54 protein-coding genes, 1 tRNA gene and 1 pseudogene (2 of these 56 only partly in view) are annotated in these 57,671 nt (G+C 56.1%); 26 read left to right on the top strand and 30 right to left on the bottom strand.

Going from position 1 to position 57,671, the window contains the following annotated elements; genetic code table 11:
• The 7 genes and pseudogenes from nifJ to RHM65_RS20535 all read left to right on the top strand — a co-directional run.
• A protein-coding gene (nifJ, locus tag RHM65_RS20505) for a pyruvate:ferredoxin (flavodoxin) oxidoreductase (RefSeq protein ID WP_322169570.1) crosses the window boundary here: on the top strand, positions 1–1,115 show its 3' portion. Its footprint begins 2,467 nt before the window's first position; 1,115 of the gene's 3,582 nt are visible here — the last part of the coding sequence; its start codon lies beyond the left edge, outside the window; the stop codon is at positions 1,113–1,115.
• 123 nt (positions 1,116–1,238) lie between these two features.
• A complete protein-coding gene (locus tag RHM65_RS20510) occupies positions 1,239–2,666 on the top strand; it encodes a bifunctional enoyl-CoA hydratase/phosphate acetyltransferase (protein WP_322169567.1) in 1,428 nt (475 codons plus the stop codon).
• A 265-nt stretch (positions 2,667–2,931) separates the two neighbouring features.
• Positions 2,932–4,089, top strand: coding sequence for an FMNH2-dependent alkanesulfonate monooxygenase (gene ssuD / locus RHM65_RS20515; protein ID WP_322169564.1), 1,158 nt, complete (start codon positions 2,932–2,934; stop codon positions 4,087–4,089).
• A gap of 268 nt (positions 4,090–4,357) precedes the next feature.
• Positions 4,358–4,912 (top strand): annotated as a pseudogene (locus RHM65_RS20520) (acyl-CoA dehydrogenase family protein); the annotation flags it as partial.
• 242 nt (positions 4,913–5,154) lie between these two features.
• Complete coding sequence (locus RHM65_RS20525) at positions 5,155–5,415, top strand: hypothetical protein (RefSeq protein WP_322183948.1); 261 nt, start codon at positions 5,155–5,157, stop codon at positions 5,413–5,415.
• Complete coding sequence (locus tag RHM65_RS20530; protein WP_322170894.1) at positions 5,416–6,315, top strand: DUF2515 family protein; 900 nt, start codon at positions 5,416–5,418, stop codon at positions 6,313–6,315. It abuts the gene before it with no gap.
• Between the two features lie 110 nt (positions 6,316–6,425).
• Positions 6,426–6,911 carry a hypothetical protein gene (locus tag RHM65_RS20535; RefSeq protein WP_322169559.1) on the top strand — a complete coding sequence of 162 codons (486 nt, stop codon included), beginning with the start codon at positions 6,426–6,428 and terminating at the stop codon, positions 6,909–6,911.
• A gap of 221 nt (positions 6,912–7,132) precedes the next feature.
• Here RHM65_RS20535 and RHM65_RS20540 read toward each other — a convergent pair whose 3' ends face one another.
• Positions 7,133–8,122, bottom strand: a complete 990-nt coding sequence (locus RHM65_RS20540) for an AraC family transcriptional regulator (protein WP_322169557.1) — start codon at positions 8,120–8,122, stop codon at positions 7,133–7,135.
• Between the two features lie 290 nt (positions 8,123–8,412).
• On the opposite strand from RHM65_RS20540, the gene RHM65_RS20545 reads away from it, so the two are divergent.
• The 3 genes from RHM65_RS20545 (at position 8,413) to RHM65_RS20555 (ending at position 12,068) form a co-directional block, all read left to right on the top strand.
• Positions 8,413–9,723 carry a sugar ABC transporter substrate-binding protein gene (locus RHM65_RS20545; protein ID WP_322169554.1) on the top strand — a complete coding sequence of 437 codons (1,311 nt, stop codon included), beginning with the start codon at positions 8,413–8,415 and terminating at the stop codon, positions 9,721–9,723.
• 107 nt (positions 9,724–9,830) lie between these two features.
• On the top strand, positions 9,831–10,604 hold the full coding sequence (locus RHM65_RS20550; protein ID WP_322169552.1) for an L-iditol 2-dehydrogenase: 774 nt from the start codon (positions 9,831–9,833) through the stop codon (positions 10,602–10,604).
• A 414-nt stretch (positions 10,605–11,018) separates the two neighbouring features.
• Positions 11,019–12,068, top strand: a complete 1,050-nt coding sequence (locus RHM65_RS20555) for an amidohydrolase family protein (RefSeq protein ID WP_322169549.1) — start codon at positions 11,019–11,021, stop codon at positions 12,066–12,068.
• A gap of 168 nt (positions 12,069–12,236) precedes the next feature.
• Here the strand turns inward: RHM65_RS20555 and RHM65_RS20560 are convergent.
• From RHM65_RS20560 to RHM65_RS20580, 5 genes are all read right to left on the bottom strand, one after another.
• A tRNA-Gly gene (locus RHM65_RS20560) sits at positions 12,237–12,312 on the bottom strand.
• 64 nt (positions 12,313–12,376) lie between these two features.
• The gene (gene pgsA, locus RHM65_RS20565) at positions 12,377–12,937 is read right to left on the bottom strand and encodes a CDP-diacylglycerol--glycerol-3-phosphate 3-phosphatidyltransferase (RefSeq protein ID WP_322169546.1); all 561 of its coding nucleotides are present in this window, start codon (positions 12,935–12,937) and stop codon (positions 12,377–12,379) included.
• Between the two features lie 32 nt (positions 12,938–12,969).
• Positions 12,970–14,793 (bottom strand): excinuclease ABC subunit UvrC, encoded by a 1,824-nt coding sequence (gene uvrC, locus RHM65_RS20570; RefSeq protein ID WP_322170891.1) that lies wholly within the window; start codon positions 14,791–14,793, stop codon positions 12,970–12,972.
• 1 nt (position 14,794) lies between these two features.
• Positions 14,795–15,439, bottom strand: coding sequence for a UvrY/SirA/GacA family response regulator transcription factor (uvrY, locus tag RHM65_RS20575; RefSeq protein WP_322183950.1), 645 nt, complete (start codon positions 15,437–15,439; stop codon positions 14,795–14,797).
• A 197-nt stretch (positions 15,440–15,636) separates the two neighbouring features.
• Positions 15,637–15,990: a helix-turn-helix domain-containing protein gene (locus RHM65_RS20580; RefSeq protein WP_322169540.1), complete on the bottom strand. Its 354-nt coding sequence runs from the start codon at positions 15,988–15,990 to the stop codon at positions 15,637–15,639.
• A gap of 81 nt (positions 15,991–16,071) precedes the next feature.
• Here RHM65_RS20580 and RHM65_RS20585 point away from each other — a divergent pair, with 81 nt between their 5' ends.
• Positions 16,072–16,305: a DNA-binding protein gene (locus RHM65_RS20585; RefSeq protein ID WP_322169537.1), complete on the top strand. Its 234-nt coding sequence runs from the start codon at positions 16,072–16,074 to the stop codon at positions 16,303–16,305.
• A gap of 156 nt (positions 16,306–16,461) precedes the next feature.
• Here RHM65_RS20585 and RHM65_RS20590 read toward each other — a convergent pair whose 3' ends face one another.
• Positions 16,462–16,896, bottom strand: a complete 435-nt coding sequence (locus RHM65_RS20590) for a GNAT family N-acetyltransferase (protein ID WP_322169535.1) — start codon at positions 16,894–16,896, stop codon at positions 16,462–16,464.
• A gap of 22 nt (positions 16,897–16,918) precedes the next feature.
• Positions 16,919–17,674: a carbon-nitrogen hydrolase family protein gene (locus tag RHM65_RS20595; protein ID WP_322169532.1), complete on the bottom strand. Its 756-nt coding sequence runs from the start codon at positions 17,672–17,674 to the stop codon at positions 16,919–16,921.
• A gap of 665 nt (positions 17,675–18,339) precedes the next feature.
• Here RHM65_RS20595 and RHM65_RS20600 point away from each other — a divergent pair.
• From RHM65_RS20600 to RHM65_RS20645, 10 genes are all read left to right on the top strand, one after another.
• Positions 18,340–19,428: a 3-deoxy-7-phosphoheptulonate synthase gene (locus RHM65_RS20600; protein WP_322169528.1), complete on the top strand. Its 1,089-nt coding sequence runs from the start codon at positions 18,340–18,342 to the stop codon at positions 19,426–19,428.
• Positions 19,429–19,539: 111 nt separating this feature from the next.
• Positions 19,540–19,821 carry a peptidylprolyl isomerase gene (locus tag RHM65_RS20605; protein ID WP_322169525.1) on the top strand — a complete coding sequence of 94 codons (282 nt, stop codon included), beginning with the start codon at positions 19,540–19,542 and terminating at the stop codon, positions 19,819–19,821.
• A 287-nt stretch (positions 19,822–20,108) separates the two neighbouring features.
• Positions 20,109–21,977 (top strand): extracellular solute-binding protein, encoded by a 1,869-nt coding sequence (locus RHM65_RS20610; protein WP_322169522.1) that lies wholly within the window; start codon positions 20,109–20,111, stop codon positions 21,975–21,977.
• Positions 21,978–23,048 carry a microcin C ABC transporter permease YejB gene (locus tag RHM65_RS20615; RefSeq protein WP_322169519.1) on the top strand — a complete coding sequence of 357 codons (1,071 nt, stop codon included), beginning with the start codon at positions 21,978–21,980 and terminating at the stop codon, positions 23,046–23,048. It begins immediately after the preceding gene.
• Positions 23,048–24,070, top strand: a complete 1,023-nt coding sequence (locus tag RHM65_RS20620; protein WP_322169516.1) for an ABC transporter permease — start codon at positions 23,048–23,050, stop codon at positions 24,068–24,070. Before RHM65_RS20615 ends, RHM65_RS20620 begins: the two co-directional genes overlap by 1 nt.
• 1 nt (position 24,071) lies before the next feature.
• Complete coding sequence (locus RHM65_RS20625) at positions 24,072–25,655, top strand: ABC transporter ATP-binding protein (RefSeq protein ID WP_322169513.1); 1,584 nt, start codon at positions 24,072–24,074, stop codon at positions 25,653–25,655.
• A gap of 133 nt (positions 25,656–25,788) precedes the next feature.
• A complete protein-coding gene (locus RHM65_RS20630) occupies positions 25,789–27,204 on the top strand; it encodes a sigma-54 interaction domain-containing protein (RefSeq protein WP_322169511.1) in 1,416 nt (471 codons plus the stop codon).
• Positions 27,205–27,472: 268 nt separating this feature from the next.
• Entirely contained in the window at positions 27,473–28,864 is a 1,392-nt protein-coding gene (locus tag RHM65_RS20635) for a GntP family permease (RefSeq protein WP_322169507.1), read from the top strand.
• A 10-nt stretch (positions 28,865–28,874) separates the two neighbouring features.
• A complete protein-coding gene (locus RHM65_RS20640; protein WP_322169505.1) occupies positions 28,875–29,657 on the top strand; it encodes a 3-hydroxybutyrate dehydrogenase in 783 nt (260 codons plus the stop codon).
• Positions 29,658–29,669: 12 nt separating this feature from the next.
• Entirely contained in the window at positions 29,670–31,625 is a 1,956-nt protein-coding gene (locus RHM65_RS20645) for an acetoacetate--CoA ligase (protein ID WP_322169501.1), read from the top strand.
• 12 nt (positions 31,626–31,637) lie between these two features.
• On the opposite strand, the gene RHM65_RS20650 is transcribed toward RHM65_RS20645, so the two are convergent.
• Positions 31,638–32,816 carry a PilT/PilU family type 4a pilus ATPase gene (locus RHM65_RS20650; protein WP_322169497.1) on the bottom strand — a complete coding sequence of 393 codons (1,179 nt, stop codon included), beginning with the start codon at positions 32,814–32,816 and terminating at the stop codon, positions 31,638–31,640.
• 206 nt (positions 32,817–33,022) lie between these two features.
• Here RHM65_RS20650 and RHM65_RS20655 point away from each other — a divergent pair, with 206 nt between their 5' ends.
• Complete coding sequence (locus RHM65_RS20655) at positions 33,023–33,298, top strand: peptidylprolyl isomerase (protein ID WP_322169494.1); 276 nt, start codon at positions 33,023–33,025, stop codon at positions 33,296–33,298.
• A gap of 320 nt (positions 33,299–33,618) precedes the next feature.
• Here the strand turns inward: RHM65_RS20655 and RHM65_RS20660 are convergent, their stop codons facing one another.
• The 21 genes from RHM65_RS20660 to RHM65_RS20760 all read right to left on the bottom strand — a co-directional run bounded on the left by RHM65_RS20660 (position 33,619) and on the right by RHM65_RS20760 (position 53,217).
• Positions 33,619–35,772 (bottom strand): lipase family protein, encoded by a 2,154-nt coding sequence (locus RHM65_RS20660; protein ID WP_322169490.1) that lies wholly within the window; start codon positions 35,770–35,772, stop codon positions 33,619–33,621.
• A 9-nt stretch (positions 35,773–35,781) separates the two neighbouring features.
• On the bottom strand, positions 35,782–36,780 hold the full coding sequence (locus RHM65_RS20665; protein ID WP_322169487.1) for a hypothetical protein: 999 nt from the start codon (positions 36,778–36,780) through the stop codon (positions 35,782–35,784).
• A 147-nt stretch (positions 36,781–36,927) separates the two neighbouring features.
• Positions 36,928–37,845: a DUF4123 domain-containing protein gene (locus tag RHM65_RS20670; RefSeq protein WP_322169484.1), complete on the bottom strand. Its 918-nt coding sequence runs from the start codon at positions 37,843–37,845 to the stop codon at positions 36,928–36,930.
• A gap of 201 nt (positions 37,846–38,046) precedes the next feature.
• Positions 38,047–39,006 carry a sugar kinase gene (locus tag RHM65_RS20675; RefSeq protein ID WP_322169481.1) on the bottom strand — a complete coding sequence of 320 codons (960 nt, stop codon included), beginning with the start codon at positions 39,004–39,006 and terminating at the stop codon, positions 38,047–38,049.
• A 21-nt stretch (positions 39,007–39,027) separates the two neighbouring features.
• Positions 39,028–40,254 carry an amino acid deaminase gene (locus RHM65_RS20680; RefSeq protein WP_322169478.1) on the bottom strand — a complete coding sequence of 409 codons (1,227 nt, stop codon included), beginning with the start codon at positions 40,252–40,254 and terminating at the stop codon, positions 39,028–39,030.
• Between the two features lie 34 nt (positions 40,255–40,288).
• Entirely contained in the window at positions 40,289–41,053 is a 765-nt protein-coding gene (locus RHM65_RS20685) for an IclR family transcriptional regulator (protein WP_322169474.1), read from the bottom strand.
• Positions 41,054–41,155: 102 nt separating this feature from the next.
• Positions 41,156–41,548, bottom strand: a complete 393-nt coding sequence (locus RHM65_RS20690) for a RidA family protein (RefSeq protein ID WP_322169471.1) — start codon at positions 41,546–41,548, stop codon at positions 41,156–41,158.
• A gap of 50 nt (positions 41,549–41,598) precedes the next feature.
• Positions 41,599–42,387, bottom strand: a complete 789-nt coding sequence (locus tag RHM65_RS20695) for an amino acid ABC transporter ATP-binding protein (protein ID WP_322169468.1) — start codon at positions 42,385–42,387, stop codon at positions 41,599–41,601.
• Positions 42,384–43,046 (bottom strand): amino acid ABC transporter permease, encoded by a 663-nt coding sequence (locus RHM65_RS20700; RefSeq protein WP_322169466.1) that lies wholly within the window; start codon positions 43,044–43,046, stop codon positions 42,384–42,386. The genes RHM65_RS20695 and RHM65_RS20700 overlap by 4 nt, the downstream gene beginning before the upstream one ends.
• Before the next feature lie 10 nt (positions 43,047–43,056).
• A complete protein-coding gene (locus RHM65_RS20705; RefSeq protein WP_322170887.1) occupies positions 43,057–43,719 on the bottom strand; it encodes an amino acid ABC transporter permease in 663 nt (220 codons plus the stop codon).
• Positions 43,720–43,772: 53 nt separating this feature from the next.
• Positions 43,773–44,624 carry a transporter substrate-binding domain-containing protein gene (locus RHM65_RS20710; RefSeq protein ID WP_322169463.1) on the bottom strand — a complete coding sequence of 284 codons (852 nt, stop codon included), beginning with the start codon at positions 44,622–44,624 and terminating at the stop codon, positions 43,773–43,775.
• Between the two features lie 281 nt (positions 44,625–44,905).
• Positions 44,906–45,580 carry a histidine phosphatase family protein gene (locus RHM65_RS20715; protein WP_322169460.1) on the bottom strand — a complete coding sequence of 225 codons (675 nt, stop codon included), beginning with the start codon at positions 45,578–45,580 and terminating at the stop codon, positions 44,906–44,908.
• Between the two features lie 252 nt (positions 45,581–45,832).
• A complete protein-coding gene (locus tag RHM65_RS20720) occupies positions 45,833–46,159 on the bottom strand; it encodes a hypothetical protein (protein WP_322169456.1) in 327 nt (108 codons plus the stop codon).
• A gap of 256 nt (positions 46,160–46,415) precedes the next feature.
• Positions 46,416–46,640, bottom strand: coding sequence for a hypothetical protein (locus tag RHM65_RS20725; protein ID WP_322169452.1), 225 nt, complete (start codon positions 46,638–46,640; stop codon positions 46,416–46,418).
• 141 nt (positions 46,641–46,781) lie between these two features.
• The gene (locus RHM65_RS20730; RefSeq protein WP_322183952.1) at positions 46,782–47,477 is read right to left on the bottom strand and encodes a glutathione S-transferase; all 696 of its coding nucleotides are present in this window, start codon (positions 47,475–47,477) and stop codon (positions 46,782–46,784) included.
• A gap of 88 nt (positions 47,478–47,565) precedes the next feature.
• Positions 47,566–48,129 (bottom strand): TetR/AcrR family transcriptional regulator, encoded by a 564-nt coding sequence (locus RHM65_RS20735; protein WP_322169446.1) that lies wholly within the window; start codon positions 48,127–48,129, stop codon positions 47,566–47,568.
• A gap of 139 nt (positions 48,130–48,268) precedes the next feature.
• On the bottom strand, positions 48,269–48,970 hold the full coding sequence (locus tag RHM65_RS20740) for a glutathione S-transferase family protein (protein ID WP_322169443.1): 702 nt from the start codon (positions 48,968–48,970) through the stop codon (positions 48,269–48,271).
• Between the two features lie 303 nt (positions 48,971–49,273).
• The gene (locus tag RHM65_RS20745; RefSeq protein WP_322183954.1) at positions 49,274–49,504 is read right to left on the bottom strand and encodes a hypothetical protein; all 231 of its coding nucleotides are present in this window, start codon (positions 49,502–49,504) and stop codon (positions 49,274–49,276) included.
• A gap of 64 nt (positions 49,505–49,568) precedes the next feature.
• Complete coding sequence (locus tag RHM65_RS20750) at positions 49,569–50,873, bottom strand: IS4 family transposase (protein WP_322169438.1); 1,305 nt, start codon at positions 50,871–50,873, stop codon at positions 49,569–49,571.
• A gap of 344 nt (positions 50,874–51,217) precedes the next feature.
• Complete coding sequence (locus RHM65_RS20755) at positions 51,218–52,558, bottom strand: ATP-binding protein (protein WP_322169436.1); 1,341 nt, start codon at positions 52,556–52,558, stop codon at positions 51,218–51,220.
• The gene (locus RHM65_RS20760; RefSeq protein ID WP_322169434.1) at positions 52,555–53,217 is read right to left on the bottom strand and encodes a response regulator; all 663 of its coding nucleotides are present in this window, start codon (positions 53,215–53,217) and stop codon (positions 52,555–52,557) included. Before RHM65_RS20760 ends, RHM65_RS20755 begins: the two co-directional genes overlap by 4 nt.
• A 314-nt stretch (positions 53,218–53,531) precedes the next feature.
• Between RHM65_RS20760 and RHM65_RS20765 the strand changes: the two genes are divergently transcribed.
• The 4 genes from RHM65_RS20765 to RHM65_RS20780 all read left to right on the top strand — a co-directional run.
• Entirely contained in the window at positions 53,532–54,128 is a 597-nt protein-coding gene (locus RHM65_RS20765) for a phosphatase PAP2 family protein (RefSeq protein ID WP_322169431.1), read from the top strand.
• Positions 54,129–54,196: 68 nt separating this feature from the next.
• Positions 54,197–55,567, top strand: a complete 1,371-nt coding sequence (locus RHM65_RS20770; protein ID WP_322169428.1) for a TolC family protein — start codon at positions 54,197–54,199, stop codon at positions 55,565–55,567.
• Positions 55,564–56,628 (top strand): efflux RND transporter periplasmic adaptor subunit, encoded by a 1,065-nt coding sequence (locus RHM65_RS20775; protein WP_322183956.1) that lies wholly within the window; start codon positions 55,564–55,566, stop codon positions 56,626–56,628. The genes RHM65_RS20770 and RHM65_RS20775 overlap by 4 nt, the downstream gene beginning before the upstream one ends.
• A gap of 21 nt (positions 56,629–56,649) precedes the next feature.
• On the top strand, positions 56,650–57,671 hold the beginning of the coding sequence (locus RHM65_RS20780; RefSeq protein WP_322169422.1) for an efflux RND transporter permease subunit. It continues 2,098 nt past the right edge of the window; only the first 1,022 of its 3,120 coding nucleotides appear in the window; its start codon is at positions 56,650–56,652; the stop codon falls past the right edge of the window.

Below are 57,671 nucleotides of genomic sequence, written 5' to 3' on the forward strand. Positions count from 1 at the left end.
GCGCCGGGTGTGGCGAAACGCCTTACCTGCGGTTGCTAAGCCAGCTGTTCGGCGATCGGCTGCAAATCGCCAACGCCACCGGCTGCTCCTCAATCTACGGCGGCAATCTGCCGGTTACGCCTTGGACCAAAAACCACGAGGGCCGTGGTCCGGCGTGGTCCAACTCGCTGTTCGAAGACAACGCCGAATTTGGTCTGGGTTACCGGCTCGCGGCGGACCAACATGTGGCGCTGGCCCTGCGGCGGGTTGCCGAACTGGCACCATTGGTGGGCGAAGACCTGGCAACGGCGATCATTCATGCGCCGCAGATTCAGGAATCGGAAATCCGCACCCAGCGCGAGCGTGTCGCTGAACTGAAGGTCAAGCTGCTGCAGCTTGAAGCCAAGGACGAGCGCGCAGCGGATCTGCTGTCGGTAGTCGATCACCTCGTGCGCCGCAGCATCTGGTTGGTAGGCGGCGATGGCTGGGCCTACGACATCGGCTACGGCGGGCTTGACCATGTGCTGGCCCAAGGTCGCGATGTGAATGTGTTGGTGCTCGACACGGAGGTGTATTCCAATACCGGCGGCCAGTCATCCAAAGCCACGCCATTGGCTGCCGTAGCAAAATTCGCCACGGCCGGTAAACGGGTGCCACGCAAAGACTTGGCCATGCTGGCAATTGCCTATGGCAATGTCTACGTCGCGCAAATTGCCATGGGCGCCAATCCCCAGCATGCGTTACAGGCGTTCCGTGAAGCCGAGGCTTACGACGGGCCTTCGCTGATTCTCGCCTACAGTCACTGCATCGCCCACGGCATCGACATGCGCCAAGGCATGCACCAGCAGGAGTTGGCCACCGCCAGCGGATACTGGCCGCTGTTTCGCTACAACCCGGAAATGCGCAAGGTCGGCGCCAACCCGTTCCAGCTTGACTCGCCACGCCCGACCATTACCCTCAAGGACTACGCCTACAACGAAACCCGCTACAGTTCACTGGCCAAAACCGACGCTAAAACCGCCGTCGACTTGCTCGATGCCGCGCAGCGTTGGGTCGATGAAAAGTACCGCCAATACGAAGACCTCGCCGCCCGCGACGGCAGCCGGTTCTGGTCGCACACGCCGGTTGAGAGTTGAGGTTTTCTGTAGGAGACAACGTGTTGGCGAAACGCTGAATGCGGTGTATCCGTCACGCCGCCTCGCTAAACACGCTCCTACAGAATCACGATGCCCTTCACATTCGTATCCGGGATCAACACCATGACCACTTCTTTACCGATCAAACCCGACGACCTGGAACGCCTGCATAATCGGTCTTTCGAGGACATCGTCGTCGGCGAATCGGCCTCTCTGGAGCGGACCCTGACCGCGCAGGACATCCAGTTGTTCGCGCTGGTCTCCGGCGATGTGAATCCGCTTTACGTCGATCCTGAATTCGCCGCCACTACCCACTTCAACACGGTTTTCGCCCATGGCATGTGGGGTGGCGCGTTGATTTCGGCGTTGATCGGTACTCGATTGCCGGGGCCCGGCTCTGTATCCCTGGGACAAACCCTCAAGTTCCTTGCCCCGGTACGCATCGGCGACACGCTGACCGTCTCGGTCACCGTTACCGCCCGTGATCCAGCGCGGCAGTTACTAACGTTGGCCTGCAGCGGCATCAACCAAGAAGGCATGGTGGTATTGGAAGGTGAATCCCTGGTCCACGCCGCCAGTGAGCATATCGATGTGCAACGGGTCAGCCTGCCAGGTGTCGAGTTGCGCCACAGCGCCGACGGCCTGCACCGTTTGCTGCACGCCTGCCATGCACTGGAACCGATCCGCGTCGGCGTCGTGCATCCGTGCGACGACGTGAGTTTTGAAGCCGCTCTAAATGCCCGTGATGCAGGGTTGATCCATCCGATTTTGATTGGCCCAAGGGCAAAACTGGAAGCGCTGGCGGCCAAGGGCAATCACGACCTTTCCGGCCTTAGCATTGAAGACGTACCCCACAGCCACGCCGCTGCTGTACGTGGTGCGGAAATGGCCCGGGACGGTCAGGTCGAAGCCCTGATGAAAGGCAGCTTGCACACCGACGAACTCATGTCCGCCGTGGTGCCCTCTGCGGCGCAACTGCGTACCAAGCGACGGATCACCCATTGCTTCGTCATGCAAACCCCGTTTTACCCGCGCCCTTTTATCATCACCGACGCCGCAATCAACATCTTGCCGACCCTAGTCGACAAAGTGGACATCGTGCGCAATGCCATCGATCTGGCGCATATCCTCGGCGTTAGCGATCCACATGTGGCAATCCTGGCTGCGGTGGAAATGGTCAACGCCAACATGCCCGCCACCCTTGATGCCGCCGCGCTGTGCAAAATGGCCGATCGCGGCCAGATCACCGGGGCGGTTCTCGACGGCCCCCTGGCGTTCGACAACGCGATTTCCGTGGCGGCAGCGCGGATCAAGGGCATCCATTCACCCGTTTCTGGTAAAGCCGACATCCTGGTCGTGCCTGATCTGGAAAGCGGCAATATGCTCGTCAAGCAGCTGGAATACCTGAGCGGCGCCGCCAGCGCCGGTATCGTGCTCGGCGCAAAAATCCCGATTATATTGACCAGCCGCGCTGACTCGGGGGAAGCCCGCATTGCGTCCTGTGCCATCGCGGTGCTGGTGGCCCATCACTATCGGGTGACGCCGCCGTAGGCAACAACTGTTGCCCTGCCAACAGCGTTTCAACAATTAGCCCTTTCAGCAACACTAACGCGCTCGATGAACATTGGGCTTATCGTTATAAATCAACGACCTGCGAGTCTGGTACGGTGCTTGCAAACCTGAAGCATCGGCACCGCCTCAGACTTGCTCAAGCAAGCACCCCATAGAGCCCTGCCGGCCCTGCGTTGCAGTACACGTCGCCCCGCTATCAAACCCGAGGGTGGACGTCTTGATTTTTGCAGCGAGGACCGTGTTGATGAGTGTCGATATTTTTTGGTTTCTTCCCACCTCCGGTGACACCCGTTATCTGGGCCGTTCCGACAGCGGCCGGCCAGCCACCAATGAGTACATGCGCCAAATCACGGTGGCTGCCGAGAGCCTCGGTTATGACGGCGTATTGATTCCCACCGGCGCGAGTTGCCTGGACCCGTGGATCACCGCTGCCAGCCGGGTGCCGGTGACCCATCGCATCAAACTGTTGGTGGCATTGCGCACGTCGTTGGGCAACCCAACAGCGTCGGCCCGTCAGGCGGCCACCCTAGACCAAGCCAGTAACGGACGGCTGCTGCTGAATGTGGTGCCCGGTGGCGACGCGACCGAATTGGCCGCCGACGGTATTTTTCTCGACCACGATCAGCGCTACGAAGCTGCCGATGAGTTCCTCACGGTGTGGCGTCAGTTGCTCAGCGGCGAGACCGTGGATTACGCCGGTAAGCACGTGCGGGTCGAAGGTGCGCAGAACTTCTTTAAACCGGTTCAACAACCGCACCCGCCCCTGTATTTTGGCGGGTCTTCGCCGGCTGCCCATGAGCTGGCAGCCAAGCACGTGGAAGCCTACTTGACCTGGGGTGAGCCGCCAGCGGCCGTGGCCGAGAAGATCACAGATGTACGGGCACGCGCCAAAAAACATGGCCGCACCGTGCATTTTGGCGTGCGTTTGCACGTGATTGTGCGGGAAACCAATGAGCAGGCTTGGGCCGCCGCCGAGGAGTTGATCAGCCACCTTGACGACGACACGATTGCCGATGCCCAGCAGAACTACGCCAAGATGGATTCCGAAGGTCAACGCCGGATGACCGCTTTGCACGGCGGACGACGCGACAAGTTGGAAGTCTCGCCTAACCTGTGGGCCGGCCCGGGTCTGGTACGTGGCGGCGCGGGTACGGCGCTGGTCGGCGACCCTGAAACCGTGGCCGCTCGCCTGAAGGAATACGTCGAGCTTGGGGTTGATCGTTTTGTATTGTCCGGCTACCCGCACTTGGAAGAAGCGTTCCGCTTTGCCGAACTGGTGTTCCCGCGGCTGGGCAAAACGCCGGTCACGGTCCGTGATCAGGTGTTGACCGGGGGCGCGTTTGACGTTCGGGCCGGTAAGAAATCGGCCAACGACGAGGCCGCCCGGTTGTTTGCCCTGTAACGCAGGACCTGTAGGCGCTACCGAAGGCTGCGAATCGGCTGCGAAGCAGTTGGGACCGCTTCGCGCTCCATCGCGAGCAGGCCCGCTCCTACAGCGTTATCTTTTTAATTCAACACCTTATGCGCTGTTTGAAAAGGAGTTTTCTGTGACCATCCCCAGCGATCCTATAGAGATTGGCCGTCTTCTAGCCCCCGACTGGGCCACCACTGCCGCCGAGCGCGATGCGCTGGTTCTGGGGCAATGCCCTTAACCCGCTGGACACGCGCATGAACTGCTGCTGGAACCCGGCCCCCTGAGTACGGTGTTTTCCAGCTTGCGGCCGCTGTTAGCGCAACTGACATTCGTTAATCTGTTCCTCGGCATTGCCGAAGGCGCCTTTGAACAGGCGCGGCACTACACCACCCACGAGGCGCGGCCCTGGTTCAAATCCGAGGTCGACTGCGCGGTCGATGACCCTTATCTGCTGGCCCATTACGGCGAGTTCTGGGTCGGGCTGGAAGCGGTACGTGCCCTGACCGAACGGGCCAACGGGTTGTTCGATAAAGCGTGGATCACCGGCGATCAACTGGGCGCCGAACAGCGAGCGAACCTGGCGCTGGCCATCGGCAGCGCCAAGGTTCATGCCACGCGGGTCGGCCTGGACCTGTGCTCCCGGCTGTTTGAAGTGACCGGCGCCCGCGCCACCAATGCCTCGCGACGCTTCGACCGCTACTGGCGCAACCTGAGAACCCAGACCCTCCACGACCCGGTGGATTACCGCATCCGTGAACGGGGTGAGTGGGCCTTGAAGCAGAAGCCGCCGACGCCGAGTTTTTATTCCTGAATTCAGAATTATCGAGTTCAGAAACCTCGTGCTTGCGCTAGGCACTTTCGCGCAAGGGCCGGTTGGAATGGGTTGGGCGTGGGATTTTCGGTGTCCGCGGGCAGGAGAGTTGTAGGCTTTTTCTGCTGTGTTTGTACGGTCTTTCAGCAGGGCTTGTAGGTCGTCTCCCCATTTTTTCCGCGATATTTTACTTCGGTTCTTCGGCTGGTACGGTGGCGAAATTCTAGCCAGGAGCCAGCCCCATGACCCAGTGTTTCAAAGACCACGAATGCGACACGCAGCTGTTGAACCACCCCACCAAACCGATCGAAGAGTGCGAGACGCACAGGATCGAGTTGTACGGGGTCATGCAGGACGTTGTTGACGTGCCGTTTTTGACTTGCTCGGGAATCTGGCGAGTCTTCCAGCGCGAAGCCGAAGAAATCGTCGCCCCCGGCGGCGTCCTGATCGCCGACCCCATCGAACGCAATCGCGTGATCAACGCCGCCTATGCCCGGTTGTGACTGCACGACAACCGCTTTCAGTGGGCCGGGCTGGCAGCCTTTGCCTCCAAGCAAGTCGGTTGCGGGTTGTTGCATGCCGCGAGTATGACTGAGGTTATCCAGGCTGAGCGCGACGCCAGGCAGCGCTTGATCGACTCCAATGCGGCATCGAATCCCGGCTTCCTCGGGGCTCATATCTTCAAAGATACGGATCAGCAGGCGCTGGACGATTACCGAGCCGCCCGCAGCAATAATCCCGTTCCCCTGAGCGACCTTGGCCTGGGCGGGGAACCCTCATCCTTGATGCAGCAACAGTTCCAGCATGTCTACGACATGATGGCGCTGGGTAATACCACGTTGTTTCTCGATATCTTCCCGCTGCATGCGTTTTACAAAAAGCGTGGGCTAGAAGAGTTAAGGACCTGTCTTGATGAACGGAAGGGCATTTTTGGTCATCCGAAGTTTCCGGTATTGTGGCCGGTGGGGCAGAAAAAGCTTGAGTTTGGTGTTCGGTATTACCAAATTCTCGATGCCTTCAAGGCAATAGAAAAGGGAGATATTGCCGAGAGCGTGCGGCAATTGGCGGAGCATGAGCAGCGCAATATTCTGCAACCGACCATTTACGAAGATCCACAGCTTAAACTGCTTTTGCGCGGCAACCATGCGTCCTATGTCACCGGATTTCCTTCGGGGGTGGCTCAAGCCATTGAGCTGACCCTGGCGAGCCAATGCCAGCCGGTCGAGGATGGGCGCACCCTCGAATTCAGCAGCAACCCGTTTGCAGACTTGTCAGATTACAAGCAGCGCATAGCCTTCGTAATGCAAGCAGCGGCGCGTTTTGATGAGATGCTGGGCGACGGGAATCGACCCTTGCTGGAGCAGTCGATCAAGGATATCGCCGAAGGATCGGGCGTCCGATGAAGCGGCGATACTGGTTTTGTCTAGCACTGCTGACAGTATGGGCAGCATTCGTCGCACGGTCGTGGTACGAGCGAGAGATCGCCCTAGTGATAGGCGGAACCTACGAGGAGATGATCAAGGGTTCGTCAGCCCGCTTTAGTTCACCTTATCCCGGTGGGGGAATATGGGGGGGCGAGGCAAAGTCCGACGTGCAGTTACGATTCACCGATCCGCAGTATGGATTTATCACGCCAAAAAGCGCTGACGTATTTGTCGTATTCAAGGGCAACATTATTCAGAGTTTGGTTATATCTCCGCAGACCGAACCCTTGTTGCTCGATGATGCATTGAAGGTTGTCTTGGATCTCCAGGACCAATGGCGTCGCGGCGGATGGATCGATAGAAAGAACAAAATATATCCACCCTTTGCCGATACGCCCCAATGGCGTGCTCAGCTGAGGGATGTCAACAAGGGAGGCGCTACTGATTGGTATGCCGGCGACCGATATCAGGCCATGCTCATGGTGCATCGTTTTGAAGACCGCAAACACCCCGAAGAAGAACGCTACAAGATCATCCTCAATGTTGCTGAGCCCTGGATACCTTTCGATGACTAGGCGTCGGTGGGCTTGCCTTATCGTTCTAATAGTAGGGGCAGCATTCGTCGCACGGTCGTGGTACGAGCGGGAGATCGCCCTGGTGATAGGTGGAACCTACGAGGAGATGATCAAGGGTTCGTCAGCCCGCTTTAGCTCACCTTATCCCGGTGGGGGAATATGGCCGGGCTGGCCAATGTCCGACGTGCAATTACGATTCACCGACCCGCAGTATGGATTTATCACGCCAAAGAGCGCCGACCTTTTAGTTGTATTCCAGGACAATATTGTTCAGCACCTGATATGCCTCCACAGACCGAGCCCTTGTTGCTCAATGAGGCAGACGCCGCGTGCCGGTACTCACTCGGTGTCTGGTTCATTTCAGCTCGGAAGTGCCGGTTGAAGTTGGACAGGTTGCAGTAGCCGACTTCGAAGCAGATATCAGCCACTGACATTTTCGTTTGCAACAACAGCCGGCACGCACGCTGTATTCGCAGCTTGCCCATCAAGTCGATAAAACCATGGCCAGTGGCGCGCCTGAAGAAACGCGAAAAACCTGGCTCGCTCATATTTAACTGCTCAGCGATGACCGACAGCCGAACCTCTCCGGTCAACTCTTTAAGCAAGTAATCGAACGCTTTATGGACGCGTTCGTAATTTCTGACGTCTAGGTTCGGCGCGTAATAGGCGCTCGCCAGAAAGTGCGTCTCAGGTTTGGGAGCGGCCAACAACGTACTCAGCAGTTCCAGAAACACCACCAAACGATGCAAGCCTTGGGCTGAGCCTATCGCTTCAAGAAGGCGTGCGGCTTTGACGGCCGTCCCGCCGGTAAACTCCAACCCGCGCCGGGCCCGCTCAAATAGCGACTGCAAGTCACCCAACTCAGGCATCGTCTGGCGAAGAGCCAACAACGCCACGCCGTCGAATTGCAGCACAACATCGCGTCCCCGCAGGTTTTCGCCTGGGGCAAGATCGCCGATCCAGTCGTGGGGTAGATCTGGGCCGATCATCGCGACATGACCCGCCTCAAACGCACCAATGTAATCCCCCGCAACCAGCTTGCCACTGCCTTGGCGAATGAGATGAATTTCGAATTCGGGGTGATGATTCCAGCGGGCCAGCGGATAAGGGTAGTCGTGTTCGTACCAGCGAAAGCTGTGCTCTGGCCCGGACAGAATGACTTCCAACGCCGCTGGGCGGTGTTCGATTAAGGCGTTGTGAACAGTAGGCATGGACGGCCCCTTTTATAGTTGTGTGGGCTACATTGGCTAAACAATACGCCGTTTGGATCACCGCCTACTAGGATGCGATTTGACCCACACCCGATACTTTTTTAACCCGGTGATGGAGTGGGATAACAGTCAAAAAAGTATCAGCGTAGCGTCCGCCGTTCGTTTGTTCTGCCCGCTGCAAGCTGATGTAATCGACTCGTCACTCCGCTGCCGGCAAACACCAATTTGATCAGCAGTGGTTTACAACAACAATAATAAATCTGCGCCCAAGGCGTAGAGTGGAGAACACCATGAAGATTTCGCTCCAGGCACTTCTTCTGTCCGCCGGCTTGTCCTTTTTAGTCACCAGCCACGCTGCAGAATCAATCACCATCGCGACCGTCAACAACAGCGACATGATCCGCATGCAGCGGCTTTCCAAAGTATTTGAAGCGCAGCACCCGGACATCAAACTCAACTGGGTGGTGCTCGAAGAGAACGTCCTGCGCCAACGCCTCACCACGGATATTGCGACCCAAGGTGGGCAGTTCGACGTATTAACCATCGGCACCTATGAAACCCCGTTGTGGGGCGCTAAGCATTGGCTTGAGCCCATGCAGGACTTGCCTGCCAATTACGATCTCGACGATATTTTCCCCTCTGTGCGCCAAGGACTGTCGGTCAACGGCACCCTGTACGCCCTGCCCTTTTACGGCGAAAGCACCGTCACCTACTACCGTACTGACCTGTTTAAACAGGCCGGACTTACCATGCCTGAACAGCCCAGCTGGACTCAGCTCGGTGAGTTTGCAGCCAAACTTCATCACCCCGATCAAGGCCAGTACGGCATGTGCTTGCGTGGTAAAGCCGGCTGGGGTGAAAACATGGCGCTGCTGACCACCATGGCCAACACCTTTGGCGCGCGTTGGTTCGATGAGCAGTGGCAACCGCAATTCACCAGTCCAGAGTGGACAGCTGCGGCGAATTTTTATATCAACACCCTGACCAAATACGGTCCGCCAGGGGTGTCGAGTAATGGGTTTAATGAAACCTTGGCGTTGTTCAATAGCGGGAAATGTGCGATTTGGGTCGACGCCAGCGTTGCCGGCTCCTTCACCACTGACAAGGAGCAAAGCCGGGTCGCCGACAGTGTTGGCTTCGCCCCTGCACCGATTGAAGTGACCCCAAAAGGCGCCTCTTGGCTGTACGCCTGGTCATTGGCAATTCCCGCCACGTCCAAGCACAAAGACGCGGCCAAGGCCTTCATCACCTGGGCAACCTCCAAAGACTACATTCAACTGGTCACTGAGAAAGACGGCATTACCAATGTACCGCCAGGCACACGCACGTCTACTTACAACGATGCTTATTTGAAGGCAGCACCGTTCGCCAAAGTGACACTGCAAATGATGCAGAACGCCGATCCCGCGCACCCTTCGTCCAAGCCGGTGCCCTACGTCGGCATTCAGTACGTGACCATCCCCGAGTTTCAAGCCATCGGTACTTCGGTGGGCAAAATTTTCTCTGCAGCGCTGACGGGACAGATGTCGGTCGAGCAAGCCCTGAGTTCGGCGCAATCGCTGACTGAACGAGAAATGAAGCGTGCGGGCTATCCAAAATAATAAAACTGCCCCGCTGTGCGGCTGAAAAACACACCGACCACGGGGTTTTACCGCGCTCAATGATCGCCATCCATGGCCACGATTTCTGAAAGCAGGAGAAACATCACATGAAACGACTGGAAGGAAAAAGCGCACTGATAACCGGGGCTGCCCGGGGCATCGGTCAAGTATTCGCTCAGGCGTACCTCCATGAAGGCGCCACGGTGGCCATCGCCGACATCGATTTTCAACGCGCGCAAGCTACCGCAGTAGCGCTTGGCCCCCATGCGTATGCAGTGAAGATGGACGTCACCGATCAAGCCTCCATTGATGCAGCCATTGCCGCTGTCATTACCCACACGGGCAAGCTCGATATTCTGGTCAATAACGCTGCGCTTTTCGACTTGGCACCCATCAAGGAAATCACCCGAACCAGTTTCGAACGGCTATTTTCGATCAACGTGGCTGGCACTTTATTTACCCTGCAGGCAGCCGCCAGACAGATGATCAGCCAAGGGCATGGCGGAAAAATCATCAACATGGCGAGCCAGGCCGGACGCCGTGGCGAGGCTCTGGTCGCGGTCTATTGCGCGAGTAAAGCCGCGGTGATCAGCCTGACTCAATCTGCGGGATTGAACCTCATCAAGCACGGAATAAACGTCAATGCCATCGCCCCTGGTGTGGTCGATGGCGAACACTGGGACGGCGTTGATGCGCTGTTTGCCCACTATGAAAACCTTCCAGTAGGCGAGAAAAAGAAGCGCGTTGGCGAGCAAGTGCCCTTCGGTAGAATGGCCACCGCCGATGACTTGAAAGGCATGGCGATTTTCCTGGCCTCTTCAGAGAGCGATTACATCGTCGCCCAGACGTACAACGTTGACGGCGGTAACTGGATGAGTTGACGCGACAGTTTTCAGAAGTCGAGGGATCGGCTGATCAATACACGGTTTTTTGCCTTTGGAGTTCCACCGGCCGCCGGCTATTTCAGCGCCTATTCCTGATAACCAGGTGGATTCGTTGGCACGCTCGTAAAGGCTTGGGAACAACCACGCGTCCGACACCGTTATCGATCCCAACCGCCATTGATACAGATCAAATAGACGAACCCGGTTGGAAGCACTATTGGCCACGGCGAACAACGCTTCATGCTGGTCGCTTCGCCACGATGCAGAGAAGCACAGGCTTCGATATACACCCATTCCAGCAGGAAAGAAGCCACTCGGCCGTGTCACCCAAAAAGCTCACTTTTTGAGCGACGACTTGCTCAATCCCATTACAACCATGCGCGTTTTTATTTCGCTGTTAAGGAGGCTGGCATGACACTGTCAAACAACGCTGAACGCAGGAACATCGTCGATACCCATCGGCATCCGATGGGACCCAAGATGCAAGCCAAGATGGCGGAGCTAGGCCTCTATGACCCGAAACTAGGATTCCCGCAGACTAACGCTCAGGACTTGATGTGCTATCGCGAGTGTTTCGATCTGGATTTCGCCTTGCCCATCCAGCGCGAGGCCGGCGTTACCCTCAGCCTTATCACCAATGGCGGCGAGGTGCCTTGGATTGCGCGGGATTTGCTTCAAGTCAGCACCGGCGAGGCTTTGAAGTTCCTGAACGACGAATACTTTGAGATCAGGGATCGCTTTCCCGGTGAATTCGCACTCACGGCCAACGCACACGCGCTGGAGGAGAGCTGTCGATCAATCGTTGAGGAAATGATCAGCAAGGGTGGCGCGAAAGCGATTGCGGTTTCGTCAAGCTACGGCGCCGGGTCCGAACGCACTTTCCTTGACAGCCCCAAGGCGGAGTGGCTTTGGGAGTTTGCGGCAGCCAATGACATCGTGGTGCATATCCATCCACCGATGCTATCGATTGGGCACGAGTCGCTCATGCAATACCGCCTCAACGAGGCGGTCGGTCGCCCCTTCGATTCTACCGTCAACGGTGCCCGGATGATCGCCTCTGGCGTGTTCGATCGCCACCCGAAGTTGCAGGTACTGATCGTCCACATGGGCGGTGAACTCGCGTCGATCCTCGGACGGCTCGAATTCAATTGGCACCTCAATTACAACGGGATCCCCAACCCTCCGGCCGGCAGGCCTTACACAAATAAGCGACCACCCTCCGAATATTTCAAGACCAACATTCTTGTCGACTGCATGGGATTCAACCCCATTGGGGTGCGAGCTGCGGTTGAAATGTGCGGTGTGGACCGAGTGGTATTCGGCTCCGACTTCGGTCCGGTGCCATACGGGATCAAAGAGCATGTCAAGATTGTCGAGGACGTGATTGCGAACCCGGAGGAGCGCGAACGGGTGTTCTGGAAGACCAGCAACAAAGTATTCCGCCTGGGCCTGTCCGATTAAGCACCTCGTTAACCGGCTGAACTAGGGTACTCACGAAAAACAAAGTGGCGCTAGTCAGGCGGGGTTTATTGGGCACAGGGTCGGCGAGTTCAACCCAAATGAAAAAAGGACCCGAAGGTCCTTTTTTCTTGCTCAATGGAATTCAGATGAAATCCATTGAGCTATGTTTGGAGCGGGAAACGAGACTCGAACTCGCGACCCCGACCTTGGCAAGGTCGTGCTCTACCAACTGAGCTATTCCCGCATCTTGGTAACGAGGCGCTATTCTATAGATTCAAATAGCCGAGTCAAGCCCTTGATTCAAAAACTTATTTTTTTTCTGTGTCGGTTCTGAGATGCGGCCATGCCGCACGCAAGTATTGAACCATTGACCACAATGTCAGGCCCGCAGCAATCAACAACAGCACATAACCAAGCACGACCCAGAAGGTGAATCCGGGCGGGTTCGCCAGCAGGATAACCAGTGCGATCATCTGCGCAGCGGTTTTCCATTTGCCCAGGCTGGACACGGCAACGTGTGCCCGCGCACCGATTTCAGCCATCCATTCGCGCAACGCGGAAATGACAATCTCGCGACCGATGATGACCGCGGCGGGTAATGTCAGCCAAAGACTGGCGTGTACCTGAACCAGCAACACCAAGGCCACAGCGACCATCAGCTTGTCGGCCACCGGATCGAGAAACGCACCAAAGGGTGTGCTTTGCTCAAGCCGACGCGCCAGATAGCCGTCAAGCCAATCGGTTGCCGCCGCAATGGCGAACACCGTACTGGCTGCCATGTAGCTCCATTGATAAGGCAAATAAAACAGCAAAATGAAGATCGGTATCAGCAAGACACGTATTACGGTGATCAGATTAGGGATATTCATCGGCACAACTGGCTACGAGGTGAGCGGGCATTCTACTCGCTGTGCAGGCTGGCATAAATCGACTCTGCGAGCTTTTTGCTAATTCCTGGCGCTTTCGCTATTTCTTCGATGCTGGCGCGGGACAATTCCTGCAATCCACCAAAGTGTTTTAGCAGGTCTCGACGACGGGTCGGCCCGACCCCTGCCACGCCCTCCAAGGTCGATGTACGACGCGTTTTGCCCCGTCGCGCGCGGTGTCCGGTGATGGCGAAACGGTGGGCTTCGTCGCGGATTTGCTGGATCAGGTGCAACGCTGGATCATCGCCTTTTAAAGTAAATTCATGGGCAGCATCATTCAGGTACAGCGTTTCAAAACCCGCCTTCCGCGTTGCGCCTTTCGCCACACCCAACAAAATAATGTCCGGTATCGCCAGCTCGTTCATCACGTCTCGGGCCATGGACAGCTGCCCCTTACCGCCGTCGACCAGCAAGATATCAGGCAGTTTGCCTTCGCCGTCCTTGATTTTGCTGAAGCGTCGCATCAAGGCTTGGTGCATGGCAGCGTAATCATCGCCGCCAGTAATACCTTCGATGTTGTAACGCCGATAATCCGACTTGATAGGCCCCTCAGGACCAAACACCACGCAGGACGCCACGGTGGCTTCGCCGCTGGAATGGCTGATGTCGTAACACTCCAGCCGCTGCGGCGGCTCATCAAGATTCAACACTTTGGCCAACGCTTCAAAACGCGCCGTAACGTGCTGACGGTTGGCCAGGCGCGCAGAAAGCGCCTGCTCGGCGTTGGTCACCGCCAATTGCTGCCAGCGCGCCCGGGTGCCACGCACCCGATGGCTGATGGTCATTTCATGGCCACGGATTTCTTCGATCGCATCAATCAGCGTTGGGAAGTCTTCGTGAACAACGTTGACGATCACCTCACTGGGCAGTTCGCGGTCGTGATCGCTGAGGAAATACTGCGACAGGAAGGCCGACATCACCTCACCCACCTCCTCCTCGATGCCCACTTGCGGGAAGAAACTCTTGCTGCCCAACACCCGTCCGCCACGCACGCTGATCAAGTGAACACAGGCGCCACCCGGATTGATGAACGCCGCCACCACATCCACATCGCCGGTCCCGCCATCCATGCTTTGCTGATCCTGAACCCGTCGCAGCAGGGATATCTGATCACGCAGCTCTGCCGCGCGCTCAAACTCCAGGTTCACGGACGCCTCTTCCATCGCCGCATTTAACTCGTTCGACAACGCATTGCTGCGGCCTTCGAGGAACATCACGGAGTGCCGGACGTCTTGTGCATAAACCTCGGGCTCGACCAAACCGACGCAGGGCCCCTTGCAGCGTTTGATTTGGTATTGCAGACACGGCCGAGCACGGTTTTTGAAATAGCTGTCTTCGCATTGCCGCACCAGAAAAGCTTTCTGCAGCAGGCTCAAGCTCTCACGAATCGCGCCAGCGCTCGGGTAAGGCCCGAAATAACGGCCTTTTCCTTTTTTCGCGCCACGGTGAATACTCAGACGCGGGTAATCACCGTCCGAAAGGTAAACGTAGGGGTAGGACTTATCGTCGCGCAGCAGAATGTTATAAGGCGGCCGCCACTCTTTGATGAGCGTCTGCTCCAGTAACAGGGCTTCGGTCTCGTTAGCGGTGATGGTGGTTTCAATGTGCGCAATACGGGCGACCAATGCACTGGTCTTCGGCGCATGCCCCGTCTTGCGAAAATAACTGGCCAGTCGGCTCTTGAGGTTTTTCGCCTTGCCGACGTACAACAACCGCGACTCGGCATCGAACATCCGATACACACCGGGACGGCCACTGCACGTAGAGAGGAAGGCGCTTGGATCGAACGTTTGGGTCATTTCAGAGACTGGCATCAACCATGCCGTGGCGAACGGCCAATAGGGCTAACTCGACATCACTGCCGATCGAGAGCTTTTCAAAAATGCGATAACGATAGGTGTTCACGGTTTTGGGCGACAAGCACAGTTTGTCAGAGATGGTCTGGACTTTCTGGCAGCCGACGATCATCAGGGCAATCTGGATCTCACGCTCCGACAGCAGATCAAACGGCGAGTTACTGCTCTGCGGCTGGAAAGACTTCAGCGCCAATTGCTGGGCGATCTGCGGACTGATGTAACGTTGCCCGGCGAATACCAGACGAATGGCTTGTACCATCTCAGGCAGGCCAGCACCCTTGGTCAAATAACCCGCCGCACCCGCTTGCAGAAGACGCGTCGGAAACGGGTCCTCTTCACACACTGTCACCGCCACAACCTTGATGTCGGGATGGCTGCGTATCAATTTTCGAGTCGCTTCCAGTCCGCCGATGCCGGGCATCTTGACGTCCATCAATACTACGTCGGGTTTAAGCTCACGGGCCTTCTTCAGGGACTCTTCACCTGATTCAGCCTGTCCTACGACCTGGAGACCATCGATATCGGCCAACATCCGTGTAATGCCTGTTCGAACAAGATCATGGTCATCAACTACTAGCACCCTAATCAAGCAGACACCTCACAAAACGGTCATTACGAATACCGTCCACCTTAGCAAAAACAGTGAGCCAGACCTAGCTACAAGCACGATATTGGTGCAATGCCGATGTAAAACGGCGTTAGTGACACGCTACCACTAACGTCTTCATATATTTGGGAATTGTTTTTTGAAAGTCCAGAAACAGGATTTCTACCTAAACGCGCCGTTCACGTCGGTTTGTTATTAGTCAAATACGAGGCCGATAACTCAGCCATGGTCGTCGTCAAGCGTCTGATCGCGTCTTGGTCCTCTTTATGCAATGTCCGGAAGCTGCCGAGTACTTTTTCCTCGGCCAGACTGAGATTATCGACAGGAATCGGCGTAGCAGTACCTGTAAGCACAAACAGAACGTCCACACCTCTGGCTGCAACAGCTGCAAGATAATCGGCTTTCGGGGCACGGTCGCCGCTTTCGTATTTCCCCTGAGCATTAGCTTCTACACCACCAATTTCACCAAATGCTCGCTGCGAGAGACCTAGGCGCTCTCGTTCTTTTCGCAATCTTGAACCAATTCCATTCATTTGAATGCATAATCCTGCTGACCCTATCTGTACGAGGGGTAGAATCCATGAAAATTAAACTGATTTGAACGGTTTTGAACTATGCCCGGAATACGTACCGCTGCACAAGCTAAGGCTTGGTTAGAACAACAAGGAAAATCAGTCCAGGAGTTTGCCCGGGAGCACAGCATCGACCCGGCAACGACCTATCAAGTCTTGGCTGGACGAAAAAAAGGCAAGCGTGGTGAATCGCACAAAGTCGCCGTTTTGCTGGGGATGAAGATTGGAAGTATTCCGGCCGATAAAGAATTGGGCGTTGCGCCGTTGGCGGAATGAAGGTGTTTGTGTCTCTGCGGGAATGCAACGGGTGCGCTTACCGAATGATTTCACCCAATCACGTCGGGTGCACATTGAGGCACATGCCGGTCAGCCAGAGTGAATCTGTGCGGCCATTGCCACCGATCCGCTTCGTTGGCGTTCACGAACACAGCCTCAATCCTTGAGAATGCACTCCATCCAGAACAATTCATCGTCTTCACGGATCACTGCGTAGCCTTGCCGTTGGTATAACTGAGTCGCAGGATTACTTTTAAACACCTTCAATCGGATGTTTCTGAAACCTTGCTCCCTGGCGATCATCGCAATTTGATCCATGACCCAAGCGCCAACCCCCTCGCCGCGATAGGGTTCGCACAGCTGCACATCCCGCAAATACAGATAACCCGTCTCTGGACTGACGCTAAAATAACCAATCTGTTTGTCAGCCTTGACGATGACGGAGCTGTTTCTAAACACCCATTCAGCATCGAATAATTGCCCCTGCCAGACGCGTTCATATTCGGTGTAATAGCGGCGCATATTTACGCGGGTCAATTCACGGGCGAAATCCATGTCGGCAAGGGTTGCCAAACGCAGTCTCAGGTCCATGTCTCCTTACCTCCGTGGGCGATCAAGCCATTACCGGAACAACGCTGGTTGCCCATTTATTTCCATTGTGGCGCGCGACCACCAGCAAATCGCCCGGACCGTCGGCGACCCCTACCCACATGCCGTCCTCTGACCAAAAGGCGCTGCGGCCCGCCGACTCCCAGCCTCCGGTCGCGCCACCGTGGTTGGCCATTAGCACCGCCATCCCGTGTTCAGCAGCGTAACCCGCCAACAATTGAGTATCCGCAACGTAGCCGCCGTCGGTGATTAGCACGCTGGCGGCATACACCGTGGCACCCGATTGCGCAGCTGCGCTCGCGTGGCTGGCATGGGTGAAGTCTGCACACACCGCCAGGACGATGTGGTCGGTGCCAATTTGCACGCTTTCACCGCCCTCGCCCGGGCTAAACACCAGCTCTTCACCCGCATGCAGATGCTGTTTGCTGTAGACACCTACCTCAGCGGCAACGCCCAGCACCAGCGCCGCGATCAGTACGTCAGGGCTGCCCGAACGACGAATCGGCGCACCGACCACCGTCACCATTCCACTGTCCCGCGCCAGTTCGTGCAGAGGCCGCAGGCGCGCATCGGCTGGATCGATGGCCAGTTCATGGGCCAAGCCTCGCTCGTAACCGGTCAGCGACAGTTCGGGAAACAACAGAAATTCCACTCCCTGCGCTATCGCTGCCCGCATAAAAACCAAATGACGCAGGATGTTGGCGTCGATATCCCCTGCGACAGAAACCGATTGAGCGGCTGCAACGACACTTGTACCCACGATGATGCTCCCTGATTAAAATCTTCCGGCCTGTTTAGCGTGCATTGGATGACATCACGCTGAACCCTCGAGTGCAATTCGGATGTGCGCCTGGCGACCGACACACTCAATCGCACCGATGCGATTTTCTAATTGAACAGCAGCGTGCGCCTGCAGTAAGCTCGGCCCCATCAAACGGAGAAAGACCATGTTGCACTCCCACTCATCTCAGTCACCTCACACTGCCAGCGTTCAGCGCTCGGTAGAGGTCGTGTCTGCGGTGAATGAAGCGAACGCGCACGCTGCACCGTCTTATTTTTATTTTGGGTATTGGTTTAGCCACTAGCGCGCCTGATACCCACACGGCGCCCACATTAACGGGGACGCCAACCAGAGAATTCTCTACCCCCGGTCGGCAACCTGATCGGGGGTTTTGTTTTTTCAGGCCCTGAACATCCGAACTGTATTGAATTGAATCGAGGAATCGACATGAATTACGCCACTGGTTACCGCAACGACACCGACTTCGCCTGGCGATTTAGCAGCCTCCGCTCGGGACAGCCTGCCGCCTCCGACCGGTCACTTTCGGGTGGCAAGCCAACACTGAAGGCCAGCACGGCCAATTGTCGAACACCCCAATAGGGCGTCGAGCGCGATAAACCCGCGCCCGCCCAGGAAGCCAGCACATGAACTCATCCGTCGCGGTAAACATCCTGTCCGAGCTGATGTCACAGCCAATGACGTTGATCGACAGCGCCCCAGCCCCACAACGCTTGCCCGGCACCCTGCAACTCAAGCAGCAGGTACCACTCGATACAGCGCTTAGCAATCAAGTTACCGCCCACCGCCACGCAATACGCGCCATTCTCAACGGCGAAGACTCTCGTTTGCTGGTCGTCGTCGGTCCGTGTTCGATCCACGACCCGCGCTCCGCCCTCGAATACGCCGAACGATTGGCGGCACTGGCCGCAGACGTCAGTGACCAATTGTTGCTGGTGATGCGCGCTTACGTCGAAAAGCCCCGCACAACGGTCGGCTGGAAGGGCCTGGCGTACGACCCACGGCTCGATGGCAGCGATGACATGGCCGCTGGCCTGACTCTGTCCCGCGAACTGATGCGTGAAATGCTCCGGCTGGGACTGCCCATCGCCACCGAAATCCTGCAACCCATGGCGGCGGGCTATTTCGATGACGTGTTGAGTTGGGTGGCCATTGGTGCCCGCACCACTGAGTCGCAAATTCACCGGGAAATGGCCAGCGGCTTGCCCATGCCCGTTGGATTCAAGAACGGCACCGACGGTGGCGTCACCGTTGCCACCGATGCCATGCGTTCGGCAGCCCACCCTCACCGGCACTTCGGTATGGACCGGCAGGGTCACCCGGCGATCATCGAAACTCAAGGCAACCAGGACACCCACGTGGTGCTGCGCGGTGGCCATAGCGGTCCGAACTACGACAGCCAAAGCGTGGCCACGGTACGCGCCAGTCTGGAGAAAGTCGGCATCGCCGCGCGGATCATGGTCGATTGCAGCCATGCCAACAGTGGCAAAAACCCGCTACGCCAGCCCGCCGTGTTCAACGAGGTGCTTGAGCAACGCTTGCAGGGCGATCGCTCGCTGGTCGGCATGATGCTCGAGAGCCACTTGTTCGATGGTTGCCAGCCGCTGAGCGACGCGCTGAAATACGGCGTTTCAGTCACTGATGGCTGCCTGGGCTGGGACGCCAGCGCACAGCTGTTGCGCGATGCAGCCAATGCTTTGCGCCAGCAACGTTGAACCGTCGAGCGTCTAACCTTGCATGACCACCTAGGAGTCAGGCGGAACTTTCGCGGGAATTGCCGTCCTTAATCCGGTAGGCTTTCCCTTTTTTTGATAGGAGTAATTACCATGGCTAAAGCCACTGCCCGCCACATCCTCGTTGCCAGCGAAGAAAAGTGCATCGAACTGAAAAGCCAAATTGAGGGCGGCGCTGATTTCGCCGAAGTCGCCAAAGCGAACTCGAGCTGCCCATCCAGCCGTCAAGGTGGTGACCTGGGTTCATTCGGTCCAGGCCAGATGGTCAAGGAATTTGACACCGTGGTCTTCAGCGCGCCAGTCAACGTCGTCCAAGGCCCAGTAAAAACCCAGTTCGGTTATCACCTGCTGGAAGTGACCAGCCGCCAGGACTAACAGTCTCGCGTTTGGCTCAACGGCCCGTCTGTCAGACGGGCCGTTTTCATGTGCACCACCCGCTCGTCGCTGTAAAACCCTTCGAAAACTGCGTCATTCGGGCCATTCGTGCCTCCGAACGTAAAAACCGATTGTGCAACTTCATGTGTCGATGCATGGTTAGCCCCGCTGCTTGCACGATGTCATATCCCTAAGAAGCAGCCATGAATCAGTAGGTTTCTGCACCGTCTTGGTTTTTCACCCTTAACCCTGATATTCGCTTGCGGACGTCAGTCAGGATTCAAGCAATGCGTTTTGTTTTTTCATCGTTGATCGTCGCATCGCTAGCCTTGATTTCTGGCTTTCAGCCCTTGGCCGCCGCCCCAGAACATGCCCTGACTGTTTACGGCGAGTCACCTAAATACCCTGCCAACTTCACCCATTTCGACTACGTCAATCCCGACGCACCCAAAGGCGGCAGCATGCGTCGCTCGGCGCTGGAGATCGGTCAGTTTGACCACATGTTGCCGTACATCGACAAAGGCACCGGTGTTGCACAACTCAGTGGCCTGCTCTATTCGCCCCTCGCGGTTCGCTCGCTGGATGAGCCTTTCACGGTGTACGGCTTGGTCGCACAGAGCATGGAGCGCAGCAAAGACGGGTTATCGCTGCGCTTTGTCCTCAACCCCAAAGCACGCTTTGCCGATGGCGTGCCCATCACCGCCGAGGACGTGCGTTACACCTACGACCTGTTGATGACCCAAGGCAGCTTGCAATACCGAACGGAATTCGAAGACGTGACCCACGTCGAGGTCGAGTCCCCTACTCAAATCCGCTTCGATTTCAAAAACAACGAGAACCGCACCCTGCCGCTTGACCTGGCCTCGCTGCCAGTATTTCCCGAGCATTGGTGGAAGACTCGCGACTTTGCCAACGGCGGTGGCTTCGAAATCCCGCTGGGCAGCGGCCCTTACAAAGTGAGCAAGGTTGATGCCGGACGCAGCATCACCTTTGAGCGCGATCCGAACTGGTGGGGCAAGGACCTGCCCGTAAATCGCGGGTTTTATAACTTCGATCACTTCAGCGTCGAGTATTTTGGCGACACCGACGTCGCACGCCAGGTATTGCGTGGCGGCGCGTATGACTACAATCGGGAGTTCTCGGCGACCAGCTATTCCATCGGCTATGAAAGCCCGGCCCTGACCGATGGACGCTTGCAAAAAGCCCAACTGGCCCAGGGCGCGGTTCAGAGTTCACAGGGCTACATCTTCAACCTGGATCGCCCGATGTTCAAAGATCGGCGGGTTCGTGAAGCGCTGGCGATGCTCTGGGACTTTGAATGGAGCAACCGGCAGATGATGCACAACGTGTATGTGCGTCAAAACAGTTACTTCTCCAACAGCGCGCTCGCCGCCGACCAACTGCCCACTGAAGATGAGCTGAAAATCCTCGAGCCGCTGCGCGGAGAGGTTGCGCCGCAAGTGTTTACCCAAGTGTTTCATACGCCAAAAACCGATGGCACCGGCTTCATTCGCGACAAACAATTGCAGGCCCTGCACTTGCTTGAGGAGGCAGGCTGGATGCCTAAAGGCGACCATTTGGTGAATGCCGCAGGCGAGCCGTTGACCTTCACGTTCCTCAATGCTCAAGCGGGCATCGAACGGCTACTGCTGCCTTACAAACGTAACCTGGCGCAAATCGGCATCACCTTCGACATTCGCCGCATCGATGCCGCCCAGTACCTCAATCGGGTGATGGCGCGGGACTACGACATGATCGTTACCGGCTACCCGGTATCAACCTCCCCAGGGCTAGAGCTGTACAACTGTTTTGGCTCCAAAAGCGCCAAAGACTCCGGCTCGAACAACTACATGGTGTTGCAGGATCCGGCCGTCGACAGCTTGATCACCGGACTGGTAAAAGCCGGCGACAAAGCGACCATGGTCAACTACGCCCACGCGTTGGATCGGGTGCTGCAATGGGGTTACTACTGGATTCCCAATTTCTACCCGCCCGGCTCGTCCACGGTGTGGTGGAACCGCTTCGGTATTCCGAAAGTCCAGGCCGCCAACGGTGAAGCCATCGAAACCTGGTGGGAAATCAGCCCCACTCCATTGACCAACGAGCAGTTCGCGGAAAAACGCGGTGCATCGGCCAATCCCGCAGAGGTGCATTGAATGCTCGGTTATCTACTGCGAAGACTGCTGCTGATTATCCCCACGTTGATTTGCATCCTGCTGGTTAACTTTTTCATCGTCCAAGCCGCGCCGGGAGGGCCGGTTGAGCAAGCGATTGCCCGCCTGCAAGGCATCGGCTCAGCCAGCACGGTGGGCGGCGCGCCGGCTGAATCCCATAGCGGCAGCACCGTTTCCCGTGCCAGCCGGGGTCTCGATCCAAAGCTGCTCAAGGAAATCGAACACCAATACGGCTTCGACAAACCGCTGCACGAGCGCCTTTGGCTGATGCTGAAAAATTACGCGCAACTGGATTTCGGCAATAGCTTCTTTCGCGGGGCAAAAGTCACCGACTTGATCCTGCAAAAAATGCCGGTGTCAATTTCCCTTGGCCTGTGGGCGACGCTGATTACCTACCTGATCTCAATCCCCCTTGGGATACGCAAAGCCGTCAAACACGGCAGCCATTTCGACATCTGGAGCAGCACGGCGATCATCATTGGTTACGCCATGCCGGCCTTTCTGTTCGCGATGTTACTGGTGGTGGTTTTTGCCGGCGGCACATCGCTGAACTGGTTCCCAGTGCGCGGGCTGGTGTCAGAGAACTTTGAACAACTGTCGACCGTGGGCAAAATTGCCGACTACTTCTGGCACCTGGTGCTGCCGGTGCTGTCATTGGTGATTGGCGGGTTCGCGACGCTGACCATCCTGACCAAAAACTCATTCCTCAATGAAATTACTCGCCAGTACGTGGTGACGGCCAGAGCCAAAGGCGTCAGCGAAAAACGTGTGCTGTACGGCCATGTGTTTCGCAATGCCATGTTGCTGGTGGTGGCCGGGATTCCACAGGCGTTCATCAGCGTGTTCTTCGCTGGCTCGCTGTTGATCGAAGTGATTTTCTCCCTGGATGGCCTCGGTCGCATGAGCTACGAAGCGGCAGTTTCCCGGGACTATCCGGTGGTGTTTGGCTCGCTGTTCATTTTCACGCTCTTTGGCCTGCTGATAAAACTGGTCGGCGACGTGTGCTACACGCTGGTCGATCCTCGAATTGATTTCAGCGCGAGGAACGCCTGATGTTCAGACTTTCTCCGTTAGGTCGTCGGCGCTTCGAACGCTTCCGAGATAACCGCCGCGGCTGGTGGTCGCTGTGGCTGTTTTGCGCCCTGTTCTTGTTAAGCCTGGGCGGCGAACTGATCGCTAACGACAAACCGCTGGTGCTGAGTTATCAGCACTCGTTGTACTTCCCAGCGTTCAAGCGCTACACCGAGCAGGAATTTGGCGGTCAACTGCCTTTCCAACCCGACTACCGCAGCGACTACGTGCGCAAACTGATTACTCACGACGGCGGCTGGATGCTGTTTCCACCCATTCCGTTCAGCGATGACACGCCGAACTACGACTTGGCGAAACCCTCACCCAGCCCGCCCACTACGACCAATTGGCTCGGCACCGACGATCAGGCCCGCGATGTACTGGCACGGGTGATTTTCGGCGCACGGGTATCGATTCTGTTTGCCCTGGCCTTGACGTTCATCAGTGCGCTGATCGGCATCGCGGCTGGCGCGCTGCAAGGCTATTACGGCGGCTGGGTTGACTTGATTGGCCAGCGTTTGCTGGAGGTCTGGTCCGGGTTGCCGGTGCTGTACCTGCTGATCATCCTGTCGGGCTTCGTCGAGCCGAATTTCTGGTGGCTGCTGGGGATCATGGCGCTGTTTTCATGGCTCGCGCTGGTGGACGTGGTGCGCGCCGAGTTCTTACGTGGGCGTAACCTGGAGTACGTCAAAGCCGCCCGAGCCTTGGGCCTCAGTGACCGTAAGGTGATCATGCGGCACATTTTGCCCAACGCCATGAACGCGACCTTGAGTTACTTGCCGTTCATTTTGACCGGCGCCATTTCGACCCTGACCGCGTTGGACTTCCTCGGTTTCGGCATGCCCGCGGGCAGCGCCTCATTGGGCGAACTGATCGGCCAGGGCAAGCAGAATCTACAGGCGCCATGGCTGGGGTTGACGGCGTTTTTTACCTTGGCATTGATCCTGTCGCTGCTGGTATTCATTGGTGAGGCGCTGCGCGATGCTTTCGACCCGAGGTCTTGATATGTCCGAAAACCTGATTGAAATTCGCGACCTGTCGGTGGCCTTCAACGGGCACACAGTGGTCAATAAAGTGAGCCTGGACATCCCGGCCGGCGAATGCCTGGCGTTAGTCGGTGAGTCCGGGTCAGGCAAATCGGTCACCGCGCATTCGATTCTGCAACTGCTGCCCAAGGCCGGCACGCTGACCACCGGCAGCATTCGTTACCGGGGACAACAATTGGTCGACGCCAAGGGCTCGACGCTGCGCGAGATTCGCGGTAACCGTATCGCGATGATCTTTCAAGAGCCGATGACCTCGCTCAACCCGCTGCACACCTTGGCCAAGCAGATTGGCGAGACCTTGTTGGTGCATCGCGGCTTGAGTGGCAAAGCGGCGCAACGGCGGATTATCGAGCTGCTGGAACTGGTGGGCATTCAGAACCCGCAGAAGCGCCTCAAAGCCTATCCGCACCAACTGTCTGGTGGGCAACGGCAACGGGTGATGATCGCCATGGCCTTGGCCTGCGAACCGGATTTGTTGATCGCCGATGAACCCACGACTGCCCTCGACGTCACCGTCCAACGCAAGATTCTGCTGCTGCTTAAAGAGCTGCAAGAACGTTTGAACATGTCGCTGCTGCTGATCAGTCACGACCTGAATCTGGTGCACAGCATCGCTCAGCGGGTGTGCGTGATGCGCGCCGGTGAAATCGTCGAGCAGTCCAACTGCCACCTGCTGTTCAAAAACCCTCAGCATCCGTATAGCCGCTTGCTGCTGGATGCAGAGCCGGTGGGGGAACCTCTGCCCCGTGACAGCCGCGAAAAAGTGTTGGAAGTCGATAACCTGCGCGTATGGTTTTCCATGGGCGGCGGGATTTTTCGTCGGCACCACGAATACCTTAAAGCGGTGGATGACATCAGCCTGAGCATCGAGCGCGGCAAGACGCTGGGTATCGTCGGAGAGTCCGGTTCAGGCAAGTCGACCTTGGGTCAGGCGATCCTGCGGTTGCTGGAGTCTCGCGGCAGCATCAAATTTCAAGGCCAGACGCTGGATTGCCTGAGCCAGAAAGAAATGCGTCCGTGGCGCAAGCAGATGCAGGTGGTCTTTCAAGACCCTTATGGCAGCCTCAGCCCGCGAATGTCGGTGGAGCAGATCATCAGCGAGGGCCTGGAGGTTCACAGCGACCTTACGCCGGCACAGTGCGAAATCGAAGTGATCCGCGTGCTGCAGGAAGTGGGTCTCGACCCGTCCAGTCGGCATCGCTACCCCCATGAGTTTTCCGGCGGGCAACGCCAACGTATCGCCATCGCCCGGGCCCTGGTGCTCAAGCCGGCGCTGATCCTGCTCGACGAACCGACCTCGGCGCTGGACCGCACTGTGCAAAAACAAGTGGTCGCCCTGCTCCGTCAGCTTCAGGAAAAACATGGCCTGACCTACCTGTTTATCAGTCATGACCTGGCCGTGGTCAAAGCCCTGGCCCATGACCTGATCGTGGTCAAGGACGGCAAGGTTGTTGAACGCGGCGCCAGCCACGATGTGTTTGATTCGCCCCAGCATCCGTACACCAAAGAACTACTGGCGGCGGCGCATCCAGGGTTTGCTTGATTTAGAGTCATTTCACTTATGCCGCTTTCGCAGGCAAGCCTGCTCCCACAGCATTGACATAGATCCTGTGGGAGGTGGCTTACCAACGAACGGGGCGCATCAGACGCCAGAACCCTGCCACATTGAGACCTTCATGAAAGACAGCGACAGCCTCAAGGATTATCAGCGTGTCCGGCGGCTGGCGATTCGCTCGTTGTTCGAAATCATCGAGCAGTCCAGCGAAGGTACGGTGATCGTCGACAAAGACGCGCGCATTGTGTGGATCAATGAACGCTATGCGCGCCGCTTCGGATTGCATGACGCAAGCATGGCCGTGGGTCAACCCTGTGAAAGTGTGATTCCAGGGAGTTTGTTGCGTGATGTGGTGAACAGCGGTCGGCCGATTTTGCTGGACATGATGGACACCGCCAAAGACCCGCTGGTGGTCATGCGTTTGCCGATCAACGACGACGAAGGATCAGTGATCGGCGCCATTGGCTTCGCCTTGTTCGATGAACTGCACGCGCTGTCGCCGTTACTCAAGCGCTACTTGCGCATGCAGGAAGAGCTGGCCTCGACCCGCTCCCTGTTGCGCGCTCGACAGGCCAAGTACAGTTTTGCCCACTTTATCGGCACCAGCGTCGCTAGCCTTGAGGTGAAACGCCGAGCGCGACGCAGTGCGAGTGCTGATTCGCCTGTGCTATTGCTCGGCGAAACCGGCACCGGCAAAGAGTTACTGGCCCATGCCATCCACAATGCATCGCCACGGGCGCACAAAGCGTTTGTCAGCATCAACAGCGCCGCAATCCCGGAAGCCCTGCTTGAAGCCGAATTTTTCGGCACAGCGCCCGGTGCGTTCACCGGCGCCGACCGCAAGGGCCGTCCCGGCAAACTGAAGATTGCCCAGGGCGGCACGCTGTTTCTCGATGAGATCGGTGACATGCCGCTGGCGCTGCAAAGCAAGTTACTGCGGGTGTTACAGGAAAAGGAGTACGAACCGGTCGGCTCCAACGAGGTGATTCAGAGTGACGTCCGGCTGATTGCCGCTACGTCCACCGACCTGGAAGCGGCGATCAAGCGCGGCGAATTTCGCGCCGACCTGTATTACCGACTCAGCGTGCTGCCGATTCAAGTGCCGCCGTTGCGCGAGCGGCTGGACGACCTGCCCGCTCTATGCGACGCGATTCTTGAAGAGTTACGCAGCCAGCACGAACTGGATCATGGCGCCCTCTCCTTGCTTGGCCAACACGCCTGGCCCGGCAATATCCGCGAACTGAGAAACGTGTTGGAACGCGCGGCATTGCTCACTGACGATCTGATGCTGGACGCCAGTGAAATTCGCTCAGCCATCGGCACGTTGATTCCGCTGAGCGTATCGGCGATGCCACAGACGACAACGGTTGAAACCGAAACCTTCGGTGCCGCCCGCGAGCGATTTGATCGGCAATTAATTCAGTCGACCTTGGCCCGCTGTAAGGGAAACGTTATCGAAACGGCCAAGTGCCTTGGGCTGGGACGCTCCACGCTGTACAAAAAGATGATCGCGCTGGGAATATCAGAGTCTCAATAACGAGATGTGAATCTCAATTTAAAGACAGACCCCCTGTAGGAGCCAACGTCTTGGCGAAGCGCCCTATTGGGTTAGCCTTGCACGCCCTCTCGCCAACGCGTTGGCCCCGACAGGGATGGTGTGAGTCTTGAAACCGAGACACCAGGCACATCGGCGATTCTATAAATAACCAACAAATTCAATGAGTTAGCTACATGGCACGAAACCCGCAGTGTTCCGTCAGCGGTCTAGCCGCAAAAAAAAATAATAACAATTCAGGAGACACTCTATGAGTGTGATCATCGCGTTAGCGGCCCTTGGGCTATTGATGCTCGCTGCGTACCGTGGCTATAGCGTCATTCTGTTTGCCCCCATCGCTGCCCTTGGTGCAGTGTTGTTGACCGACCCTTCAGCCGTCGCCCCTGCATTTAGCGGCGTGTTCATGGAAAAGATGGTCGGCTTCGTCAAGCTCTACTTCCCCGTGTTTCTGCTCGGCGCCGTGTTCGGCAAGCTGATCGAGCTGTCCGGTTTCTCCCGCGCCATCGTCGCAGCAGCCATTCGTTTGCTGGGCACGCGCCAAGCCATGCTGGTGATCGTGCTGGTCTGTGCGCTGCTCACCTACGGCGGCGTTTCGCTGTTTGTAGTGGTGTTCGCGGTGTACCCCTTCGCCGCCGAGATGTTTCGCCAAAGCGATATTCCCAAGCGACTGATTCCAGCCACCATCGCCCTCGGTGCTTTTTCCTTCACCATGGACGCGCTGCCCGGCACCCCGCAAATCCAGAACATCATTCCCACGACATTCTTCAACACCACCGCCTGGGCAGCGCCGTGGCTGGGGCTGATCGGCACATTGTTCGTGTTTTGCACCGGCATGCTGTACCTGCAACGCCAACGCAACAAAGCCCAACGAGCCGGCGAAGGTTACGGCACTGTGTTGCGCAACGAACCTGAAACTGCCGAAGACGTCAAACTACCTAACGCCTGGATAGCCCTGTCACCGCTGCTGTTGGTTGGCATCATGAACCTGCTGTTCACCCAGTGGATCCCGCAGTGGTACGGCAAGATTAATACCTTGAGCCTGCCCGGCATGGCGACCCCGATACAAACTGAAATCGCCAAGTTGACCGCCATTTGGGCCGTGGAAGCAGCGCTGCTGATCGGCATTCTAACGGTACTGGTATTCGGCTTCGGGGCGATTCGCGGCAAGCTGGCCGAAGGCAGCAAAAGCGCGGTAAACGGCGCATTGCTCGCGGCGATGAACACGGCGTCGGAATACGGCTTCGGTGCAGTGATCGCTTCGCTGCCGGGATTTCTGGTGTTGGCCGATAAGCTAAAAACCATTCCCAATCCGCTGGTCAATGAATCCATCACCGTTACCTTGCTCGCCGGCATCACCGGTTCGGCGTCAGGCGGTATGAGCATTGCCTTGGCAGCCATGTCCGACCGGTTCATCGCGGCGGCCCATGCGGCCAATATTCCGATGGAAGTCCTGCACCGGGTGGCCGCCATGGCCAGCGGCGGCATGGACACCCTGCCGCACAACGGCGCAGTGATCACTTTGTTGGCCGTCACCGGTTTAACCCACCGAGAGGCCTACCGGGATATATTCAGCATCACGATTATCAAAACACTGGCGGTCTTTGTTGTGATCGGCACGTTCTACGCCACCGGCATTGTTTGAGGAGTTAGGTATGAGTCTGCAAGGTAAAACCGCACTGGTTACCGGTTCCACCAGCGGCATCGGCCTGGGCATCGCCCTGAGTCTGGCCAAGTCTGGGGCCAACGTAATTCTCAATGGCTTCGGCGACGCCTCGGCGGTCTTGGCCGAGGTGGTTGCGGCAGCGGGCAAGAACGGCGGCAAAATCGGCCACCACCCGGCCGATGTCAGCAACCCGACGCAAATCGCCGAGATGGTTGCTTACGGCGAACGCGAGTTTGGCGGCATCGACATTCTGGTCAACAACGCAGGGATTCAGCATGTCTCGCCGGTAGAGGATTTTCCGGTGGAGCGCTGGGACTCAATCATCGCGATTAACCTGTCCTCGGTCTTCCACAGCACCCGCCTATGCTTGCCAGGCATGCGCGCTAAGGGCTGGGGCCGAATCGTCAACATTGCGTCGGTTCACGGCCTGGTGGGCTCGACGGGCAAAGCCGCGTATGTTGCGGCCAAGCACGGCGTAATCGGCTTGACCAAAGTCGTGGGGCTGGAAACCGCCACCAGCAACGTCACGTGCAATGCCATTTGCCCAGGCTGGGTGCTGACCCCGCTGGTGCAGCAACAAATTGACACCCGCGGCGCGGCTGATGGCGACATTGAAAAAGCCAAGCACGATTTGCTGGCAGAGAAACAACCTTCACTGGAGTTCGTCACGCCCCCGCAACTGGGCGAGCTGGTGTTGTTTTTGTGCAGCGAAGCGGGCAGCCAAGTGCGCGGTGCGGCCTGGAACATTGATGGCGGCTGGTTGGCGCAATAAACGGAGCGATTCATGACACAAGCACTGTGGACCCCCAGCGCGGAACGCATCAATGCGACCCGCATGGACGCTTTTCGGCGCGGGGTCAATCAACGCTACGGCCTGCACATAAACGATTACCCTGCGCTGCATCAGTGGAGCATCGATCAACGCGAGGATTTTTGGCAGGCCATCGTCGACACCTTTGGCATCACCTTCCATGCGCCGCCCGACACGGTGCTCATCGAAGGCCCGCAGATGCCCAGCGCCCAGTGGTTTCCGGGCGCGACGCTGAACTTTGCCGAGCACCTGTTACGTCGCCGTGATGATTACCCGGCGATTATTTCCATCAGCGAAGACCGCCAGCGCAGCCAATTGACCTACGCCGAACTGGCCGAGCAGGTGGCCGGCTTGCAACACAGTTTGCGCAACGCGGGGATCGGCGTCGGTGACCGTGTTGCGGCGTGCATGCCCAATACCTGGCAAACACTGGTGGCGATGCTCGCCACCACCAGTCTCGGAGCGATCTGGTCCTGCTCGTCACCGGACTTCGGCACCCAAGGGGTGATCGACCGTTTTGGCCAGATCGAACCGAAAATACTGCTTACCTGTGCCGGTTACCGTTACGCCGGAAAACTCATCGACCAAACCGCCAAGGTCAATGAAATCCTCGAACGCCTGCCGGGTTTGCAGCAGTTGATCATCGTTCCTTTTTCCCGACCCCAAGCCCGCGCCGAAGACTTTCAGACCTCGGCCAAGGTCACGTTGTGGGACGATTTTTATACCGCAGGCGGCGAACCGACCTTTGTCGCCGTGCCGTTCGCCCATCCGCTGTACATCCTGTATTCCAGCGGCACCACCGGGGTGCCGAAATGCATCATCCACAGCACCGGCGGTGTGTTGTTGCAACACGTTAAAGAACTGGGCCTGCATTCGGACCTGGGGCCTGAGGACTGTCTGTTCTACTACACCACCTGCGGCTGGATGATGTGGAACTGGCTGGTGTCGGGCCTGGCGGTGGGCGCGACCGTGGTGCTGTACGACGGCTCACCGTTCTTTCCCCGCTCCCAGCGCTTGATGGACATGATCGACGAGGAAGGCATCAGCGTGTTTGGTACCAGCGCCAAATACCTCGCCGAACTGGAAAAACACTCGATCAAGCCTCGGCTGAACCATCACTTCACACGCCTCAAGGCCATCCTGTCCACCGGCTCGCCGCTGGCGCAAAGCAGCTACGACTACGTGTACCGCGAGATCAAAAGCGAGCTGTGCCTGTCGTCGATTTCCGGGGGCACTGACATCGTGTCCTGCTTCGCTGTCGGCAATCCGGTATTGCCGGTGTACCGAGGTGAAATGCAGTCCAAGGGCTTGGGCATGGCCGTGGAAGTCTGGAACGACCAAGGCCAAGCGGTGATTGCGGAAAAAGGCGAGCTGGTCTGTACCCGGCACTTTCCGGCGATCCCCATAGGCCTCTGGAATGACCCACAACAGGAGCGGCTCAAGGCGACGTACTTCACGCAGTTCCCCGGGGTTTGGGCACAGGGCGACTACGCCGAAGAAACCGTCCATGGCAGCCTGATCATCCACGGCCGCTCAGATGCAGTGCTCAATCCGGGCGGCGTGCGAATCGGCACGGCAGAGATCTATCGCCAAGTGGAAAAAGTGGTCGAGGTGATGGAAAGTGTCGCCATCGGCCAGCGCTGGAAAGACGACGTACGCGTGGTGCTCTTCGTACGCCTGCATGACGAGCTGACACTGACCCCTGATCTGGAACAGCACATCCGTGACGTGATCCGCGCTAATACCACCCCACGGCATGTGCCTGCCAAAATTGTCGCGGTCTCGGACATCCCTCGCACCATCAGCGGTAAGATCGTCGAGCTGGCTGTCCGAAACATGGTTCATGGGGAATCGGTAAAAAATACCGATGCCCTGGCCAATCCGGCCGCGTTGGAGCAATTTCGTGACCGGGAGGAACTGGCGTTCTAAGCCCTGCACTCATCAAGGCTTGAACCGAGATGGCTCTTCCATCTCGTCCACCAGCCCCCAGTTCGCCATGGTCGACTCTACGGCGGGCTCGGGGGCGGCTGGTGCGGAAGTGATTTGAGTCGGCAAGCCTTTCTCGCGGAACAGCTTGAGGCGCAGACGTACGTTGTTCTTGGAGTCGGCGTTCTTCAGGGCTTCCTCTTCACTGATCGCGCCCTCGACCACCAAGTCAAACAGCGCGCCGTCGAAGGTCTGCATCCCAAGGTTGGTGGACTTCTCCATGATGCCCTTGAGTTCAGTCAGTTCATTGCGCTGAATAAAATCAAGAATGGTTGGCGTGCCCAGCATGACTTCCACCGCCGCGCGGCGTTTGCCGTCCAGAGTCTTGACCAGCCGCTGGGACACAAATGCCTTCAAGTTGTTGCCCAAGTCATGCAGCAACTGCTGGCGCCGGTCTTCCGGGAAAAAGTTAATGATCCGGTCCAGGGCCTGGTTGGCGTTGTTGGCGTGCAAGGTCGAAATAGCCAAGTGGCCGGTGTCGGCAAACGCCAACGCGTGTTCCATGGTTTCGCGGTCACGAATCTCGCCGATCAAAATCACATCCGGCGCCTGACGTAAGGTGTTCTTCAGTGCGGCGTGAAAACTGCGGGTGTCTACGCCCACTTCACGCTGATTGATGATCGACTTCTTGTGCCGATGGATATACTCCACCGGGTCTTCAATGGTGATGATGTGGCCGCCACTGTTGCGATTTCGGTAATCGATCATCGCCGCCAGCGACGTCGACTTACCCGAACCGGTGGCGCCAATGACCAGCACCAAGCCACGCTTTTCCATGACCACTTCGAGCAGCACCGGCGGTAACTTCAAATCCTCGAAACGCGGTATCTCCAGCTTGATGTTGCGCGCCACTATCGAGACTTCGTTGCGCTGCTTGAAAATATTGATCCGAAATCGACCGATGCCTGCCAGTGACACCGCCAGGTTCATCTCCAGCTCGCGTTCGAATTCCAGCCGCTGTTCGGCATCCATGATGCTGTCGGCAACGCTCGCCACGTCGCCGGGCTTCAACGCCTCGGTGCTCAGCGGCTTAAGCACCCCATTGAACTTTGCGCAGGGCGGCGCGCCGGTGGACAAGAAAAGGTCGGATCCGTCCTGGCTGGCCAGAATTTTCAACAGCGCTTGGAAATCCATGAGCAACATCCACACAAAAGCGAAAAATAACGAATGGCCGGCCAATAGATGAAGATGTGGTCGCCGACGAAGGCCTGTAGCTTGGATGGATAAAGGGCCGGGCGCAAACCGATATTGCAGATCTTGCACACCTGTCAGCGGAAACAATCAATCCAGGTCAAGGACAGGCATAATAGTCACCGTTTTTTTCAGGACTGTCCGCCCCCATGAAAGCACTCGCCCGCCATATCCTGGTGAAAACCGCCGAAGAGGCCGAACAGCTCAAGCAACGTATTGCCAAGGGCGAGGCATTCGACGTATTGGCCAAAAAATACTCCACCTGCCCCTCCGGCAAACGCGGCGGCGACCTGGGCGAAGTTCGGCCGGGGCAACTGGTCGGCGCAATTGATTCGGTGATATTCAAAAAACCGGTACGGGTGATTCATGGACCGATCAAAAGCAAGTTTGGGTATCACTTGGTGCAGGTGTTTTATCGGGACTGAACATCGTCTGTGGCGCAGCAAACACGCGGTTTTGTAGGAGCTGCCGAAGGCTGCGATAAAAGTTTTCGGCACCGACCCTGTCGTGTCTACCGAAGTCTCTGTGGGAGTTGGCTTGCCAACGAAAGTGCCAATGCAGGCGACCCACATTTCAGGTCGACATCAGCGGCGCTGATGACCGGCCTCTTCGCAGGCAAGCCCGCTCCCACGGCATCTACGGCTGCTTGCTATCACCCCTGTCAATTAAATCTTAGAGTCGTAGCGGCTTTGCAGCCTTCGGCAGCTTCTACAGGCTGTTTATGAATTGTCTTCCACAGATGACCCTACCCCCTCGAATCTAAATCACGATCCTGATAAACCCCGGCGATATATACATCGTCAGGTCGTGAAGGGATCATTGCCAACTGCACGCGTGCGACGTTTTCTTTATGAGCAGTCCAGCGCTTTAAACTGCCTTCAATATTTTCCGACTGCGCCGCAGTTCCGTACACATCGGCTAGTTTGAGCGTGGACGCATTCAATTTTTTCAAACGCTCAAGGGTCGTGTTCAAACGGTAAATCTCGTCCCTCAGGCTGGCAATTTCTGCCACTGAGCGCAAACCGCGAGGCAAGTCATAGGAATGAGTTTCTTTTTGTTTGAGCGCATCTCCCAGCTGCGTTATAGCCTTTTCGATTACGCGGTATTCTCTGTCGGTGACAACCGTTTGACCGGCCAACTGCGTCTCTTGCCAGCGACGTAAAGTAGCCCAAGTAAAGGGTATATAGCTCACGACCATCCGGTGATCGCTACTCTCTAGTAATTGCTGGATAAGCCCGTCTCGCTTTGGCATATCACCACCGTCGTACTGACGGGTTTGCTGGCTCTGCAAATACGTGCAAATCGCTGCGCCCTCAATGGAGTTACAACCGGGATCCCATAGCACCGACGACTTCTCACCGTCATTTAGCTTTATCGGCATGAAATGCTGCTGCTTGCCATGGTGCTCATAAGGGTCACCGCTGGTTCGCACCATCGCAGTAGGTATCCCCACCCAGCCGGACGGTATAACCGCCAAGCCTATTAATTCCTCCCTTCTTACATTCATCCATGGCAAAGGCACGCTTGGAACAGGGTCGTTGTGGTTGACGATGCGGTGATGGACGAGCTCTGAGGCGCTATCGACAAATGCGGTGTCTCCGACTCGGGGTGCACCGTAGGTGTAGAGGAGAACGTCGTATTTTTTTGAGCGGCGTAACGCTTCCGCCAACAAAGTAGCAATTGCACCACCCAGGCTGTGTCCACAGATAATCACTTTCTGTCCGAAGTGAAATCGCGACAGATAACGGTTTACAAAATTGCGGAGCGCAAGGTAAGCACCATAAAACCCCCGGTGTACACGCTCATCGCCACCTTCAAATGGAACTTGCAACGCATCGGCATCCCTGAACATGTCAGCTGCCTCCAGAGTACCCCTCACTGCGATAACGATAATTTCATCGTGATGGGTTATATAGGCCTGAGTATCGGTATCTTCTTCAAGATCAGTGTCATCAAAAAAATGCTGGTTAGCCGGATGCTCTTGCTTATCCCCTTTCTCGGGAAGATTTTGCTCATAGAGCTTTGGATTGAACGGCAAGACTTCAAACCGTTTTGAGTAAGGCACGTCTTCGTACAACGGATAATACGCGTCCGTTTGATCGTCGTTTACACGCCAGATTTCTTTGTAACTGGCGAGGGCGTCTCCGAAAAAATTGCCCGGAGTCGGACTAAACGGGAAGCTAACCCGGTCTACGGGTTTCTCCGAAGGATTCTGCCCAAAGCCGACGTAAGTCAAGGTGGACATCAGTGCCAGTTGGTAGAGATTCAGGGCGCAGAATTCGTTATCGGTTGAAAGGATTGGCCGCAAAGCCCGCAATGGTCGAACCTCCAGAACCGTATGTTTGTTAGGCATCAGAATAACGCCCCATCGCTCTTGTTCTTTACCGTTGGCCGCTTCCGGCCATCTCCAATGAGCTAACCGCGGAACGCGGGCACGCGTTACCAAAGGTGGTAGGTGAGCTGCTTGCTCGACTAAATCTCTGACCTCAACGTAAAAAAATTCATCAGCGTTTACTTGCGCTGGATTATTTTCGACACGTGAACCGTCGTTATTAACGAACCGGGATTCTTCAGCCCGCACTTGGAGCTCAGTAATAGGAAGTGGATAATATTCACGGGTCGTCAGATCTTTATAATAACCTTCAATGTCCGTGCAGACCTCATTTAGCGTTAAAACAACCATTCCTAGATAGCAACCATCCAGAACAGCAGATCCTTGCGCATCTAAAATACCATCGTAGTTCTGACCTACGCTGTCGACTATTTTATAAGCCAGTCCGGCGTAGGTTTTCCCGCTTCTAACTTCGCCCACCAGCTGAAAGCTTATTCGCTGCCCACGCAATGGACAGGCAAGTCTTTTACTTTCAAAAAACGGAACATATTGATCTCGACCGTTCATTAACACTCCTTATTCAGTGCAATTTGGATACACGCTGCAATCACGGCCATCAGGCATCTTGAAATTTTTAAATTGAGGTGGGGATAAGCACAGCTCCTCCATAGCACGGCCCCAATGTCCGTCGCACGGCTTCCAGCCGGCCACAGTTTTAAACCAATATTTCTTAAAATAAGGCTTTTCACTATCGGCCACTTTAAAACCCATGCTTATTGTTTTTCCACCTAATGTATCGCGACGAAGAATACCTCCCGCAGAATGCTTTAGGACCTCACCGTTACTATCAATAGCTCGGCATCTCAAAACTTTTATAATGTAGCGCTCAGGCCCCGCAGTCCTAAAAAACCACTGACATTCGCCATTATAAAGTGTGTTTTCTATACTGCCAGATTTCACGTTATCGACAGGGGCTCCGTCACGAAATGAGATGCCTGCGATATCTCCATCGAGGTCCCACCGGCCTGGCCCCCATCGACCCTCAACATCCAGCTTCAACCCATCCAATACCAACGGACAATTATTCTCCACTATCGCCAAAGGAATATTGAAAACCGCCGTATATTGAGAATCCTGCACTTCGCTTATGAAGCGTTTCTTGTCTATGAGACGTCCATTTTTTCGACGCCGCGCAGTACACACCTCCCCAGTAGCCGGCACATAGTGGGCATCAGCTTGAAGTTTAAAATCGGCAGGCATTTCCGTTTTTAACGTAAACTGATCCTTACCCGTGTCGCTACAACCGCTTACAAGCAGGAGAGTACAAACACCTGCAACGTGCTTGAAGCGATTCTTAGCTTTATCTACAGTTATAAAAATTCCACGCTTTTTCAAAATATAGCCTCGTGCCATGAAGCGCAGCCGTGAGAGTCTTTTGGAAGCGTTAACATATCCAAAATAATCACCGTCGGAAGTGCGCTTATTCCAAACGGAACGCTCAAACCATAGGAGTCCAGCAGGCTTTTCGGTTGGATGATGTACTTCAATATAACCTGCGAGCCACCATAGGGACATGGTCTATTACTTAAAGCATTTCCAAACCAAGCTAGCCCGCCAATACTCAAGGTCACCGGATTCAGAAATATACACAGCGCCACGATAAACGTCTGTATTTTCGTCAAACTAAACCACTCCATTCGCCGTCATTAATCCTGACTAGCATTACTGCAATTTCTCATCGCACCAATATTCCGCTTCTTTATAAAGCCGATCAAAATGCAACTGCGGCGCCTCGCCCTGTAGTGGGAGCCAGTCTTGAATAATCTTTCCTTTCTCTTCTTTGAGGCGTTGCGTTATTAAAAACAGCAACTTCTCCGGCGCAGCCCATCCCCACTGCTCTGCCATGTCTAGTTGTATATCTAACCAATCACTGACAGGCATGCTTTGTTCCAGTTCGTATGTCTCTAGAGCATGTTTCCCACGAAGATAGAGTTCAATATTGTGACGCAGGACTGCCCTCAAACTCTTTGCCGGCACCGGAACCGTCAGCCAAGCCGGATTTGCCGGCACCGGGTAGATACCAGGACTCGGATTTTCCTCCGCAGCCCAGTCCTGTCCATTCCAATAGCAAAGGCCAGCGATTGGTCCGAGGTATTGGGGCAGTGATTCAAGTTCAAGATGGTTCAATGCCCGCGCGATCACGCGGTTGTCGTGGAATCGGTACAGCGATTGCTCAGGCCGTTGGCCGATGATAATGCGTGCGCGCCAATGGTCGGCCATGGCCGCAATCTGGTCGCCTTTGCAGCTGACCAGCCAGCCCCAGTTGCACTCGGGGGTTGCGAGCAATGAAGTGAGCAGCGGCCTAATTGTGCTGCTGATTTTGAAGATGAACGGTCCTGCCGCCATGCTGCTTATGGGTGTTTGACTGTAGACATTAATGTGCTCTGGTGTGGGTTGCTGGGTCAGTAGCGCTTGGAGATTTTCCTGTTCACCATCTGAGTTAAGAATCAAATACGTCGGGCGCGCGAGTCGAGTCTGCTCGGAGATCCATTGATTGGGGAACGAGAGTTTTAAAAGGTTATTTTGTTGGTCCCCCGTTAAATTTGTGGCGTTTTTTTGGGTATCGGCCAGATAAGACATTCGTCACTCCTTGTTTCAACGTAAGGACTGACTCTGGGCGATGACGCCAAAAAAAATGCCATACAATTCAATGTTGCGTGTAGGAAACTTCTTTAAATTCAGCGAAAACCTAGATTCAGGTCCACCGATCCATTGTAATAGCCCGCTTGCCAGCGATTGGGACCGCTTCGCGCTCCATCGCAAACACGTTCACTCCTACCCTTACGAATCAATACGTAATGGCATGGGCATCACGCTTTTGGGGATCAACGCCCCAGGATGTTGAATCACTAGGCTGGCCAGCCGATGCCCGGCCTGCGCGGCTTGTTCCGGGCTGCCGCCTTTGAGCCGTTGGGCCAAATACGCGGCGCTGAATGAATCGCCGGCTGCGGTGGTGTCTACTACCCGAGTCACTCGGTGCGCCGGGATTTCGAAGCGTTCGCCCTGGCATTCCACCAAGCAGCTGTTGGCCCCGCGCTTGACCACTACTTCGCTAATGCTTAAGTCCCGATACACCGACAGCAGTTGTTCCGAGTCGGTATAGCCGAACAAGGCGTGTTCGTCGTCTTCGGTCAATAATGCCAGGTCGACGTGGGGCAGTACCGCCCGATAGGCCTCGCGAGCCTGTTCGACGCTGGCCCAGAGTCGCGGCCGGTAGTTGTTGTCAAACGCTACTCGGGCGCCCCGAGCGCGGGCGTCGATCAACACCGACAGCAACCGCGCCCGGCCTTGTTCGCCCAATACCGCCAGGGTGATGCCGCTGAAATACAGCACGTCGTATTCCACAAGCGCCGCCAGAATCGGCTCGGCGGCCGGCGTGGTAAAACAATCGCGTACGGCTGCTTCATTGCGCCAGTACAAAAACCGTCGCTCGCCGTTGGCATCGGTCTGGATGCAATACAGCCCTGGCAAACGTCCCGGCAGACGTTGCACCCGGCTCAGGCCGATCTGTTCGTCAGCCCACACCTGGCACATTGCATCGCTGAAGCTGTCGTCGCCCAGCGCGGTGACGTAATCCACCTGGGACGTGCCGCCAAGCATGCGCGCCATGTACACCGCGGTGTTCAAGGTGTCGCCGCCGAAACTTTGTTGCAGCGTGCCGTTGGCGTGCTGTTGCAGTTCGATCATGCATTCGCCGATCAAGGCGATGCGGGGGTGATGGTGACTGATCAATTCGCTCATCAGACGTGCAGGCTCCTGGGTCTAGAAACAGGTGTGCAGGGTTTCGATAACCTGCAGGTTTTCATCCACCAGGCAGCCCGAACGCCATTTATCAAAGGTCAGGCAGGGGTGTGAGGTGCCAAACGAAATGATGTCGCCAATCTTCAGTTCGCAACCCGGCGCGACGGTCATGAATGCATGCTGATCCATCACTGCGGTCACGCTGCAAGCGCTGACGTCATCACCCTGCGCAGGCACGACCCCGGCGCGATAACGCCGTAAAGGGTTAGGTAACCCAGCGTCGTAAGCCACGTCGCGTTTGCCCATGGCGATCACGGCAAACCCCGGCTCCGGCATGGACTGCACGTGGGCCCAGACTTCCAGTGCCGGGCGTAATGCCTCGCTCAGTTCGCTACGGCGATCCAGCACGCAGCATTGGGCGTCTTTATAGATGCCGTGGTCATGCACCACGTAACTGCCGGGACGCAGCACGCTGAGAAATCGTTCGCGAACCGCTTGGGCGTCGAAGGCTTCGGCGATAAGGTCATACCACGCTGAGCCGGATGCGGTGACGATGGGCCGAGTCAACGCAAACGCGCTTTTGTCCTGCAACTCAACCGCCAAGCGCACCAAGGACGCGGCAAAGGCTTTGATGCCGGCAATGGCCTGGTCACCATGAATCACGCCTTCGTAGCCTTCGATTCCGGTCAACGCCAGCGCCGGTTGGGCGGCGATGGATTCAGCCAACGCCAACACTTCTTGCTCGGTGCGGCAGCCACAACGGCCGCCGGGCACGCCGTATTCGATCATTACGTTCAGGCGCAGGCCGCGTCCGCCGAAGTATTCGCCCAACGCTGCAACATTGTCTGGGTGATCGACCATGCAGTGGAAATCAAACATCGAGTCATCGAGCAAATCCGCGATCAACGCCATGTTCGGCGTCCCGACCAGTTGATTCGCCATCAACACCCGGCGCACGCCATGCGCATAAGCGGCGCGGGTCTGCACGGCGGTGGCCAAGGTGATGCCCCAAGCGCCCTCGTCCAGTTGCCGGCGAAACAACGCCGGAACCATGCTGGTTTTGCCGTGAGGCGCCAACTCGGCGCCGCTGTTGCTGACGAAGGCTTGCATCCAGCGAATGTTATGGTCCAACGCCTGCTGATGAATCACCAACGCGGGCAGGCTGACGTCGCAAACCAGGCTATCGCCCGGCGCAGCAGCACCCTTTTGCACTGGGGTAGCGTTCAATTCGGCCGTTGCAAAACTCATGACTGTTCTCCTGATCAGCGCGACGCGGGCCGCGCTATTCGTTGACTCGGCGCGCAAGACCGTTGGCGCTGTCGATCAGCACCCTACGGTAATCGCTGTAATTGTTTTTGGCATCCGCACGCGGGGCGACGATGCACAAGGTAGCGACGCAGATGCCCCGCTCGTCCTTGACCGGCGCGGCGAAGCAATGGGTGAAGGTGTCGGCCACGCTGTCGAAGGAAAAAAAACCGTCTTCACCCGCCTGACGAATTTCCCGCAGAAAGGTGTCCATGGGCAGCAACTCTCCGCTAGGCAGCACGTAATCATCGGGGTCAATAAGGTCGCTGATCTCCTGGTCGCTCAAGTGATTGAGCAACAGGCGCCCGGACGCCGTCCAGGGAATCGGCGCGTTTTCGCCGATGTCTGAGGAAATACGAAAATGCCGCTCGCCTTCTTTCATCAACGCCACGGTGTATTTACGCCCGTTGAGCAAGCACATTTGCGCCGTCTCACGGGTTTGGCTGACGATCTCGGCCAGTGACGTCTCCGCTTCACGGGTGAAGTCGAAATGCCGCAAATGCGCTTGGCCGAGAAAGTACAGCTGACGGCCAAGGTAGACATGCCCGTCCTTGCCCACGGTCTCCAGAATCCGCCGTTCAAGCAGCGAGCTGACCAGTTCATAAACCGTCGATTTTGGGCTGCTAATACCGGTTGCGATTTCATTCGGGCGCAACGGCGTGCCTTTCTCTTTGAGAAAGTCGAGGATATCGAACGCTCGATCCAGCCCTCTGGCCCGACGTTTGATGGTGTCTTCGGTCATTGTGCGTACTACCCAATAAGCGGTCGGTAAGAATGCCAAGCAGTTTAACGCTGCCCACTGATTGTTCCCACGCTCGCGCAGGAACGATCAGCGCGCAGGGTGTCAGGCCGTTGGCTTCTTGTACGCCACGCAGTCAATTTCGACTTTGCAATCCACCATCATGTTGGCCTGGACACAGGCGCGGGCTGGCGCGTGTTCGCTGGCGAAATACTCCGAGAACACTTTGTTGAAACTCCAGAAATCCCGTGGGTCTTCGAGCCAGACGCCGGTACGTACCACGTCTTCCAGGCCATAGCCGGCTTCGGTGAGAATGGCAATCAGGTTCTTCATGGTCTGATGGGTCTGTTCAACGATCCCTCCATTGATGATCTCGCCGTTTTGCGCAGGCACTTGGCCGGACACGTACAGCCAGCCATCGGCTTCAACTGCACGGGCGAAAGGACGGGGCTGGCCACCGCCGGCAGTGTTGCCGGTGCCATAACGAGTAATGCTCATGAACGTCTCCTGCTGTTTTATCTAAAAGAGTAATGCGGTGTGTTGAACGACTAAAAACGGATGTTCTTAAGGAACTCACTCAAGCGCGCCGACTTGGGTTGTTCGAATAATGCTTTGGGCGGGCCCTGTTCTTCGATGCGGCCTTGATTCATGAAGACAATCTGGTCCGACACTTCGTACGCGAACCGCATTTCATGGGTGACCAGCAACATGGTCATGCCCTCCTCGGCCAGGCCCTTGATCACACTCAGCACTTCGCCGACCAGTTCTGGATCGAGTGCCGAGGTGACTTCATCAAACAGCATCAGGCTCGGGTTCATCGCAATCGCTCGGGCAATCGCCACGCGCTGTTGCTGACCGCCTGACAGTTGCCCCGGAAAGTGATTGCGCCGATCCAGCAGGCCCACCCGTTCCAGCCACTTTTCGGCCAGTGCCACCGCTTCGTCCTTGGGCAGTTTTTTCACTTTGAGCAAGCCCAGGGTGACGTTCTGCAAGGCGCTGAGGTGCGGGAACAGGTTGAATTGCTGGAACGCCATACCGGTCATGGACCGATGCTGGGCAATGACTTTTTCGGCATGGCGGACACGTTTTCCATCGACATCGCTGTAGCCGATGTCCTGGCCATCGAGACGGATACGGCCGCCTTGAAACTCTTCGAGCAAATTGACGCAGCGCAGCAAGGTGGTTTTGCCCGAACCACTTGAGCCAATCAGGGTCACGACGTTGCCGCGCTGCATGTGCAGGTCAACGCCTTTGAGCACCTCGACCGCGCCATAGGATTTATGCAGCCCCTCGATGCTCAGCAACGCTGGGGCAGTAGCAGTGTGTGTCGCTGTCATGGCAAGGCCACCCGTTTTTCAATTTGCCGTCCAAGAAGCTCGATGGCGTAGTTGATGATGAAAAAAAGAAATCCGGCGAACAGGTAAAACTCCAGCGTCATGAACGTTCGGGCGATGACCTGTTGGGTGCTGAGGAGCAGTTCAGCAACACCAATCACCGACAACAGGGTCGAGGCCTTGACGATCTCGGTGGAGGAATTCACCCACGTCGGCAAAATCTGCCGAAGCGCCTGAGGCAGCAACACATAAGCCAGTGACTGCTTAAAGGTCAGGCCAATGGCCTTGCCCGCTTCAAGTTGCCCGCGAGGAATCGCTTGCAAGGCGCCGCGCACGATTTCCGCGACGTGGGAACCACAAAATAACGTCAGTCCCAGCGCACCGGCTTGAAATGCGCTGACCTGCCAGCCCAACGCCGGGGCCATATAAAAGCAGGCCAACACCAGCACAAACACCGGAGTGCCGCGAATCAGATCGACATAGAGCCGAAACGGCAGGCGACTCCAGAGCTTGCCGTAGGTCAGCACCAACCCGGCAAACAGGCCGATCACCGTGCCGCAGATAATCGCAATGACCGAACATTGAATGGTGGTCAAAAAACCCGCCAATAACGCTTCCCGGGCGATCCACAGTTCTTGCAGCCAGCTATGAGCTTCGTACATACCAGACCTCCTAGCGACGGATCGCCAAGCGTTGCTCTAAGTAGCGCAAGACCATGGCGATGAGGTAACAGGCCGCCACGTACAACGCCGTAGTCACCATCCAGGTTTCGATGACCCGATAGCTTTCAACGTTGATCTTGCGGGCGTAGTAGGTCAGCTCCGGCACGGCAATCGCCGCCGCCAACGAGGTGTCCTTGAACAACGAGATGAAGTTGTTCGACAGCGCCGGCAACACGTTGCGCAGCATCACCGGGATGATCACGTAAGCGCGCACTTGCCATTCGCTCAGGCCAATTGCCAGCCCGGCTTCGCGCTGGCCCTTATGAATACTTAACAGCCCCGCACGAAACACTTCGGTCAAATACGCCCCGGCGTACAGCGACAGGGTGACGATGAACGACGGCAGCTTGTCCATGCGGATGCCCAAACTCGGCAGCGCAAAGTAGATCAGCAGGATCAGTACCAAAATCGGCGTATTACGGATCACCGTGACGTACACCGAGGCGATGACTCGCAAGGTCCGGTGTTTCGACAGCAGTGCGAACGCCGCCATCAGGCCAATGACGCAGCCAATGGCAATTGAGATCAACGCCAATTCCAGGCCCAACCCCAAGCCTGATAGCAAGCTGGGAAAATCACGCCAGACGGCGGCAAAATTCAACTGATAGTTCATGGTCAGCAGTACCTGGAACGGGGCAGTCAACGCACTGCCCTGCTCTCACCGAGTCATTTGAATTCGACAGGGAAACCAATTTCCGGGGTCGGCAGATCGACGCCGAACCATTGTTTGAACGAGGCGGCATAGGTCGGGAACTCAACGCCAGTCATCGCTTCATGCAACACAGTGTTGACGAAGTTCAGCCAGTCCTGGTCGCCACGTTTGACGGCGCAGGCGTAGGTCTGTGGGCTCCAGGCGAAATTCGGGGTGCGATAGCGGCCTGGGTTCTGCACGATCAGGTATTTGACCGAAGACTGATCCGTGGCGGCAGCGTCGGCACGGCCGGAGTTGACGGCCTGGTACATCAAGTCAACGCTGTCGTACTGATCGACTTTGGCTTTGGGCAAGGCCTGGTGTACCAGTTCTTCGGCGTAGACGTTTTGCAGTACCGCCACGGTAACGCTGTCACCGGCGGCTTTCAGGTCGTCAATCTCTTTGTACTTACTCTGGATGGGCAGCAACAGCGCTACGCCCTCGCGGTAGTAAGGCAGGGTAAAGGCGACTTGTTGGGCACGGCTGGCAGTGACGGTAATGAACTGGCAGCTTATGTCGACTTTGTCAGTCAGCAAGTTAGGAATTCGTGCGTCGGACGACTGCACCACGAACTCGACTTTGCTGGGGTCGTTGAACAGCCCTTTGGCGATCATCCGCGCGATGTCGATATCGAAGCCTTGGAGCTTTCCGTCAGCACCCTGGAAATGCCAAGGCGCGTTAGTGCTGCCCGTGCCCACCACCAGATGGCCCCGCTGCAACACGCTGTCGAGCTTGCTGGTGTCTGCCGCCTGCACCGAGCTGATAAGCGTGGCCGTAGCCGCAAGAACAAACGCACAAGCTTTCAAAAAGGAAGGTCCGCGATGCATGTGATGAACTCCGCCGTGGTTAAATTCCGCTATAGCGGAACAAGGTGTGTAACAGCGGAATAGAGAGCAGAAAGTGTGCCACAGAAAGCAACCGAAAAAAAGCGCAAGAAAAAGGCTTTAAGATCAATGAGCTAACAGGGGTGGATTAATTTGCTACGTAACGGCTTTGCAGCGAGGGCTCGCTACCGTTTGCTACAGCATGTGTAGCCAGGCCCCAAAACGGGGCAAACGCGCCGCAATACGGCGCGTCTTTGAAAGGGCTTGTCAGGGATGAAGCAAGGCTACCATTCGTGTTTAAAATCCGCTGCAAACGGCGCGGCATCGATAAAACCAAGGGCATGTGGGTGCGTATTTTCGCCGAGTGAAATAAACAACGAAGAGGTATAAGCCGGTTTGGCGGGCAAGAAAACCTTCAGGCCCTTCTCGACCTCTCTGATGCAGTCACTGTGAGTCACCAAGACTAGATTACGTCCGACTGCCTTATGCTTGATTGCGTTTGTCAGCATCGTAGCGCGGCAATCGGCAAGCCACGTTCGGGTATCTACCTCACGGTTAAACATAAACGCGGCCGTTTGCGTGGTTCTCGCAAGAGGGCTGGCATAGACGTCGGTATTATCCAGTCCCAGTCTTTCAAATTCCTTGCCGACATCCCGGGCAGCATCGCTTCCCCGAGTGGTAATTCCGTCTTTAGCGCTAAGGCAGGTGGCGTCCGATTGGTCGCAACGTTCAGCGTGACGCACAAAGACGATGATTTCGCCTTTGCTCCATGACGCTTTGAGGTTAGCAATTTCAGCAGCCGAGCCATGAGCGAAGTTTTTCAGCACAGGATGTTTAAAGTGTGCATACGCCGCCACACCTAATAGTCCTATCAGCAGTGCAACTGACACAATTCTGTAACGCCCAAGAGTACGCCAGACAAATAACGAGTTAGAACGCAGGCGAGTAACGGTTTCCATTGGCATACATCTCTACAATCGTGATTATTATTATGGGGGATTATTATTAGCCGATGCGCTTTGGCGGGGGGGAAATATTTGTGGTGCGAACGCCACAAGCCACTCGATAGAGTGAAAATTAAAATACGTGATTAGCGAGAGACTATCTCGGTATAAAAAATTTACTTAAGAAACGTTCAGCAAGTGTTCAGAAAGCCTTAAGCAGCCCTTAGTAAGACAGGACTGCCGCGGGGTTTTATCTTAGGATGACAATCAGGCCTTGGTGTTAATGGTTTCGCCTGTGATTTGCCCGGAGCCGTTTACAGTCCCTTTGGCCGGAGTCTGCGCAGGGGAATTCGATACCGAAGCCTCGTGTTGCTTGGCTATTAACCGTTGAGCTACACGATCGCCATGCCCCGCCTCTTTTGCAGTCTCGGCGGATGTCTCGGTAGCTTCCTTTAAAGCCGCCGCCGCAACACTGACGACGCTGCTAGTGGAGGGCGTCGCGCTCGTCGAAGCGGGCGTTTTCGTTTTATCGGTGACAGGGCTAGTTGCCCCACCGCGTACGGAGATAGAAGCTGAAATAGCGCCAATAGACATAGGTAACTCCTGATTTTCTGATACACCAAGGCCTAAAAAATGCCTTGCATAAGGGGTTGAACGAGATCAGAGAGTAAAAGCGCAAGCGTTTGGTTTACGTTGGCAACAGGTGAAAATTCCGTCGTATTTACGCGTTAAGTGAACCGGACAAGATTAAGGGCTTCAGCGCGATATACAAACAGGTGTGAACCTATTTAAATGAATGTGACCCGGCCCCGCCAACGGGGACTATTACCGGGCCGTACTGGCTAGATGACTAAATCTTGGTGTTAATGATTTCTCCCGCTTGAGTGTGGCGAACACCATTTTCGGCCTCTTGCGCCGTTTCAATGGACGTTTCAGTTAGGCTGTTCACTGCGGTCGTTGCGGCGCCAGGGGTGGGAAATGCAGTTGATTTCGCGGTTACTCTGAATTTGGCTTGGTGGTCGGCGGTTACGCCAACATTCACCGGAATTGACGCTGAAATTACGCCGATCGCCATCTGTCGCTCCTTATTATGGGGATGCGACAGGCATTCAAAAAAACCGCCCTGACGCATAGATTGGATGGCAACAGACTAGAGTGCCAAATGTTCACAATGCGTCGGCCAGACGTGAAAATTTCGTCCTATGGTCAGGCGTGGTCAAGCGGCAGGCGTCACCTCTGACATGGTTACGCAATTCTTTACGCTGAGACGCTCCTGCATTCGTGTGTACCACGCTTGCAGAGCCTCGCACTCCCCTGGCACTGGCAGATCCACCAAGCCCGCAAAGATCAAACCGCCTATGACCGTGATATCAGCCATCGTGAAGTCGTCGCCGGTGACGAACGGCTGGCTTTTAAGAATCGCATCGAAGTAGTGCATTCCCTTTATCGCCTTGTCGCGCTGGCGAAATCCCCATTCGGCGTTCTGATAAATCTCGACGTCGGGTCCAAGCCCTGGCGTGGCATGGTGAAAATAAACACTGATGGCGTCGAGCAGCTCCAATTCCGCGCGCTTACTCATCATGTGGATCAGGCCCTTTTCCCGCGGCGTCCTACCGGTGAGTGTGGGAACGCCATCAAGCGCGTCAAGGTATTCGGTAATGGCCGTGCACTCGGCAATGAGCGTTCCGTCGTCGAGTTCGAGCACCGGCAGCGTGCCTGAGTAGTTCTTCGCGAGGAATTCAGGCGTCTTGTGTTCGCCCTTCCAGAGATTGACCGGCAAAAATTGCACGCGTGACTGTAGGTTTTTCTCTGCCAAAGCGATACGCACGCGAGCCGGGTAAGGGCCGGTGGGCCAATCGTAAATCTTCATTATGGCCAACGCGGCCAAGTCAAAATTGATGTCAGAGCTCATGGTAAATCCTCGCCTATGTGCCAGTTGGCAGGCAGAAAATAGAAGTTTTCGGTCGCTGCACTCACGCCTAAAAATCGACTTCGTTCGCCTATGCAGGCAAAGGCCCAGACGCGCGGTAAGCCTCGATCAGCGTGTCGAAAAGCGAAATGTCCGAGCGACTTCTTGCGATGAGCTGGGCGCCGGCGACGGCTGCAAAAATGGCACATGCCCGAACCTCGCTATCCTGTGGTTTGCACACCTTCGCGGCGCAAAGAAGCTTGCTGAGCCAAGCGACGTTTACGTCCGCAAACGCCTGGATTTCCTTGGTCATATCAGTGGGCAAACTGTCTGTTTCCGCACCGACAAAACTGCCTAGGCAAAGGCGATTGTCGGCTTCAAGTGATCGGCGAAAAATCTCAGGAAAACGACGCAAGGCGTCTATCGGGTTCGGGTCTTCTTCGCAGATCGTCTCAAGTGCAGCCGCGCCGTCTTCCCAATATCGCTTGGCAACAGCAACGCCAAGATCGGCTTTACTCGGGAAGTGGTAATAAATGCTTGCCGCTTTGATCCCGACCTGTTGGGCAAGGTCACGGAAATTCAGGCCATTGTAGCCCTGTGATTGGGCAATTTTCGTGGCGGCCATCAGGATGGCCTCTCGGGCGTTGGTAATCATTGTGATGCCTTTCGTCCAAAGGACGATGTTTTAGAAAGTGTGCAGCATGCTATATGAAGAGCCTACCTTTTGTTAGGTAGACCTAGCGTCGCTGGACGGGCGATCCCGGCGGTTCCGCTACCACCGATCACCGGAACCGTTACTCCGTCGGCGAGTTCAGCTCAGGAATACCACTGCTGCGATCAGCGTAGGCAGCCTGGAAGCTAGGGCGCTTCTGCCAGCGTTTCCAGTAGGCGTCCAGAAACTCAAAACGCTCGTCCAGCGGCGTGGCGTTGACCGGGAATTTGGAGAACGCAATCGCGGTTGCCAGGGTTATGTCCGAGAAGGTGGGAGCATCCCCGCCCAGCAACCATTCGCGACCGTCGGACAGATGACGATTGACCAAAGCAGCGTGAGCCAATGCTTCCTTGCGGCAGTGCTCGCCCCACGCCTCGTTCTTCGTCAGCTCCAGCTTGAATCCGAGCCCGGTGTGTAAAACGTGAAACGCCGTGACGATCCGGTACAGGATGTGCACCCAGACCCGGTTGTCCCACATGTTATCGAGCCCCTGTTCCAGTGCGCTCTCCCCCATGATCTTGCGACCGGGATAGGACTGGTCAAGGTAGCGAGCGATGGCAGCCGTCTCGGAAATGAAGCTTCCGTCCGCCAGTTGGAGCGTGGGCGTCTCGCCCCACGGATTCATGTTGAGGTGACGCCAGCCCCGCTGCTCGCCCCCAGGGGCCATGTCATAGATGGTTTCGTCGAACTGATCAGCAATGCCCTTTTCATGCATGAACAGACGCAAGCGCTGCGGATTGGGGAAAGCCGAAGGGGAAGTGAACAGTTGAAGTTTAGAGGTCATGGTCGATCCTGGAGGCAGGTGGCTGGATTACCTAACTGTTGTTAGGTAGCCAGACAATAGCGAGCTAATGGGCGCCCGTCAAGAACCTATCTAACATTTGTTAGGTTTATTTTATCGTTGAGGGTCGCAGCGGCTAATGTGCCTATGGTGACCTCCAGGCCAAGGACGTCACTGCCCCGGAGGCTGCTAAAAAATTTAAAACTCCAAAAAACGAAAAACCCCGCAAAGGGCGGGGTTCATCTTACGAAACACGATTAGACGTTTTGCACGGGACCAGGTATTGGGCAACCAAAGCATCAACTGTTAATAGCGTAATACCCTCGAAGGTGGCTTGGGCCACGAGAATGCGATCAACGGGTCCTTATGGATCAAAGGCAGACTGTCGATGGCGACAGCGTGCTCACTGCCAATGGGTCGAAACATGTACTCAATTTCCTCGCTACCCATCTGGTCAAAATCATCGGGAACGACGATTTGACCTACCATAAAGCCCATGCGTTTCACTTGGCTCGGCTCGGGGGACGCCAATGACATCAACTTAACCAGCGGCTGCCTGCTTTCGCAATGATGAAAGGCTTCCCTCTAACGGCCAGCCCTTTCAAGGTGTTTTCTTTTTGTGGGCCTTGAGTACGCGATCCGTCGATACATGAGCGTTCGCAGCTCTGCCCTCCAGCCACTCCTTAGGTTTGGCTTTCTTCAGTCCGCGTTTGCTCTTGGCAACCTGCCTGGGCTTGATATTCCTGGCCAGCGCCATCAGGCGCTGTGCCAAGGTTTCCGAGCTCTTTTGAGATGATAGGTAGTCCGACGGCAGTGCGATCTGCATGCCCTGATAACCGCTGCGCACTTGCACTGCCAAATGGAACGTCGAGGCCTCCCATCCTTCGGGCTGCGTCTCGCGGTGAGCCTGTTCCACGCTACGTTTCACAACCGCCAACACGTTGTAGGCCAAGATCGCCGAAGCAAAACCCAGCAACGCCGCTCGGGGAGAACCGAGGCTTTCGATTTCACTGTCCAGCACCGATTCAAGGCGCTGAAACATCCCTTCTATGCTCCAGCGACGCCGGTATAAATCGGCGATCTGCTCGGCGCTGATGGACTCGGGCAAGTTGCTCCAAAACCACATCACAGAGTCGCCGGAGTCAGTAGATGTTTGCAGGGTCAGTTCAATTCGGCGCCAGCAGTGCCCGCCCTTGAGTTCGATCATTTGCTCACGCACTGTTCCGGTTTTGACGGGCACCGGTTCTTGCCATTCGCCTTCCTGAATCAGTCGGGGATGTTTACTTGGCTGGCGAATAATGAAAGAAGCCCCGACTTCCTCGCAGGCCTGCATCACGGGCAGCGTGCAATACAGTCGATCGGCCATCCACAACTGCCCTTCATGGGCGCTAGCCAGCAGCGGCAGCACGCCGACCCGTTCGCTGGCGTAGGCGTCCTCGCAAGGCTGCAAATCGACCACCTGATCGAGGTCGGGATTGTAGACTACGACTGAAAATCCTGGTCGAGCCGCGCCCCGTTCACGACGCAAAGCCCCCAAGCGTTTTTCGGTAGAAGGCAGGTGGTTGCCGTCAACGACGCGCAGTTGCCAGCCGGGCAAAATACTCGAATAACCCAGCTCTTTTATCGTCGGAGCCAAGCGCTCTGCACTGCCAGTGACCAAGGCTCGCAGCAGCGCGGGCTCCGTACGACTGACCTTGTCATAGAGCGCTGCCAAGGTAACCAGTAGCGTTTCCATCTGCCGCGCAGCGGCATGCAAAGACGGTCGTAAGCCCAATGAAACAAGGGACATCAGCTCAACGAGGGTTGAAAACAAAAGCTCCCGCGGGTACTGGCGCTGACGATGTTCTTCGAAGATCTGATCAATCCACTCAGCAGAAATGGCGTGCTCCAATACCAGATTGGCCATAACACTCGCCGGTGCCTGTTTTTCAAACCGCGCTAGAACTTCTGCCCACATCGTCTTAGTCACCCTGACTGGAATTTTGGGGGATTTTAGCAAAGACCTTGAACGGGATGCCTCTAACGGCGAGATCTATCAATCTCGATAGATGGGTCTTGGCCTCGTGAATATTGATGGTGAGCATGATCAAGCCCCCATTGAACTATGTTTGAGAACGCCTCGGTCAAGTTTGGCGGCGGCAATCGTTAAGGCCTGATCCGATTCTGTTGCGCTCTTTAATAGTGTCGCCACCGCGTCAAGGGTTATTCCAACGTTTGACCCGCCTTTTGCGGTAATTTTCCAAGTATTGCCTAGCCTGTATATTTTTCTGATTTAGACAGGAAAGTGATCTGTACTCGCAACCCCGAACCATTTGATGTAGCGTCAAGTCCTACTTGGGCTCCATGCTTTTCCGCAATTGTTTTGACAATTGAAAGCCCGAGCCCACTGCCAGTGCCGATTTGATTGTTGCCTCGATAGAATCGCTCAAGCACCCGCTCACGCTCCGCTGCATTTATTCCTGGCCCGTTGTCGCAAACCTCAAGCACGATTCCTTGGTCAGTGTTACGCACTGCCAAGTCAATTTTTGTATGAGCACCCGCGTAACGAATGGCGTTATCTACCAGGTTATTGAGCAAGATACGTAGCGTTTCGGGATCTCCCAAAATGCATAATGCCGCATGCTCGACCAGCCCGAGATCGATCCCTGAGGCTTCGGCCCTGCGAACCTGATCACTGATCACTGACTTGCATAGAGCGGATAAGTCGACCCTCTGAATGACCGGCGATTGAGCATCAGGCTCCAAACGAGCCAAGGTCAACAATTGTTGTGTCAGGTGAGTAAGACGCGTGACGCCAGCCTGTACCTGCGACAACAATATCTGACGGTCTTCATCGAAAGTGGCCCGCTGTGCCAACTCCACTTGAATACTGAGCGCTGCTACTGGGGTACGTAACTCGTGCGCCGCATCAGCGATGAAGTGCTTTTGCATAGTGAAGGCATCTGCCAGGCGCTCTAGCAAATCGTTGAGCGCATCGACCAAAGGTTTAACTTCGCCAGGCAGCGCTTTCGAAGCGATAGGCTGCAGGCTGTTCACGTTGCGCTCCGATAGTTCTATCGCCACTGTTCGCAGTGGCTTTAGCCCGTAGCTGATACCAAACCACAGGAACAGGGCTAGGAAGGGAATCAGTGAAACCAATGGCCACAGTAGGTGCACGGCTAACCCGGCGAGTTCTTCCCAGCGTTTATTTTGCGCTTGAGCTACCCGGATAAACTTATCGCCGCGCTGGCTCACGAACGCATGCCAGGTTTGATCTCCGACCTGAACATCGTTCAGTCCAGTTTGTTGTGGTGGCGGCAGCGTGAGTGCGGAGTCGGTCGTAAAACTCAAAACTCCTGCGTTCCAAACCTGAAGCAACACTTCGTCAGCATTATCATCACTGAATGGACTGTTTTTTTTGCCCGTATCCGTCAGGACAACACGCTCACCAGAATCCACATTGATGTGTTCTGCGAGGTAACGCATTTGGTCGTTGAGCAAATCATCCAGTTCAAGCACAGCCCCCCAATAGGTACCGATACTTGCCAGCAGCCCAGCCAGAAAAGTGGCTGGCAGTAGCCATAACAACAGGCGCCGTCGGAGTGAACTCATGCATCCGCTCCAATGTGATAACCGACCCCTCGAACAGTACGGATCACCCGCGCCCCAAGCTTTTTACGAAGATTATGAATGTGAACTTCCACCGCATTACTGCCCACTTCATCTCCCCAACCGTATAGGCGGTCCTCTAGCTGCTCGCGGGAGATTACCGCATCAGACTCTTTCATCAGCTCGTGCAGTAACGCATATTCTTTGGCCGATAGACTAACGGGTTGATCGCGAAGCCATAGAAGATGCCGCACCGGATCAAGGCGCAACGGGCCTCCTCGAAGCTCGGTCTGCACGCGCCCGGACTGACGGCGGCTGACGGCGCGGATGCGTGCAACCAGCTCTTCGAGGGCAAACGGTTTAACCAGGTAATCATCAGCACCGTGATCAAGGCCAGCAACCCGATCTGGCAGCGAGTCGCGGGCGGTGATTATGATTACCGGTAAGGTCTCGTCGTGTTGACGCAGAATCTTGAGCACCTCCATGCCATCTTGGCGCGGAAGTCCCAGGTCGAGTAGCAGCAACGCATAGGGAGTGGTTTCCAAAGCAAGGACGGCGGCCCTGCCGTCAGTCACCCAATCCACCGTGTTCCCTTCCTGGCGCAAGCCTTTTTGCAGGCCGCTGCCGATCATCAGGTCGTCTTCTGCCAGTAATATTCGCATCGCCTGATCCCTCTCCTCACATCAGTCAGCGCTTCGCTGGAGTGACGCACAGTGTGCCGAATTCTCGCCTACGCGCCTATGCAGTCCAGCCATAGTCATTCTATTCCCGCTCGACCTCTCAGCATTCTGAACTCAGCCCAGCGACCTGAGCCCCAAGATCAACGCTGCGTAGCAATAGTCTCTCGGGCCTGCAAGGACGATAAGACTGCCATCGTCAGCCTTAAGGCGGACTTAAGGAAGCAACCACTATGGTGCCTGTCACTCGCACCGTGATCACAACGCGGTGCCTCCCCGTCACCTTACGAGGTCTCCTCGTGGAAGAACTCAATCGCACTCTGTTCCTGGCGATCAACGCCAGCGTGCACTCCCCGGTGGAAATGCAGCTATTTGCGACTTTCCTGGCCCAGTGGCTCATCACCGGCGTACCGCTATTGCTGGTAGGAATGTGGCTGCGAGGCAAGCGCCAGTACCGAGCTGCTGCGGTAACCGCCACGCTGAGCATCGTGTTCGCGCTTGGGTGCAATCTGCTGATCAGCAGCCTTTGGTTCCATCCTCGTCCCTTCATGCTGGGGCTAGGACAAAACTTCCTCGAACACGCTCCTGAGTCCTCTTTTCCCAGCGATCACGCCACTGTGATATTCACGCTGGCCTTGGCTCTGATGCTGGCATCGCAACGCAAGCTTGGCGTGCTGATTTTGCTGCTGGGCATGTTGGTCAGCTGGGCCCGTGTCTATTTAGGCGTGCATTTTCCACTCGATATTGCCGGGTCGTTGCTGGTCTCGCTGGTAAGCGCCTGGTTAGTACCGCGGGTGATGAGTTGGCGGCATCTTGGCGAGCGTCTGCTCGACGTCCTTGAGCACCTATATCAACGGGTTTTTCCACCAGCCTCCCGGCGCGACACTCACCAGTAGGGAGAGAGGCAATGCCCTATTCGCGAAGCGCTGCGCGCGCCGACACTTTGCTCTCAAAGAAAATGCAAATGCATAAACATTGTTTTATCGCGGTGTTAACCCTCCTCACCGGCTGTGCGCGTTATCAACCGCATCCATTGGCACCTCAAAAAATGATGGCGGCCTATGAAGAGCGCTCTCTGACTAACCCAGAGCTTCAGCGCTTCATAACAGCGCGCCTTCCCAAAATCACTAGCGCCTGGGATCTGAGCAAGTTAACTCTGGCAGCCTACTATTACAGCCCTGAGCTGGACGCGGTGCGCGCCAGGTTTGCTAGCGGTGAGGCGGCAACAGAGACGGCTAATCAACGACCCAATCCGTCCTTGTCGTTGCCACTGCAGTACACCGATCAGCCGATAAAACCGTGGACTTACGGATTGGCCGTCGACATCCCGATTGAGACTGCCGGCAAACGTGGGTATCGCGTAGCGCAAGCGCTACAACTGTCAGACGCTGCTCGTCTGAATATCGGCCAAACCACCTGGCAAATCAGGAGTCGTCTTCACATCGCGTTGCTCGATCTTTACGCTGCCGGCCGGCACCACGCGATTATCGGGCGTCAGGTCAACATCCAGCAGAACATAGTGAGCATGCTGGAGAAGCAGCGTTCATTGGGGGAGGCCTCGACGTTCGAGTTGAGCCAGGAGCAGATCATTCTGCAGAACGATCGTCGCGACTTGGCGAGTGACGAAAAGCTGATGTTAGAAGCCAAAGCACTGATTGCTCAAACTATTGGGATTCCTGTCAGGGCGCTTGAACCCATCAAGATGGACCTTAATGAATTCGAGAGCCTGACTCCAGAAATCCCGGGTAGGATCGCCCGCCGCCAAACCGTTCTGAACCGCACTGACATTCAGGGTGCCTTGGCCGAGTACGAAGCGAGCCAAGCCGCTCTGCAACTGGAGGTTGCACGGCAATATCCAAACCTGTCACTCGGCCTCGGCTACTCGTTCGACCAAGGCGTGAACAAGTACAGCATTACACCGGCAGGTATCACGCTCCCCCTATTGAACCGCAATGAAGGGCCTATCGCTGAGGCCGAAGCTCACCGCAAGGAAGCCGCCATTCACGTTGAAGCACTTCAAAACCAAGCAATCAATCAGACCGACAGCGCTCTACAGCATTATCGTCTGGCCACGCAAGGCTTGGCGCTCGTTGATACCCAAGAGACGACTCGAACAGCCGTATTTAAAGCGGACCAACATTCCTTTGATTTAGGCGCGATAGACCGACTGGCGCTATCGCGATCACGCCGTGCAGTGAATGTTGATGCAATGACCCACGTGGATGCAGTGGTTCAAGTCCAGCAAGCCATCAGCCAACTTGAAAATGCCATCCAGCAACCGCTCGATGGAATCCCACTGCACGCCCAGTCAACCGAGGCTGTCATTCGAAAATGAACACACCCTTTCGTAGCAAAACCTCACGAATCACCCTGGCGGTGATAGCCGTAGTCGGCTTAGGCGCTTTAGGTTTTTTCTCTTATCAAGCCATGCCCGTCACGCCAGCCACTCCGGTCGCACCCCTTCCATCTAGGGTCACTACCGAAGGAGGTTTAACTATCGTCACGCTGGACGAAGCGACCCAGACAATCAGTGGCATCCAGAGTGAGCCGATCACTGCGTCCAAGCATCAAGTGGAACGTCTTACTTACGGGAGTGTGCTTGGTGTGCAAGGGCTCAATGATCTAAACACTCGTTACTCAATCGCTCAAGCAGACTCAGCAACAGCACACTCTGCCGCTACGGCTTCTGGTCAGGAATACGAGCGCAACGCCTCACTGTACAAAGCGAACCAGAGCGTGTCCTTGAAAGTGCTGCAAGCCTCGCAAGTCACATGGAGTGCAGATAAGGCAAAGTTACAGGCTGCTGATGCCAGCATACGGTCGTTACACAACAACGCGCGCCAACAATTTGGTGCGCCCTTGGCAAACATGATCGGAGCGCAGGACGCCCCTCAACTGCAAAAGTTGTTGAGCCGCGAGGACATGCTTTTGCGCATTGTTCTTCCCCTCGGGGTTGATTTAGTCGCTCCTGAACTGATCTCAGTTGAGTCCAGCGAGCATCGGGAAACGGCTCAGCTCATTTCAGTCTCGCCTCAAGTCGACCCTTCGACTGAAGGCCGTGCATACCTTTACCGAGCGGCGGCAACGCTTCCAGTCGGTAGCAAAGTGGTTGCCTATCTGCCATTACCCACACCCCCCAGCACCAGTCTCGTCATACCTGAGGCCGCGATCCTATGGTTTGGTGGACAGCCGTGGGCGTATGTGCAAATTGCTAAAGACCGCTTTACCCGAAGACCTGTCGCAGAGCAAACCCCCTACAACAATGGATACCTGGTCAGCACCGGGTTTGAGTCCGGTGATCGGGTCGTGGTGCAGGGTGCGCAACTGCTGTTATCCGAAGAACAGCGTCCACCCATCACAGCATCGGCCTGCAAAGACCCCGAATGTGACGACTAACCAGACGGCAGCGAATACATCATGCTGAATTCAATTATCCGCTTCGCTGTCCGCTTCCGTGGGGTCGTTGTCGCCCTCGCTTGTCTGCTGGCAGGTTATGGCATCTACACCCTGACTTACGCCCGGCAAGATGTTTTCCCCGAGTTCGCGCCACCGCTGGCGGTGATCCAAACCCAAGCCCCGGGGTTGTCGTCCGAACAGGTTGAAATGCTGGTCACCCAGCCGATCGAAAATGCAATGGGTGGCACCCTGGGACTGGCGAGCATGCGATCCAAATCGTTACCTGGTCTATCCATGGTAACGCTGACCTTCAAGAATGGGGCTGACATTTACCGAGCCAGACAACTGGCTGCGGAGCGGGTCAGTACGCTCACCGGTACTCTCCCGCACGGGGTCAAAACGCCCGCGCTATTGCCATTAACGTCATCGACCAGCGTCACCCTGGTTGCGGGTATCACCTCTGACACCCGTTCGCTGATGGAGATGCGTACACTGGCCGAGTGGACGATCAAGCCGCAATTGTTGCGCGTGCCGGGCGTGGCAGATGTGATCGTGTTCGGCGGTGATCTAAAGCAGTTTCAGATTCAGGCAGATGCAAAAAAACTGGTGCAATACGGTCTCTCTCTTCAAGACGTATTGAGTGCTGCTCAGCGCGCAACGGGGATTAGAGGCGCGGGTTTTCTGGAAACCGAAAACCAGCGCATTGTCTTGAATACCGAGGGTCAAACCGTTACACCAGCGCAGTTGGCGCAAACGGTGCTCAACTATCAGAAGGGTATCGCCGTGCGCCTGGGCGACGTCGCCTCGGTAGCCTATGGGGCTGCTCCTGCGGTGGGCGCGGCAGCTATCGACGGTAAGCCAGCGGTGTCGCTGATGGTGGAAAGCCAATACGGCGCCGACATGATGAACGTTTCCAGTCATGTGGAAAGCACCCTGAAGAGTTTGAAACCTGCGCTGGATGCAGAACAGGTAAGCCTACATCCGGATATCTTCCGCCCCGCCAGGTTTATCGAAACCGCGATTGGTCACTTGCAGACAGCACT

Origin of the sequence: Pseudomonas sp. CCI4.2, from assembly GCF_034350045.1 — a bacterium.
Classification (GTDB): domain Bacteria; phylum Pseudomonadota; class Gammaproteobacteria; order Pseudomonadales; family Pseudomonadaceae; genus Aquipseudomonas.

Excerpts from the sequence above, each read along its gene's own strand:
- RHM65_RS20510 (WP_322169567.1), top strand. The coding sequence starts at position 1,239 with ATGACCACTTCTTTACCGATCAAACCCGACGACCTGGAACGCCTGCAT.
- ssuD (WP_322169564.1), top strand. The coding sequence starts at position 2,932 with ATGAGTGTCGATATTTTTTGGTTTCTTCCCACCTCCGGTGACACCCGT.
- RHM65_RS20525 (WP_322183948.1), top strand. The coding sequence starts at position 5,155 with ATGACCCAGTGTTTCAAAGACCACGAATGCGACACGCAGCTGTTGAAC.
- RHM65_RS20535 (WP_322169559.1), top strand. The coding sequence starts at position 6,426 with ATGATCAAGGGTTCGTCAGCCCGCTTTAGTTCACCTTATCCCGGTGGG.
- RHM65_RS20540 (WP_322169557.1), bottom strand. The coding sequence starts at position 8,122 with ATGCCTACTGTTCACAACGCCTTAATCGAACACCGCCCAGCGGCGTTG.
- RHM65_RS20545 (WP_322169554.1), top strand. The coding sequence starts at position 8,413 with ATGAAGATTTCGCTCCAGGCACTTCTTCTGTCCGCCGGCTTGTCCTTT.
- RHM65_RS20550 (WP_322169552.1), top strand. The coding sequence starts at position 9,831 with ATGAAACGACTGGAAGGAAAAAGCGCACTGATAACCGGGGCTGCCCGG.
- RHM65_RS20555 (WP_322169549.1), top strand. The coding sequence starts at position 11,019 with ATGACACTGTCAAACAACGCTGAACGCAGGAACATCGTCGATACCCAT.
- pgsA (WP_322169546.1), bottom strand. The coding sequence starts at position 12,937 with ATGAATATCCCTAATCTGATCACCGTAATACGTGTCTTGCTGATACCG.
- uvrC (WP_322170891.1), bottom strand. The coding sequence starts at position 14,793 with ATGACCCAAACGTTCGATCCAAGCGCCTTCCTCTCTACGTGCAGTGGC.
- RHM65_RS20580 (WP_322169540.1), bottom strand. The coding sequence starts at position 15,990 with ATGAATGGAATTGGTTCAAGATTGCGAAAAGAACGAGAGCGCCTAGGT.
- RHM65_RS20585 (WP_322169537.1), top strand. The coding sequence starts at position 16,072 with ATGCCCGGAATACGTACCGCTGCACAAGCTAAGGCTTGGTTAGAACAA.
- RHM65_RS20590 (WP_322169535.1), bottom strand. The coding sequence starts at position 16,896 with ATGGACCTGAGACTGCGTTTGGCAACCCTTGCCGACATGGATTTCGCC.
- RHM65_RS20600 (WP_322169528.1), top strand. The coding sequence starts at position 18,340 with ATGAACTCATCCGTCGCGGTAAACATCCTGTCCGAGCTGATGTCACAG.
- RHM65_RS20605 (WP_322169525.1), top strand. The coding sequence starts at position 19,540 with ATGGCTAAAGCCACTGCCCGCCACATCCTCGTTGCCAGCGAAGAAAAG.
- RHM65_RS20610 (WP_322169522.1), top strand. The coding sequence starts at position 20,109 with ATGCGTTTTGTTTTTTCATCGTTGATCGTCGCATCGCTAGCCTTGATT.
- RHM65_RS20615 (WP_322169519.1), top strand. The coding sequence starts at position 21,978 with ATGCTCGGTTATCTACTGCGAAGACTGCTGCTGATTATCCCCACGTTG.
- RHM65_RS20620 (WP_322169516.1), top strand. The coding sequence starts at position 23,048 with ATGTTCAGACTTTCTCCGTTAGGTCGTCGGCGCTTCGAACGCTTCCGA.
- RHM65_RS20625 (WP_322169513.1), top strand. The coding sequence starts at position 24,072 with ATGTCCGAAAACCTGATTGAAATTCGCGACCTGTCGGTGGCCTTCAAC.
- RHM65_RS20630 (WP_322169511.1), top strand. The coding sequence starts at position 25,789 with ATGAAAGACAGCGACAGCCTCAAGGATTATCAGCGTGTCCGGCGGCTG.
- RHM65_RS20635 (WP_322169507.1), top strand. The coding sequence starts at position 27,473 with ATGAGTGTGATCATCGCGTTAGCGGCCCTTGGGCTATTGATGCTCGCT.
- RHM65_RS20640 (WP_322169505.1), top strand. The coding sequence starts at position 28,875 with ATGAGTCTGCAAGGTAAAACCGCACTGGTTACCGGTTCCACCAGCGGC.
- RHM65_RS20645 (WP_322169501.1), top strand. The coding sequence starts at position 29,670 with ATGACACAAGCACTGTGGACCCCCAGCGCGGAACGCATCAATGCGACC.
- RHM65_RS20650 (WP_322169497.1), bottom strand. The coding sequence starts at position 32,816 with ATGGATTTCCAAGCGCTGTTGAAAATTCTGGCCAGCCAGGACGGATCC.
- RHM65_RS20655 (WP_322169494.1), top strand. The coding sequence starts at position 33,023 with ATGAAAGCACTCGCCCGCCATATCCTGGTGAAAACCGCCGAAGAGGCC.
- RHM65_RS20660 (WP_322169490.1), bottom strand. The coding sequence starts at position 35,772 with ATGAACGGTCGAGATCAATATGTTCCGTTTTTTGAAAGTAAAAGACTT.
- RHM65_RS20665 (WP_322169487.1), bottom strand. The coding sequence starts at position 36,780 with ATGTCCCTATGGTGGCTCGCAGGTTATATTGAAGTACATCATCCAACC.
- RHM65_RS20670 (WP_322169484.1), bottom strand. The coding sequence starts at position 37,845 with ATGTCTTATCTGGCCGATACCCAAAAAAACGCCACAAATTTAACGGGG.
- RHM65_RS20675 (WP_322169481.1), bottom strand. The coding sequence starts at position 39,006 with ATGAGCGAATTGATCAGTCACCATCACCCCCGCATCGCCTTGATCGGC.
- RHM65_RS20680 (WP_322169478.1), bottom strand. The coding sequence starts at position 40,254 with ATGAGTTTTGCAACGGCCGAATTGAACGCTACCCCAGTGCAAAAGGGT.
- RHM65_RS20685 (WP_322169474.1), bottom strand. The coding sequence starts at position 41,053 with ATGACCGAAGACACCATCAAACGTCGGGCCAGAGGGCTGGATCGAGCG.
- RHM65_RS20690 (WP_322169471.1), bottom strand. The coding sequence starts at position 41,548 with ATGAGCATTACTCGTTATGGCACCGGCAACACTGCCGGCGGTGGCCAG.
- RHM65_RS20695 (WP_322169468.1), bottom strand. The coding sequence starts at position 42,387 with ATGACAGCGACACACACTGCTACTGCCCCAGCGTTGCTGAGCATCGAG.
- RHM65_RS20700 (WP_322169466.1), bottom strand. The coding sequence starts at position 43,046 with ATGTACGAAGCTCATAGCTGGCTGCAAGAACTGTGGATCGCCCGGGAA.
- RHM65_RS20705 (WP_322170887.1), bottom strand. The coding sequence starts at position 43,719 with ATGAACTATCAGTTGAATTTTGCCGCCGTCTGGCGTGATTTTCCCAGC.
- RHM65_RS20710 (WP_322169463.1), bottom strand. The coding sequence starts at position 44,624 with ATGCATCGCGGACCTTCCTTTTTGAAAGCTTGTGCGTTTGTTCTTGCG.
- RHM65_RS20715 (WP_322169460.1), bottom strand. The coding sequence starts at position 45,580 with ATGGAAACCGTTACTCGCCTGCGTTCTAACTCGTTATTTGTCTGGCGT.
- RHM65_RS20720 (WP_322169456.1), bottom strand. The coding sequence starts at position 46,159 with ATGTCTATTGGCGCTATTTCAGCTTCTATCTCCGTACGCGGTGGGGCA.
- RHM65_RS20725 (WP_322169452.1), bottom strand. The coding sequence starts at position 46,640 with ATGGCGATCGGCGTAATTTCAGCGTCAATTCCGGTGAATGTTGGCGTA.
- RHM65_RS20730 (WP_322183952.1), bottom strand. The coding sequence starts at position 47,477 with ATGAGCTCTGACATCAATTTTGACTTGGCCGCGTTGGCCATAATGAAG.
- RHM65_RS20735 (WP_322169446.1), bottom strand. The coding sequence starts at position 48,129 with ATGATTACCAACGCCCGAGAGGCCATCCTGATGGCCGCCACGAAAATT.
- RHM65_RS20740 (WP_322169443.1), bottom strand. The coding sequence starts at position 48,970 with ATGACCTCTAAACTTCAACTGTTCACTTCCCCTTCGGCTTTCCCCAAT.
- RHM65_RS20745 (WP_322183954.1), bottom strand. The coding sequence starts at position 49,504 with ATGTCATTGGCGTCCCCCGAGCCGAGCCAAGTGAAACGCATGGGCTTT.
- RHM65_RS20750 (WP_322169438.1), bottom strand. The coding sequence starts at position 50,873 with ATGGCCAATCTGGTATTGGAGCACGCCATTTCTGCTGAGTGGATTGAT.
- RHM65_RS20755 (WP_322169436.1), bottom strand. The coding sequence starts at position 52,558 with ATGAGTTCACTCCGACGGCGCCTGTTGTTATGGCTACTGCCAGCCACT.
- RHM65_RS20760 (WP_322169434.1), bottom strand. The coding sequence starts at position 53,217 with ATGCGAATATTACTGGCAGAAGACGACCTGATGATCGGCAGCGGCCTG.
- RHM65_RS20770 (WP_322169428.1), top strand. The coding sequence starts at position 54,197 with ATGCATAAACATTGTTTTATCGCGGTGTTAACCCTCCTCACCGGCTGT.
- RHM65_RS20775 (WP_322183956.1), top strand. The coding sequence starts at position 55,564 with ATGAACACACCCTTTCGTAGCAAAACCTCACGAATCACCCTGGCGGTG.